Source organism: Cytobacillus praedii (assembly GCF_001439605.1).
Lineage (GTDB): Bacteria > Bacillota > Bacilli > Bacillales > Cytobacillaceae > Cytobacillus > Cytobacillus praedii.
Map to the genome: position 1 here is coordinate 1 of NZ_LMBX01000024.1, position 55,231 is coordinate 55,231.

Here is a 55,231-nt window from a genome sequence, read left to right on the forward strand (position 1 = left end):
TCATAACGAATCGCATCTGTACGCTCTACCCAAATATCTCCGCCTAATCCAAGCATTGGAGAAATCGCTTCATAGGCTGGATCCCACTTGCCTGATTTGAGCACAACTACTTTCTTCAAGCGATTATTAACTTGCTGATACAATGGTACGGATTTCTTCGCACTTACACAGCCGATTGCATTATCTTTTCCACATGTTTTTCCATCAAAGAATGCTTGAGCACCTTCCATATATACAATGGTAAAGGTACTGAACTTAGAAACCGTAAACTCCAATCCTAATTCCGTTTCGTTTTTGTATGGAACTACCTTCCCTCTTAGAAGTTCCTTCGTCCCATCACTATGCTCAACATAGATGCCGAGATTATCGAGCATTTTTTGGCGTTCCTTTGCATCAGCCGGCAAGCTGTTCTTTAACGGAAGTACAAGCGATACTTCTCTGCTTTGCATATTTGTTTCGATTTCCATTGGTCGGCCTAAAACTTGGACCGTCTGGTTTTTTGCAGCTTCTTGAATGATTTCTTCCTTCTTCGCACGTTCTTCAACCTCTTGACGCTCTGACTCTTCCTTCATTGGAATCAGACGGAAGTATAAATCATCTTCGAACGTTTTCAATGATTGTTGAGGAATGGCAATTCTTACATTCTCTGTATATATTTCAAGGTTAATATTATTTTCTTTAACTTCTTTTGTCGCCTCTTTAGGCACATTGACAATTACTTTAGATACCTTGTCTTTCTCGTCCGGTATGACGATGCGTGCAGTATTTTGCCCTAGCTCTTTTACGAACTTTACCGTATCCTTCGCACGGTCTGGTGTTAATATCACATCATCTGTTATCTTGCCATTTGATTCTGTCGTCCGTGTAATCGGGGTCTGCATGACTGTCGTACTATTGCCGATATTGCCAGTGTCCACTGGCACCGTAATAATTTCTTGATTTGACTGACCCGAATTTGAAGAATCACCGTTGCCGCCATTATTCGAAGGGGGTGTTCCGTTGTCTCCACCAGGATTAGGAGATAATGGAACCCATTTTGCATATAACGATACATTGCTAGTTCCCATTTTGAATGTCTCATTTACTGGATAATTCGTTCCACTTCCATCTGCGGATGTATTCCAGCCAATAAAGTTGTAGCCAGTTCTTACTAGATTGCCAGTATTCCCATGAACTGATACAGTTTCTCCTTGTTGATAGGTATTATTATCAGCAGGTACGCTGCCCGCTGTGTGGTTGTTGCCATGATATGTTACATTATATGAAGTTTGTGGGGTATCGTCTTTTACAGTGATAACCAAATCTTGAGAAACTCCTGCACTAAATTTAAATGTTAATGTTTCTTGACCTACTTCTTGTTGGGCTAAATACTCTTTCTTTACCTTTACCGTATTATCTTCCAGCGTGTAATCGGTTCCTAAAACCAACTCGTTCGGTCCATTATAAATAGATTGCAATGTATTTCCATTCAGCGTCATCGTTACTGGAATATCATCCTGGTTCGCTTCCTTTTTATCAAAAGTTGCTGTTGTTGGTGTTATTGTGCTGTTTTGTGTTGTCGATTCCTGTATCGTTATTCCTAAAAATTGTGGGTTCCCTTGACTAAATAAAAACACTAACCTAACTTGACCTACTTCTTGTTGAGCTAAATACTCTTTCTTTATCTTTACTGTATTACCTTCTAACGTGTAATCGGTTCCTAAGATTAGTGGGTTGGACCCATTATAGATGACTTGTAATGTATTTCCATTTAGCGTCATTGTTACTGGAATATCGCTGCCCGTGTTTTTCATAAATAATGTATTTGTTGGATCGATGATTGAATGAACTATTGGTTTGTACTTGTTAATATAGAAATGATCTGAATAATATATTTCATCTGTATCATTTACGGTAATTCCATAGTACATACCCCCCAATTCATTAGAAGTGATAAAATTTTTCACTTCATTAGGATCACTGAAATCAATTCTATTATCACTTAGGTCGGACTTTAAAACCTTACTAGCTCCGCCATTTTGCCCTTGAATTGTGAAAAACATATTTCCTTCTTTATCAAATGAAATGCCATTCAACCTTTTTGTGCTAATGTTTATGACCTTGTTAGTATCTGTATTATTGATTGGGAATTCATTTAAATCAGTTTTTGAAATTTTATATAAATTATCATCTCCCCAGTCAGTGAAATACAAATCTCCTTCAGGACTGAAAGCTAAATCATAAATAGATTTAAACCCTCTTAATATAGTAGTTAATTTTGAAGAGTCTTCACTCGGATCAAGAGGCACTGGATTTTCAAGAGTAGGTAAATCTTTCTTTAATACTCTAAATACACTGTCAAAATAATAAATATCTTTGACAGCATAATACATATTCCCATCAGAATCGAAAGCTATTCCGGTAATAGGTTTCTGATAGTTGGTCGAAGCATTTTCAATTACAACTTCCGAACTTCCGTCATCTGATATTCTTTTTATTGAATATGTATCTAAACTGCTTCTATAACCAGTATAAAAGTAGCCATCGTGATATCTGATTCCATATGAATTAGTAGCCTCTACCTTATCAAAAGCTAGGACATTTTGAATGACTAATGACGACATCATAATAAAGATAATTAATAACAATAAAGATTTTGAAAAAAAATTACCCATAAACGTTCTCCTCATTTTGAATTATTAGCCTTGCTTAATAGTAAACTTCTAGATCAACTATTGTGGAAGGACTCCCAACATAGCTTTCTACTTTAAGATATTATAAAAAAGAATCTTAGCCTCCAATCTTATGAAGAAAGTGCAATAGTTTCCTTCCTGAATCAGACTAAATTACTATTTGTTATTATAAATATTCCCACTCAACAAATTCTCAACAAATTAGACAAATTTCGCTAAAATATGACAAAAAAATCCACCAAAATATGCATTCTGGTGGATTAAATAATTATTTTATGTTTTTTATCATATCTTCTAATATTTTCGAAGGATTAATACCTAACTGTATCCAAAGGGATGTTTTGTACTTATCATAAACATTTATAGCCTCTCGTTTGTTCCCCTGCTGAATATAGTAATGAATTAACTCCCTGGTAAAATGCTCTTCCCACGGATCTAAATCAATCAGCTTTTCAATCGCCTCTTTATAGACATGATCTGATTTTTTTTCATCAGGGGTAATATTAATAAATGTTCTTAAATATTGTGTCATCATTATCCGGAGCTGCTCCCGCTCGTTAATGGACCAATAATAATCTTCTTCAACTAAATAATCACCCGTATAAAAGGAGAGCAGCATCTTTACATCTTTGCTTGTGAATTGTTTGAGTTTCAGGATTTGTTTTATTAACAACACATCGCTGCTTATATCTATTACAAAGGAATATCTCTCATCCACATACCTGATTGCTTCATGGAATCCGCGATTTTTCAATTCTTTTCGTAGATGATATACACTTGTATGCAAAAGCGCCGAAGCTTTTTCTTGCGGTTGCTCTGACCACAGATCTTCCATAATTTTATCGCGATGAATAGGCATATTTTGGTGAATTAGATAGGCACAGAGCTCTTTAACCTTCTTCGTCCGCCAGTTCATTGGCTTTCCCTGCAGATCTGTTAGACGAAAGCTGCCTAGAAAACTCGCTTCCATTGCTGACCTTTGAAGTGGCAATGATTGAGAAGATTGCCTCCTTCGATTGGATACTCTCTGCACCGTTCTATTTAAACGATCCTTATCAATCGGTTTCAAAATATAATCAGCGGCTTGGACATTAAATGCTTCGAGTGCATACTGATCATAGGCAGTAACAAAAACAATTTCTGCTTGTCCAGCCAATTTTTCTAGTTTCTCGGCCAGTTTAATGCCGTTCATCTCTTGCATTTCAATATCTAAAAATACAATATCAGGTTTAAGATGATCGATAATCTCCAACCCTTCTATAGGATTTGTAAACTTTCCGATAATATCAACCCCGCCATTTTCCTTAAGCATCGCTTCTAATAAGTCTAATGCGAGTATTTCATCATCAACCAATATTGCTTTTAACAATGGGTTCCCCCCCTTTTCAAACGGCAGCCAGCCTAAAAACTATTGGCTACCGCAGTTAACCATCATTCATTTAAAGTGTACCTAATAATAGCAATTAGTTGTCCTGTTTTGCTATCCCACCTGAACTTGTACTCAATCACGGCTTATCGATATCTCTAATTAGGGGGAATCTAATCTCAACGGCCGTACCTCTATTTTCATCACTTTCAAAATGAATGGATGCTTCCTCAAAGTATTTTAGCCGTTTGGAAATATTATGAAGTCCAATCCCTCGGTTCATTAGCCCCTTTCTAATATCATTTAGTCGTTCCTCAGGAATCCCTTGACCATTATCAGTAACCCTGCATACAACCATTCCGTTTTCCTCTTTGATTTCCAGAGTTACCTTTCCGCCTTCTCTCTTTCCTTTAAGTCCATGCAGAATTGCATTTTCTACAAGAGGCTGCAGCAGCAATGGAGGGATAAAAGAATTAATTGGATCTATTATTTCTAGTTCCCATTCCATCTGATCTGGAAACCTCATGAGATGTATATTCACATATGATTGGATAAGTGAGAGCTCCTTTTCAAGCGGTACAAGTCTGCTTGTATTCTCAAAGGAGAAGCTTCCCCTCAAAAAATTTGCAAAGTCTGTAATCATTGTTCTTGCCTTATCCAAATCTAAATAGCTTAAAGATAGAATCGAATTTAAAACATTATAAATAAAATGCGGCTTAATCTGGGCTTGTAAAAAAGCAACCTCCATCTTTGTTGCTGTCTCTGCCGATTCTTTCATTAGAATAAGGTTTCTTATCCTCGTTTTTAGTTCAGAAGCATCTAGCGGTTTATGCAAAAAGTCATTAGCTCCTGACTGAAACGCGGCAATCATATCTTCTGGCCGTATTGCGGCAGTAAGCATTAAGATAGGAAGCTCTGAGAGTGGATAAGACCTCCGAAGTTGCTGACACACTTCGTATCCAGATATTTCTGGCATCATAATATCTAGAATCACAATATCCACATCAGGGTGCTTCTTAATTTGTTCAAATACAGCCCTTCCACTATCGACAGCGATAATAAAATACCCCTCTTGTGTTAGCGTGTCGATCAGTACTTTTAAATTTATATGATCATCATCCACGAGTAAGACTTTTGTCTGTCCCTTATTTTCAACAATGTAAGGAATAGGCAGTTGAACCAGACGCCGTTCCCTATAGTCTTTCTTGTCAACTTTTCGTTTTTCTCCATCCACTATGTTTACGCGAGGAAGAGTGAAGGAAAAAGTTGTTCCTTTCCCAACTTCTGAATCAACAGTAATCTCCCCTCCCTGGATATTAACAAGTTCCTTTGTGACACTTAAACCTAAACCAGTACCCCCAATTGAATTTTCAAATTGCCGGAATGGTTCAAATAACGTCTCAATATTTTCTGGAGGTATCCCAATTCCTGTATCACTTATTTCAATGACAACATAGTCTCCCTGTTCAAAACAGCTGATTCCTACTTTTCCTTGATTCGTATATTTAATTGCATTTTCTATTAAATTATAGAAAATTTGCCGAACTCTTTCTTCATCCGCTAAGACAAATTGTCCCCGTTTGATGTGATTAACGATTTCTACTTCTTTATCTACCATGTATGAAAATGTCTCTACAACTAAATGTGTGATAGAGAATAAATCTACAGGAGCAATCGTAAGCTTCAATTCTCCTACCTTTAATTTAGAGAAATCTAATATATCATTAACAAGATGGGATAACCGCTGAGCAATATTAACAATTAATGATATTCTCTCCTTCTGATCATTTGTCAAAGGGGACTCATTCTTATCTAACATCGATTGCGATATAGCAATGATCCCATGCAAAGGAGTTCGAAATTCATGAGATGTTTTTGCGATAAATTCATCCTTTATTTTGTCAACCTGCAATAATGCATTTGAAAACTCCTCTTTTTTCAGAAAGGAATTCGTAAACCGATGTGAAATATAAAGAGCAAGCAACGTTAAGCAGATAAACGGAAATAACGGCGGCAGAGCATTTAATTCAATATCTGTCATCACATTTAACGTTGCAACGATGAAATAAACAAATATTGTTAGTGAAGTAAAGATTAAATAAGTTGCCCCAACTGATTGTTTATAAATAGCAATGATTTGAATATAGATGATGTAAACTAAAACAACAAAGATATAAAGTGAATTAGCACTTTGTAAGTTAGAGTTAATATGAACGGGCAACAATGCAGAGCATAACAATATAAATCCAATGCTGCTAAGTACTTTCACCATTTTTCGGTGAGTAAATTCCTTTAATGCATAATGAAAATATAACAGTACAAACAACCCAATTAAAATACTTGACATAAATTGAATTCTTTCAAATACTCCGTAAGTAACTGCAGGAAAAAGGGCTAGTAAAACCTTTTCTCCGTGAGAGAATGCATATAACACATTTGCAAAACAAAATAATGAAAAGAAAAACTGATCTATACCAATTCTCGCATGTAAATAATTACCTAAGAAAAAAATAAACATCGTTAAAAATGCTGCAATCGTTACCCAATCATAGACGATGGAGCTCTCCCGTAATTGCCCAATCCCTTCTTGCCCACCTAAGAAAATGGATCCTAAAATTCCCCCGCCTGAGGCATAGTCAAAATTAGCCACATGGATTAAAAGTTCGATTTCCTTTTTATCCGGCAGAAAATAAGAAACATATGGGATATTATGTGGAGTATATGATGAATCCTCTGCAGGGCTTCCACTTTGACCAATCAGCTTCCCATTCAAATACACGGCATTGGACATTCGAATATTGCTTGTTTTTATTCCCAAAATATTATCCGCATCATCTATTTTGATCTTTAAGCGATACGTACCACTTGTATATTTCGGTACCTTCTCCCCATCTAGTACGTAACTTGTCCACAAGGATGGCACTTGGACAAGATATGTTTTTTGATTAGCAAATTCACTAGAGCTAAGCAATTTCCCCGGAACAAACTCCCACTCCCCATTCAACTCAACCGGCTCATCATGACTGAAATCGTATGAACGCAGATCTAAAATCCCATTAACTGCTTTTGGCTGAATAGTCTTTTCTTTATTTAACAATGGGTAGAAGGTAATTGTACAAACCATTAAAATGCTTATAGGTAAAATTACTGTTAAAAATAGTTTCTTCATTTTGTTAGATATCCTTATGTTTAATTAGAAAGATTTATGGCAAACTGCTATATAAAATAATCATACTATATATTATTTCCGCTATATTGCAAAGAACTTCAAAGGAATAAAAAAATCCCTTCTATTGTCATGTAATGATTTAAGTCTTTTAACCCTTCATTTATTCCCATAAATAAATCCATGATGCGCCTTTCTATGTTTTATAGTCCAAATGGAACAGTTTTCCATTTCTGCTTATTAGGTACATTTTGCCAACGTTAGACCTTTTTACCCTTGAACAATTACCATATTATAGTAGGATTAGAGAATAATTTTTATTTGGAGGTTGTTTAGATTTATGCCAAAAAAACTAGTTACCTTGCTCATTTCTATGCTAGTGGCTGCATTCGTTTTAGCCGGGTGTAGTGGAGATAAGCAAGCATCTAAAGAGAAAGAATCAGAAGGTTCTAAAGAAACAGCTTCAGCTGAAGCGGATAAAAAGGGAAAAAGCGAAGATACAGAAAAGGAAGCAGAAGACACTACTGAAGAAGCCAACACAAAAGAAAATGAAGGCTCCAGCGACTTTTCGGAATTAATTAGTTACATGGAAAAAGAAACAGAAGGAACAACTAAAATTCTTTATGAAAATGACACTCCGCAAAAGCACGAGATGGAAGGTGTTTCTGTCTCATTAGATGCATATAAACTTGTTGAACTAAAGGACTTTCATACGGATTTTATGATTCCGTTTAATGATCAAACAAATGGCGGCGTCATCATTGCCAAATATACAGTGAAAAACGAGACAGGTAAAGATGCCTATTACATGCCCGCATTTTATTTGAATTTCACAGGTGCCATGAAGGCCTATGATAATTATAGAGATCTATTACCAGAAAACGAACAGCTCTCAACAAAGCTAACACATTCTACTGGCTATCTTATTAAAGCTGGTGAAACGATAACTGGTTATTATACTTATCCATTTGGTGATGATCATTTAAAACAAGTACTGAACGTATCAACTGCAGCAGTAGAAGTCCCTGCCCCGCTAGCTGTAAAGGATGATTTTTCTTCGTCATTCGGAAAAGAAGGGCAATTCACACTGTCACTTAATGCAAGCGGCGAGAAAAAAGTAGAAGGCAATAAGAGTTTCTATCAAGATAAGGCAACCATTGATGATATGGGTACTAAAACAATGATCGAGGAGAAAAACGGAATTGGTAAAAGTGAGCCTCTTGGGGATGCTACCGTTACTTTAGATGGGTATCAATTCACTGAATTTGTACCAAACGAAGTGGAAGCACCGCGATTTGAATCGTTCAATAATGGGGTTGTTCTATTAACTGTAAAGTTTAATATTGATAATAAAGGTGCTTCAGAGATTGCCCAAAGTTCAATCAGCTCTAAGCTAACGGTTAATGACGGAACACAATATATGCTTAACGAAGGCATGTTGCTAAATTATAAATATAGTGATGTAATTGCACCTGGAGCTAAAGGTGAGCTTCTGCAAATCTATGTATTAGAAAAAGAAATGTATGATAAAATTTGGAAAGATAAATCATTCGAAGTTGAAGTTGGACCGATGAGAGATAAAGAAGCAAAAGATCTTTCAAAAGGGAAAAAGATTACATTTACTTTAAAATAAACTATTCTTCCTTAAGCCTTTCCTCATTTCTAATTGAGGAAAGGCTTTTTTTGAGACAGAGGGACAGTTACAGTTCCCTCACCCCAGAGTATTCTAAAGTACCTCATATCGCTGCACTTCTTTCGAAGACCCGGCAAAACGATCTCCTGCACGGTAAAAGAAAACACTAAGTAAAACAATAAGGGCCATTGTCCCAAACAAATAGGCTCCACTTCCAAATATCAACAGCCATCCGCCTATAATTGGTCCGGCAAAGCTGCCGATATTTCTAAATTGAGCCGCCCCTAAATATGTTCCCTTTTGATCATCAGGTGCAATTTGATCAATAAGAATATTCATAGATGGAAACGTAAAAATTTCCCCTAGTGTCACGACAGTGATAGCCACAATAAGCATCGGGAGATTTGTACCAAAAATAAAAAGGATATAGCCCGCAACAAAGAAGAAAATCCCAATGGTCATAGAATTGACAGCCGATAATTTTTCACTCCAAAGACTGATTGGAAATTGCAGAAGAATGACAATTGCAGCGTTTAATGATATAAGAACTGAATATAAATAAACTCCATTTTCGAAATTCATTTCTAAAAATTGCGGAATGGTTGAATCCAATTGAGAATAGCCAATATTAATAAAGATTGCCCCTAATATAAAGAAAACAAGTGCGCGATTAGAGGACACAATTTTTAGCATTTGATAAATATGGACCGGTGACTTGCTGATTACTTGCCGCATTGTATAGCGATTTAAAATAACGAATAGGAACACACCATACACACAATACATAACACCTGTGATAAAAAATGGAATGCTTTGTGTTGAAACAGTAGCAATGTATGCACCCAGCAGCGGACCAATTACCCCCGCAATATTAATGGCAGTATACCGAAGTGTAAACATCCTTTTGCGCTGACTAGGTTCGGTGAAGTCAATCATTAACGCCTGGGTTGATGGCTCAAAAAAGGAGCGACATAACCCGTTTAAAGCGTTCAGGAAAATAAACAGATAAATACTCTTAGCTAATCCAAAGCCTATAAAGACGAAACTCCAAACAAATATGGTTGTAAGAATAACCTTTTTTCGGCCAAATCGATCGGTCAAATACCCGCCAACAAAACCGCCAATTGTCGCAACAAGCGGTGCGACTCCAACCGTAATTCCAATTAATACCGGATGAACCCCCTGTGTATTATGCAAATATAAAGCCAAAAATGGAATAGCCATAAAACTCGCTATTCTTGTAAAAATCGTGCCCCCAAGGATAACCCAAACAAGGATATGGAAGGATTTTGTCTTTTTCATTATGTAAGTATCCTTTCTAAAAGAAACTGCCCATTCAATTTGCAAAAAGATTGCCACAAAAAAACACACGTTCGATTATGTTGATTATAATCGAAGGCGTGTTCCTTTTAAATATATTTTTGTAATTAATCATTTATACTATTTTTTTATTCACGCTAATTCAAACTAGAATTTTCTCAAGTCTTTTTACAGCGGTCTCGTTCGAACATACATTTTTAAAGTGAGTAAGGAGATACTTCCTAGCTTCCTCCCTGTCTAGATCAATGGATTCTATATGATTTCTTTTCGCCCAAGAATCATATGTTTCAAAAGAAGTGCTGCTCCAGCCATTCTTTTCCCCATTCGCATCCGTTTTTTCCTGAATGCCCGAAATAACAATATCCATTGAACCTTGTAATTCAACTAACGCATTTTCAAATATCTTCTTTTTTTCCTTCTCCCGCATATCTGCTTTCGTCCTCAATGCCCTTGTATCGATCCCTTCGTCAAGATGTATAATCCTGAACAAATGCAGTGCTTCTTTTGATACATTCCCATTGTAATAACGTTCTTCAACCGTATCATTAAAGCCCAGCACCATTTTCACATAAGGGAGTAGCCGCCGGGATACGAGCACTGATTTTTTCTTCATAAATTTCCCGTACCCCGCCACCCCATCTGAAGAAAACTTCGTCCTCCAATTCCAAGGGTCAAATTCTGTTCCAGAATGCCACGCTTCTTCCAATGTAATGCTATTCAAAGATGGGTAATCAGGTATCAAAGGGGCTAGTGGCAATAATCCAATCTCCTCAATTACTTTTACAGCTTCTTCATAGCTTTTTACTTTATTTCCCATCAGCATAGCTCCTTTATAAAAAGTACTTTCCTACTATCTTCGCTAAATCCTTCAAAATTTCCTTTATGGCAGATTATATGACTTTCTTTAAAGCAAGGATAAAATGGGAAGGGTTTCCGGTCCCCGCGTTCTCGGTGTGGATATGCCTTTAGGCAAATTCTTTCATCTTTTTTTATGAGATGTGCCATAATAAGAAAGCAGATTTTCAGAGATTAACAAGTAGTTATATAAGAGCAGGAAGAAGGAGTATTACAATGAATTATAAAAATATCACAGTTGCTGGGAGCGGTGTTTTAGGCAGTCAAATAGCATACCAAACCGCTTTTAAAGGATTCAATGTAGTTGTATATGACATTAATGATGAAGCATTGGCACGTGCAAAAGATAGAATCATGAATTTAAAGCCGCATTATCAAGCAGATTTAGGAGCAACAGAGGAAGAGGTCAACACTGCTTACAATCGCATTTCCTTCAACAGTCATTTGTCTGAGGCAGTCCGTGACGCAGACCTTGTTATTGAAGCCATTCCTGAAGTGGTTCAAATTAAATCAGATTTTTACACAGAGCTTGGGAATGTTGCTCCTGATAAGACGATTTTCGCAACGAATTCTTCTACATTGCTGCCAAGCCAATTTGCAGAGGCAACTGGACGACCAGAAAGATTTCTAGCTTTACACTTTGCCAATGAAATTTGGAAAAACAATACAGCTGAAATTATGAAGCATCCAGGAACAGATGCGAAAGTATTTGATGAAGTCATTGAATTTGCTAAAACCATCGGTATGGTTGCCTTGCCATTACAAAAAGAGCAGCCCGGCTATATTTTAAATTCTTTATTGGTTCCTTTATTAGATGCAGCGCAAATGCTATTAATTAAAGAAATTGCTGATCCAGAAACCATTGATAAAACATGGATGGTAGGAACAGGCGCGCCACTTGGTCCATTTGCAATTTTAGATGTAGTAGGCATTAATACTGCATATAACATCACACTTGCAAAAGCCCAGGCAACCGGAAAGGAAGAGTTTGAAAAATTAGCTGAGCTGTTAAGGACTGAGTATATCGATAAAGGAAAACTCGGACGGGCAACAGGAGAAGGCTTCTACAAGTATCCGAACCCTAGCTTTATGCAACCAGACTTTTTAAAGAACTAATCACTTCACGTAAGTAAGACAATCAAGTAAAAGTTTTTCTGTAGTATTAAAGTGAGTTCAACAAGAAAAATGGGACGAGGTCCCTATCCCCTCGTCCTGTTAAATATCCCCTAATTTATCGACTAGTTTAATGGAAAGGTAAGCACTGGCAGCTCCTAAAATGCATAGCACAAAATTCACTAGGTCTGGATTCAGATTCACCTTCAGAAGATAAGAGAAGTTTTGAAATTGCATAAGAAAGATCGCACAAAGAACTAGCGGGATTGTTGCCCTTTTCCATAATCCAAATAGAAAGAGCGGGATTAAACTAATAAGGGTAATAATAATAGAATGGGAAATCATTTTAATGAAAAACGTTGAAATATCCGTACCTGTCGGCTGCCCATTAATAATGGAAAACGCCTCATCAAGCAAATAGGTGGTTATACCAGTCAGTAAAAAGGAAACGAGGGTTATAAGAAAAACAAAAAGTGAGATAAACAGCACCTTAGCCATAAAAAGTTTTTTGCGGCTTATTGGATAGCTGAATGAAAGGGATATCGTTTTATTCTTATACTCGTCAATCACTACTTGATTAATAAGCGATGCACCAAAAAGGACAAACCCCATTTGAATCGGCAAGATCAGTTCGATCATCGATGCATAGCTCTGACCAAAGTCAGGAATAACCATTTTTATAAAAAATGTTGGTAAGAACATTACAATTAGCAAATAAATAACTACTTCGCCAATAATAGACTTCTGCCTTAATTTCCCCCATTCCAGCTTCATTAATTTAAACAATGTTCCCACCTCCATGTATTTGATTATAAAAATAGTCTTCCAATGTGCTTGTATGTTTTTGCATTTCTTCAATCCCAATATCATGCAGTACTAACATCTTTGAAATTTCATTTTGTGATTGGGACAAATCGTATATCCGAATTCTATTTCCTTGCACAATTTTCATGTTGGAAATACGAAGTTTATTTTCAAGCAGATACACAGCTTTTTCTACATTAGAAGTCACAAGCTCTATATAATCTGTCCGCTGCTTCCGTATATCAGCTAACATTACTTCATTCAAAAGCCTTCCCTTATTAATCACACCAATCCTGTCAGCTACCTGTTCCATTTCCCCTAAAATGTGGCTGGATAACAGGAAGGAAATTCCATATTCCTTATTAAGCATCCGGATTAAATCACGCATATCCTTTATGCCAATAGGGTCAAGTCCATTTGTCGGTTCATCTAATATAATCAGCTCTGGCTTTGTTATAATTGCACGGGCTATCCCTAAACGCTGCTTCATTCCAAGCGAAAAATCCTTCACTAGTTTATCTTCAATCCCCTCTAAATGGACCATATCCAACGCCTGTGCCATTGCAGATTTATCATAGAACCCTAAATATTCACAATGGATCATAAGATTCTCCATTGCTGTTAAATGCTCAAAAAAGATCGGATACTCAATAATACTCCCAACCCGTTTCAAACTAGACTTCGATTCTTCTGTAAGCCTCTGGCCAAATACCTCTATTTCACCTGCTGTTGGGCTTAATAATCCAGTAAGTAATTTCATAATCGTTGTTTTTCCCGCGCCATTTTGCCCAAGGAAACCATATATTTCTCCTTTTTTAATATGGAGATTGACATTAGATACCAGCGTTTTTCCTTTGACAATTTTCGTTAATCCACTTGTTCGAATAATGTAATCCATTCAAATGACCCCCTTAACTCCTTCTACTCCTATCATAAGCAGGAAAAGTTTCTTTTCTCTTTCGCATTCATTACATGTTTCTTACGTTTCACGCAAAAAAAGAGCCGTTCCTGCAGAACACCTCTTTTCGCGAAGGATTAATAGGTAATTTGTTTAAAAATACAAGTGAAGATTGTTTTTTCAAATGGCTTGCTGCTTAAGTGGATGGAACCCTTCATTGTTTCCATTAACCGTTTCGTAATGCTTAGACCTAAACCGCTTCCATGAAATTGGAGATTTCTTGCATCATCTAATGTATAGAGCCTTTCAAATACACGATCTTGATGGATCTCTTCAATTCCTTTCCCTTTATCCCAAATATCAACAGCAACCGCTCCTTCCTCTTCACGAAGGGCTAAACCAAATATCCCCCCATCACTTCCATACCTAATAGAATTTGAGATTAGATTGTTAAGTACACGGGTTAACGCTTCCTCATTGCCAAGAATATAAAAATTTTGTTCAGGAATGTTAATTTCTACCTGAAGTCCTTTTGCTGTAAGCAAATGATAAAAGTCCAATACGGTCTTCCTGCAAATCTCATTGATTGAAATCTTACTTAATGGGATGACATAATCGTCTGATTCTATTTTTACTAGATCAAAAAATTGGCTGAGTAAAGAGATTAAGCTCAAAACCTTTTCATGAAGGCGTAAAAGGGTCATTTCCTTCTCTTCCTCAGTTATCTTTTTATCCAGCTTTAATTTTTCCACATATCCTAAAATAACGGTCAATGGTGTTTTTAAATCATGTGACATATTGGAGATCATTTTCCTCAAGCTATCTTTCATTTTTGCATAATCAGCAATGACTTTTTGGTTGTAATCCAAAAGTCGATTAATTTGAATGAGCAAAAGCCGGATGAAATGCTCATCCGTTTGCAGCAGCACTTTTTCGGCAGTCTCTTGTTGGATGATTTCCGTTAATTTTTCACTAATCACATTTAGATCTTTGTTTATTTTCCTGCGGGAAACATATTGCCATCCATTCATAACAGCTAATAGGATAATAATGACACATAGAAAAAGGGTCATGAATTATTCACCTAATTTATATCCAATTCCCCAGACTGTTCGGATATACTGAGGATTGGACGGATTCTCTTCAATTTTTTCCCTTAGCCTTCTTATTTGTACGTTAATCACATTTTCATTCCCATAATAATCTTCTTCCCAAATAAAATGGTATATTTGTTCCTTTGTAAACACTCTGCTCTGATTTGTCAGAAATAGCTTTAAAATATGGAATTCCTTTGATGTAAGCTGCACCGTCTTCCCCTTTACTTGTGCAGAAAAAGAATGAAAATCGAGGGATAATTCCTTAAAATGAATCGTACTTGGTGCAGATTCATTCACAACAGGCGTATATTGCGTAGCTCTTCGAATGGCCGCATGCACTCTGGCTGTTAATTCAATCATGGAAATAGGCTTGCTTATATAATCATCTGCACCAAAACCAAGGCCCAATGCTTTGTCTATATCACTCCCTTTGGCTGAGATTATTAATACGGGAAGTAAGCTTGTTTCTCTTATCTTTTTCAAAAAATCCATCCCGCTTAATTTAGGAAGCATTAAATCAAGTAAGATGACATCAAATTCCTCTTTAGCAAAAAGAGCCAAAGCTTCCTCTCCATCAAATGCATGCCATACTGAAAAACTCTCCTGTTCCAAATGATCCTTTATCAGCTTGCTTATCTCCCTATCGTCCTCCACAAGTAAAATTCGCTTCTGCATACATTTCACTTCCCATCAATTGCGGGACACGGGGACAGGAATCATGTCCCCCACCCCATCATTTAAAAAGAAAATAAACATAATCCGTTGGAATTCCTCGTTCGCCTTGCTGATGCAGCATGGCTGATATGTTTCCGCGGTGGTAGGTGCCATGATTAACCACATGATGAATGAGATCAGCAAGTACGAATTCCGTACGACCAAATCGAGGATGCTCAGTAATAATGATTTGCTCACTATCCTGCTGCTCTGCAAAAAAACGATAATATTCTTCTGAAAGCGAACGATAAAGCCCTTCAAGTTCGTCGATTGATATTTCAGATGCTTCTTGTTTTCTGCGGTTAACCGTTGAAACTGTATCCTGATAACTGCTTCCCTTCATTGTCTCAAGCCATGTAACATCTGTAGCATACAAATGGACCATTACGTCTGAAATCGAAGAGAACACACTATTGATCTGCTCTTTATATAACCTCTCAGGCAATTGTTTCAAATGCTGGAATAATTTCTGGTTAGCCCAAACGTGGTAATCGTACATTTTCTTGGCTCTGTTATCATCCATTTTCCTTTTCCTCCCGCATGTTATATTTCTATTTACTACAAAAATCTTTATTCTACATATATTCTCTAATCCCTTTTCACATAGCTTCGAAAAATACACTTGATTACTATTTATAACAAAAAATGGGACAAGGTTCCCGTCCCCTTGTCCCATCACTATATTTTATTTGAACCATCCTTTAATCCATAATCCGATTAACATAATAGAGCCAACTACAAGCATAACTGTTAATACACCAAAGTATCCTAAATGCCAGGTGAGTTCTGGCATATATTCAAAGTTCATTCCATAGATGCTTGCAATAAAAGTTAAAGGGACAAAAACAGATGTCATCACGGTAAGCGTCTTCATAATCGTATTCATTCGATCGGAATTAATGGAAAGATAACTATCCCGGATATCTGCTGTCATTTCTCGATTAGACTCAATCATTTCAGAAAGCTTGAGTAAATGGTCGTATATATCCATAAAATATATTCGCTCTTCTTTTGGAATAATTAAATTCTCAGAGTTTAATATCCTATAAAGTAATTCTCGCATAGGAAAAATGGTTCTTCGCAATCTTAGCAGTTTTTTCCTGATTTCATAAACGTCTTCAATTAGATTTTGATCTGCATCCTTGGCTTCAATTTCATTTAATTCATCTTCCATTTGATAAACACTCGGAAAAAATCCATCTACAATTTTATCCATGATCAAATAGTAAATATACTTAGCCCCTTTACTCAAAATAGTCCTATCCTCTAACAATCTTTGTTGAATGAAGCCAATTTCAACCGATGAAGTTAGATGAAAAGTTACAATGAAATTATGTCCTACAAACACATCCACCTCTTCAGGCATTAGCGAAGATTGGTTTAATGTATGCAAAACAAAGAAATCATAGCCCTCATAATGGTCAAGTTTTGGCCGCTGCAAAAAGTGCAAGCAGTCTTCTATCGCAAGTGGGTGAAAGTTAAAATATGTTTTAAGAAGTTTTGCTTCCTCTTCTGCAGGAGAATCAAAATCAACCCAATACCATTTAATATTTGGATCAGATAAACGATCCATTGGTATATCCTTTATTAGTTCTAGATCATCAGTAACAGCAAAAATTCGAATCATTTGTAAGATACCTTCTTTATTTTTGTCAATACAAACTGGGCTTTTACAATCATTATAAAATATATTAATTGAAAGAAATCTTAAGAAAAAAACTGCAGCTCATTTCAAACGAATCATAGTGCTGTTTGGGATAATCTCTATTCTTTTCATTTTAATGCTGGCAGTCCTGACAGAAATACGTTTTACGCGAGGAAATCTCTTTCATTACTATCAGTGAATGACAGCGTCTGCAATTTTCCCCTTCGCGGCTATGGACATACATTTCATAGTCTCCTGTTTTGCCATCCCCCTTAAAAAGGGGCTCCTCCATATAACCGCCCTGTTGAATTCCCTTTTGAAGAATATACTGCATCGATTCGTATAAGCGGGCAAGTTCATCCGTATCTAATTCATTTGTTTTTCTTTCTGGCAGAAGCTGTGCATGCCAAAGAATTTCATCCGAATAGCGATTCCCGATACCAGCAATGACCTCTTGATTCAACAGTGTTGTCTTCAATCCACCTCTTTTGTCTTTTATGATAGTTTGAAAAGTATGGAGAGAAAAACTTTGATCAAGCGGCTCAGGACCAATATGCTGAAATTCCTGCTGTATCATTTCAGGTGATAAAAGATGCAAATACCCTAAACGGAGCCCGATAAAGTAAAGGTGATGATTTCCAAAGGATAATTGTACCTGCACCGTTCGATCTGGACGGTCCTCTTCCTTACCATAAAACATCCTGCCCCCAAGCATTAAATGCAAAAGTAAACATGAGCCATTTTGCAGATGGAATACTAAATATTTCGCTCTTCTTTCAATGACATTTATTTTCTGATGTAATACAAGAGAGGCAAATTCTTCAATTGGTACATTTATTGATTTCTCCCGGTTAATCATGACCTCTGTAATTGATTGACCGCCAATTATTAGTTGCAGCAGCGATTTATATGTCTCCATTTCAGGAAGCTCCGGCATGATTTCACTCCTATTAAACATCACTATTTGCATTATTCCTCCATACTTATCCCCCTATTCTGAATCCCTATAAAATCAGAATCAAAGATCATAGGGACAAGGATCCTGCCCCCATGTCCCGCTTTGATTAATTTCCATTTATTTCTTCGCTGAAACGCTCGATTGCCTCTTGAATACTTAAGACACCTATATTTCCTTCCTTACGCTTTCTTATTGCCACAGATTTATTCTTCGCCTCTTGATCACCGATGATCAGCATGTAAGAGATTTTTTGCTTTTCCGCTTCTCTTATCTTAAGGCCTAGCTTCTCTGACCTCGAATCCAATTCTACCCGTATTCCCGCAGATTCTAATTGTGATTTCACCTCAGAAGCATAATCGATATGAGAATCTGAAATAGCGATTATTTTCGCCTGAACAGGTGCTAGCCATAGCGGAAAATCACCAGCAAAATGTTCAATTAAGATTGCCATAAACCGCTCAACTGATCCATAAATCGCACGATGAATCATAACAGGGCAATGGGGTTTTCCATCTTCACCTATATATGCGCAGCCAAACTTTTCTGGCATTTGGAAGTCAAGCTGAACTGTTCCGCATTGCCAGCTTCGTCCGAGTGAATCCAAAATATGAAAGTCAATTTTAGGTCCATAAAAAGCTCCATCTCCAGGATTGATTTGGTATGGCATCCCTTTGCTTTTTAAAACAGACTCTAAAGCGAACTCAGCTTCATCCCAAATTTCTTTTGAACCCATGTATTCTTCAGGTCGAGTTGATAGCTCTACCTTATATTCAAAACCAAAATGAGCATAGAATTCATCAATCAAGGATAATACCTTATCTATTTCGGATTCAATTTGGTCTACCCGGACAAATAAATGAGCATCGTCTTGTGTAAAGGAACGCACCCTTAGCAGCCCATTAATAGATCCTGACAGTTCATGGCGATGGACTAACCCAAGTTCAGCAAAGCGAATCGGCAATTCACGATAACTTCTTCGTTTATTGTTAAAAATTAAAATCGCTCCGGGACAGCTCATTGGTTTAATCGCATAACTTTGTTCATCCACTTGGGAAAAATACATATTATCCTTGTAGTGCTGCCAATGACCTGACTGCTCCCAAATTTCCTGTTTCATCATAATAGGTGTTTTAATTTCCTGATAGCCTGCCTTTTGGTGCTTCTCTCTCCAAAGGTTTTCAAGCTCATTTCGAATGACCATTCCTTTCGGCAGGAAGAAAGGCATCCCTGGTGACTCTTCCATTGAAGTAAAAAGCTCTAACTCTTGACCTAACTTTCTATGATTTCTTTTTTCTGCTTCGATTTGATTAGACATCTTATGGTCCCCCTAATTTTTATAATTTTTATAAATAAAAAAACACACTCATCCCAACAAAAGGGACGAGTGCGGTCGTGGTGCCACCCTATTTCCATAAGGCAAACATAATGAAATGTGCTTTATGCTCAAAAAGATAACGGATTTACCGATTATGGTTAATTTGGTTTCAAACCAGTTCCCCATAATTGCTCCAAGGCGGTAAACTATTTCCTTTTCTTCAGGGCTTCCAGCCAATGACCCTGTTCTCTGGTAAGAAATTTAGAAATAATTCATGTCCTTTTCTACGCGATAACTATTGATTTAATAAAAAAAACGCACCCATCCCTATAAAAGGGACGANGTGCGGTCGTGGTGCCACCCTAATTCCATAAGGCACATAATAAAATGTGCTTTATGCTCAAAAAGATAACGGATTTACCGATTATAGTTAATTTGGTTNTCAAACCAGTTCCCTATAATTGCTCCAAGGCGGTAAACTATTTCCTTCTCTTCAGGGCTTCCAGCCAATGACCCTGTTCTCTGGTAAGAAATTTAAAAATAATTCATGTCCTTTTCTACGCGATAACTATTGATTTAATAAAAAAAACGCACCCATCCCTATAAAAGGGACGANGTGCGGTCGTGGTGCCACCCTAATTCCATAAGGCACATAATAAAATGTGCTTTATGCTCAAAAAGATAACGGATTTACCGATTATAGTTAATTTGGTTNCAAACCAGTTCCCCATAATTGCTCCAAGGCGGTAAACCATTTCCTTTTCTTCAGGGCTTCCAGCCAATGACCCTGTTCTCTAGAAAGAAATCCAAAAATAGTTCATGTCCTTTTCATAGCTAATAACAGAATGTATTATTATTGGAAATAACTCTAATACAGTTATTTTAAAATGTCAAGTGGAATTAAGAAATATCACATTCACCATACTTTTACTTTTCTAGCATAATTTCGCAATGCATTCTTGCATAACTGTAAAGCAGACAGCTCTTTTGTTAAGGCTGTTCTTTTTATCAAGTAAATACCTATTGCCCGTAAATACAGACTCTATTTCTTCCAGATTGTTTTGCTTGATATAAAGCTTTATCTGCATCCTCTATTAGCTGAGTTGGGTCTATAGTCGTTTCTTGATAGCATGCTACTCCAACTGAAATAGTAAGGTTGATTTCTTCTCCTGAATTTAATGTAAAAGGATTATCCTCGACATTTTTTCTAATACGTTCCGCTAATTCATTAGCTCGATTTAAGGGGCAATTTAAAAGGAGAACTGTAAATTCTTCTCCGCCATTTCGGCTTACTATATCAAAGGCTCTAGTACTTTGCTGAAGTCTTAATCCTAATTCCTTAAGAACCACATCGCCCTCTGAATGCCCGTACGTATCATTTACCTTTTTAAAAAAGTCTATATCGATAAATAGTAGAGCTAATTTCTGTTCATTTGTTTGTAAATCTTTGATTAAATGATCAAATACTTCTTCAAATTTCCTCACATTGTTTAATCCTGTTAGTCCATCAGTTGTAGATTCTGTTTGGTATTTATTAAATAGTTTTTGGCTTTTTCTTATATAGGCTAAAACATAAAATGATAAATAGGCCGATAAATAAGAAACAATCCAATAGATAGGCAACACCTTTAATACGATGATGAAGCTGCTTACGAGATAACTAAATACAATGGAAAACACCAAATTATTAAAAGTGACGATCCCCAAGATTTTTATTTTCTTAGAATAATTTTGTTTAGAAAAAAAGATGGCAAACAAAGTACCTGATACACTAATAACAATTGCTAGATAAGAAGATAAACTCGCTGAAATTAGAAACCTTCCTGCAAGTGTCATAATCATGGAAATAAATGCAGGTATCCCTCCACCATAGTAGGCTAATAGAATAGTTGGAATATGCCTGAGATCCACCATTGTATTATCAACCGGGATACTGTATTGCATAAGAATATTACTTAACAAGCCGCCTAACACACCTATTAAAATCTTTATTTTAAGTGTAGACTTTGCATGCAGCGGATACTTATTTGAGACTTGAGAATAGAAGAACAAAACTGAAACGAGAATAGCTAGATTCGTAAAAAAATCTTTAATCATCATTTTAATCACCAAGAAGAAAGATAGCATACTTTCCAGCCAATGAAAATCCTTATTTCCTTCTACCCCTAACTAATTTACATCTTTTTACTTATTTTATATATATTAAAAGAACCATCAGTTTGACAGCTCTTTTGCCGTTTCTGGCTTATCTGATAAATTCAAAAAGATCACTCCGCCAATAATAAGAATGATGCCTGATAATTTAAGCATGTTAAAAAGTTCATCCCATACGAATACCCCAATTAAAGCAGTTAAGGCGGTGCCGACACCTGACCAAATCGCATAGGCCAAGCTTAATGGGATCGTCTTGAGGCACAGCGATAAACAATAAAACGATAGTGCATACCCTATAATCACTCCCAATGAAGGGAATATAACTGTAAACCCCTCTGACATTTTAAGCATGGACGTTGCGAATATTTCTCCGATTATAGAAATAGATAAAAAAGCATATCCCTTCATTTTTATGTCCCTCCACATTTAATGTGCTCCACCAAAATTCAATAGAATGACTCCACCGATGATTAAAACTAATCCTATTAGCTTTTTGCTGCTAAACTTTTCTTTGTAGATCGTAAATCCAACTATCGCAGTAAGAGCTGTTCCTAATCCTGCCCATATTGCATAGGCCACTCCAAGGGACAAAGTTTTTAACGCTAAAGATAAAGCGTAGAAGGCAATACCATATCCCACTACAATTCCTATAGAAGGGAGGATTTTCTTAAACCCATTTGAGACTTTAAGCATGGAGCTTCCAAATACTTCACTTACAATGGCTATTAATAAAAGGACAAAAGCATTCATCCTTATTCCTCCTTGTTTGTCATCTTTACTAATTTCTGGAATACTGCCTTCTGCATATCCTTATCCACTGGAGCTACATTTAACAATTGTGAATAATATAGACCATCTAAAGCTAAGCGAATGATCGTGGCAGTTACAGGATCGATCCCATCATCTTCTAGCTTAGATAAGATAGATTGATAACTTTCAGATATATTATGAACAGCAGCTGAATTTAATAAAGCAGCAGCCGAAATACCCACATTCAGCTCTGCATTATGCTCCAAGTCAAATTTTGATGCTTCAATTAAGGCGCGAGACCATTTTCCTTTCTCAACAGGATCCTTTTTAGAGAAGTCTTCAAAATTCAGATAAAACTCATCGAAGATGTGGATAGCGATTCCCTTAATTAATAAATCTTTATTTGGATAGTGATATAACAGTCCACCCTTGCTTATTCCTGCTCGTTTTGCCACTGCATCCAATGTCAAAGAATGAAAACCACTATCAAGGGCAATTTGCGTTGCAGCATTCAAAATTAATTCGCGTTTCGCATTGGCTTTTGAATCCATTTAGCTCTTCTCCTTACTTATACTGGAATGATTTCTTTTATTATACCGTCTGGACGGTTTTTTCTTCAACTGAGTACTCCTCAAAAGAAAAATATTATGTCTATATAACAATACATTCAGATAGAATAAGGAAGTTACATATATTCGTATTCTAATTTATGTATCCTTAAATGAATTTAGGAAGGAATCAGTTTTATCTTTATAGAAAGGATAAATTTGGACAAACATGACTGGATAATACATTAGCAGTTGTTTACATAAGGATATGCTTATATAATAATATCAGCTTACCAATTTATAATAATAGTAGGATTGATTGGAGGTTTACCATACAAATGAAACATGAGTTAGATATAGAAACAGCAGCTAGTATTCTTAAGCTCTTAGGAGATAAAACTCGTTTAACCATGATAAAAATACTTTCTAATCACGAGTGCTGTGTTTGTGAATTTGTAGCACTTTTTCAAATGACCCAACCGGCTGTTAGTCAGCATTTAAGAAAATTAAAAGACAGCGGTCTAGTAAAGGAAACGAGAAAAGGCCAATGGGTATTCTACTCTTTAAATCCATCACACCCTTATCATTCTTTTGTATGTAATGTAATCAGCGATTTACCGAACCAACTATCTAAATTAGAAGAATTAGAGGCACGAGGGGAACGTATTTCTTGTGACTAACAGCATGGGGGATTAACATATGATTTCATTTATTTTAGCCATTATTATCTTTTTAGCTACGTTGACTTTAGTCATTTGGCAGCCAAAAGGATTAGGCATCGGCTGGTCTGCCTGTGGCGGTGCCATCTTAGCCCTTATCGCTGGTGTTGTCGGCTTTCATGATGTCATCGATGTAACATCAATCGTATGGAACGCAACCTTAACGTTTATAGCCATTATCATTATTTCCTTGATCCTTGATGAAATTGGGTTTTTCGAGTGGGCAGCACTACATATGGCCAGAGCAGCAAGAGGAAAAGGGATTCTCATGTTTATCTATGTTTCCTTACTTGGCGCAATAGTAGCTGCATTGTTCGCGAATGATGGTGCCGCGCTTATTTTGACACCCATTGTATTAGCCATGGTTCGAAACCTTAACCTTAATGAAAAAATGGTATTTCCATTTATTATTGCTAGTGGATTCATAGCAGATACTACTTCGCTTCCGCTAGTCGTTAGTAACTTAGTGAATATCGTTTCAGCAGACTTTTTTGGAATTGGGTTTGCTGAGTTTGCTTCACGAATGATCATTCCAAACTTCTTTTCATTGGCAGCTAGCATCCTTGTTCTTTATCTATTTTTCCGAAAAAGCATTCCGAAACATTATGATATGTCTAAATTGATGCAGCCCGCCCAAGCCATCCGGGACGACAAAATGTTTCGATTGTCCTGGATTGTGTTAGGCATACTTCTTCTTGGATATTTTGCTAGTGAATTTACAGGGATCCCCGTATCAATTATCGCTAGCATCGTGGCGGTTTTTTTCCTTTTCATGGCTAGAAGAAGCTATGCTGTAAATACACGTACAGTTATTAAAGGTGCTCCTTGGGCTATTGTATTTTTCTCAATTGGCATGTACGTAGTTGTTTATGGATTAAGAAATGAAGGACTTACTAATGTGTTAGCCGATCTGATTCAAGTCACTGCTGATCAAGGTTTATTTGCGGCAACAGTAGGAATGGGATTTATCGCTGCCCTTCTTTCATCGATCATGAACAATTTGCCAACTGTTATGATTGATGCACTTGCCATTGCGGATACTCAAACCACTGGGATTATAAGAGAATCACTTATTTATGCGAATGTAATCGGATCAGATTTAGGTCCAAAAATTACACCAATTGGTTCCCTCGCAACTTTACTATGGCTCCACGTCCTTTCGCAAAAAGGAGTCAAAATCTCTTGGGGGACCTATTTTAAAACAGGGATTGTGTTAACCATTCCAACCCTGCTAATAACATTAGTTGGCCTATATATATGGTTGTTAATTATTCATTAAGCATTAATGGAGACCGCAAAAGGACGAAAGAGAGAGCATTGGGGATTTGATGACCCAGCAAAAGCAGAAGGAATAGAAGAAGAATGGACTTTCTTCCAGCTTGTGCGTGATGAAATTAGCGACAAATTAAAATGTTTTGCCAACTGCAATTATAAGAAACGAGTTTATGAAAAAACCCAACTTTGATTAAAAAGTTGGGTTTTTTTCGATTATTCGATTATTTCTTTACAGCATGTATATAATGAATCGTTTCAAAGGCGGATAGATAATCTTCTCGGTTGCGAAAATAACGAGCATCAATCTCAATCGGAGTAAGGTGTTCATAAATGAGTAAACCTACACTCTCTAATAAACTTTCCATTTCAGCGTAGGAGAAACAGGATTTCATCGGTTCCCCTCCAACTGCTGCCATGGCTACTGTATTTTTCACTCGATTGGACAGCCCAGACTCGTGAAATAAATTCTCATCTGCATAGTCAAATATAATGGAACTGCCAGAAGGAAGTTGATCAAAAAAATTCTCAATTAAATCTTTGATTTCCTTTTTAGCCAAATAGTACGTGACACCTAAAAGACTAACTACTGTCTTTTCCCCCTTGAATCCCTCTTTGACCAATGCATCTTTAGTGAATTCCTTAGTAAAGTCCATAGGAACAAAATGCAAATTATTTGGTATTTCCATATGCGCATCTGCTATTCTATTCTCCTTAGAATCTTGTGTAATTGGATGATCAATCTCATAAACATTTAAGCTGTTTTTTAACTCTGGATAGCGGAAAGGAAATGTATCCATTCCGGCACCTAATATGACGTATTGTTTAACTCCCAGCTCTATTTCATTTAATAATACGGACTCACAAAAAGCTGCCCGTGCCAATGGTGTAGGTGAAAGCTGTACTTGTGTAATCCATTTTAATATTTCATCCGGATTATTTTTAAACCGTTCAGCAATCTCTTTATTGAAAAATTGAATCCCTTGGATCATGTTCTTTTTAATATCTAAAAATTCATTTTCAGTTATTAGTTCCTTAGCTATATAATCTTCAAAAATCTTGGGTGTATCATATTGGCTATGATACGCTCGACAAAATGCTGAAACTAATGATGTAACTGATTCATTTTTTTGCACACAATCGTCCCCCTTCACAAATGTGGAAACGCCTTAATCACCCCTGTAAGACAAGCCTCCCAGGAGGGAATCCTTTATCTTTTGAGAAGCTTAATCTTGCGACCTCAAGGGGTAGGCGCTGGAGCTGGGCATAGACCAACTCGTCACAAAGTTACCCACAACATTCGATTATATAATGTCCGTAAAAATAAAAAGAGATTCCCCTGGCCAGGAGAATCTCATTATACTATCAATAATATTAACTGTAAATTATAGCATGAATAAAAATTTTTGTCAAGTTTATTGCTTTTTTTAAGGATTTACATTAGGTACTTCAATTATTTCTCTAGTAATACCTTGTTAGTTTACACTCATTCTATTAATCCTTTAAATTTTTATCCCTCAGCATGCTTATTAACCCAATACTAAATATTAATATACCGATTATGATATATGAGTGTATGAATCCATTTAACAACGGAATATACTCACTAGTTAAGTTTTTACTAGAGTAAACTAAATTGATTGATAGGTGAGCTAAGGGTGTACTAAATAATATGACAATCAATCCCAGTAAGAAACACAACACCTTCTTCACAAACCCTTTCCCCCTTTATTGTAAATACATAGGTTCATTCATTTTGAATCAACTTATAACAGCAAACTCATAGAGACTGTTCTTATGCTAAATCCTAATTTCTCATACAGCTTAATGGCATGATTGCCTGCAAATGCACTTAGCCGGACTTCTGAATGCCCTTCTTTTTTTAATTGGTCAATTCCTTTATTCATTAACTTTGCAGAAATCCCGTTCCCTCTAAATTCTTCTAAAACATATAATTCATAAATAAACCCATACTTTTTATCAGTAAATTGGTCCTTGCTTGTTCCTATAAGGATCCATCCCATTAATGTATTGTTTTCTGTTGCGATTATATAAGTGCTGCCCTTTTCCAGAAGCGGCTCTATAAGCTGTTTAACTTTCTCATTGGTCGGTTTTATTTCACCCAAAGTACCATCAAGTATGGCTTGTGGTGAAAGTGTAATAATTTCATTAAGTTCCAACTTAGTAGGTTCTCTAATATCCATTTATCGTTTCTTCCTTTCAATGCCCTTTAAAAAAATTTATTGTTAAAGGACTATATTTTGATGATTGTTTTTATTATTCAACAATTAGTATTCGAGGGGATGTTTTAGAAATAACGCTTGTCGACAACCAACAGCTAAGACAGGCAGCAATGATACTTAAACATGATATTCCTAAGGCCATGCCCCAGTTTATAATAAGGGGGAGTTCAATTAATCCGTACTGCGATAATATATTCTGCAAAACTAAGGGAAGCAGCTTTACACCTACAACCACTCCGAATAATGCACCAACTGCAGAAAGAATGAAGATTCCAGATGTAATGGACCATCTAATTTTGTTAGAGGTCATTCCAATTGATTTATAAATTCCATATGTGCTGCTTTCTTTTCTAACGTTAATGCGGGAGATACTGAAAATCATGATGAATGTGACGGTTATAAACAATATTCCCATGAGACTCAAGGGCATAATTAATAGAGCAACCGCTTCTTTAAATACAGAATCGAGTAACATCTGTTGTGTTGAGACTGAAATTGATTCATTAAAAGTCTCGTTTAATTCATCTGCAACCTGATTGGACTGTGTGACATCGTTTAAATTTATGAAAACGATATCTGTCGTATTAGTTTTTGCGACCTCTGATGTAATCCTTGCAGAATAAGACTTATTTGCTATTGATTGATAGATCCCTGTAACAATAAGACGCTGTTTCTCTCCTCCTAAATAAACATCCAGGATGTCGCCTACATCTTTTTTTAAAGCTCTTGCGACATTTACCCCTATCGCAATTTCGTTTTTATTGTGCGGGTTTCGTCCATGTATATTCTCAAATCCAAAGTCATCATAGCTTCCCTCAACTACACTAATATTAATGTTCAATGGCGGAGATGAATCGCTTGGGAAAACACCTGTTAGTTCCCCGACCCAGCCAAAATTTTTAATTCTTTTATCAGAAAGTAAATACTCTTCAAAGTTATTCTTGGAAAAAGCAGATTCATTAAATACAGTTACAGCAATATTTGATGAATCATATCCCCATGATGGTGCAGTTTCTTTAATCGAGATAATACTATTCAGCAGAACAAAGCCAAATACTAATACAGCAGAAGTAAAAGTTGTAAGTAGAATCATTAGAGCGGAACTTCTCATATTCTTTGAAAGATTTTTGATCCCAATTTCTACTTGAAAAGGCAAGCCTATAGAATGTAATATTCGATTTGAGTGATTTAGACGCCGGGTTATTTTACTGCTCTCAGCCTCTGACATCCCATATCTTATTGCTTGCACAGGATCTACACTCCGAGTTTTTCTCGAATAGAAAAATGTAGTGATTACTACGATTATCAAAATCGTACCGCCAATTAACAAATAATTTGCGAGACCTTGCACGTTACCTAAGCTATCCCCAGATTGCAAAAAGGACAAAGAACTTTCAATAATTACACGTGACAAAATGCTGCTTAGCAATAGGCCAGGAATAATAGAAACAATCGAGAGAAACCCATACTGCATTACGTATACCCCTATTATTCCTCGAGAAGTAACGCCTATCGACTTGATTACTCCAATTGTTTTATAATTTGACAATATAGCATCAGAGATACTAAATCCAATGATAAATAAAGAGACAGACATCATGATGGTTCCCAGGAACACCATGACAAAGCCAATTACTTTATTGATGATTAAATAAAAAGAAGCGATTGATTCGTACTCCATTTTTGACTCAAGATACGGCTTATTTAAGTATCGCTCGAAGTTCTCCCAATATGCTGCACTTTGACTATATTCATCAAACCTTAAAGCCATCATGTGTTTTTCCTTACCTGTCATGGCTTGCAGCTGTTCTTCGTAATCCTGCTCATTCATCCACACCCGCGCATTCGTTGTAAACGGACCGCCAAACGGCATGTCTACTACAATGGCAGATACACTTAGTTTAAAAGTATTTTCACCTGTATGAAATTCAATATCTTCTCCTAGAGATATTTCATAGGAAGAAGCCATAGAGGTTGGTATCCATATTGTACCTTTTTGGGGATGCTTTTGTTTTTTTCCTTCTATAACAATCAATTGATCGACGGAAACTGGAGTCTCTGGTGTATTCATCATGAATAAATATAGATTCGGAATTTCCTTCCCATTAATCTTTATTCCCGATAAATTCTTGAAAGGCATGAGCTCCGATGCAGTTACTCCCTTTTGACTATCCCACCATTTGTTCACTACTTTTGGATCGTGAAGCTCTTCTCCCATTGTTAAAATTTGATGGGCTCCATTCGTTTCTTCATGTTTTTTCTCGAATAGATTTTCTGTATTTTGAATAAGCGTGATGGAAGTGGCTAGCAGCAAAGTAGAAAGCATAATAAGTATGACAATTAATCCATTTTGAATTTTCCTTTTTCTTATATTCCCTATACAAAGAGTGACTATTGTTTTCATCTAAATCACTCCTTCCTTGTAATATAAGAAAAGATGATTTCTTCTCTGTCTGGAATATCATTTTCTTCATACTTATCGAAATTTAAAATCCCCTCAATTTTTCCATCCTTTACAAGAATAAGACGATCTGCACGGCAAGCAGCTTTTATATCATGAGTAATCATGACAACAGACTGACCTTGTCTATTTAAATTAGTTAATATATCTAATATAGCTATTCCATGTTCATAATTTAGACTTCCAGTCGGTTCATCAGCAAATACAACATCTGGGGCATTCACTAACGCTCTTGCTATCGCAGCTCGTTGCTGTTGACCCCCAGATGTTTGAGACGGGAGGCGATTCCGTTGATCTTCAATCCCCATAGCTCGGATAAGTTTCGTCACCTTATTATGCACACTGCTTTTAGGTACTTTAGCAATATATCCGGGAAGGGCTATATTTTCAAACAATGTTAAGTCTGGAACTAGATTGATACTTTGATAAACATAACCTATTTTTTTTGATCGAAAGTTTGCTATATCCCTGTCACTGAAACGATCAATTCTTTCTCCACGAAAATAAACTTCTCCAGCAGTTACTGTATCTAGTCCGCTTAAGAGATAAAGAAGGGTTGATTTGCCTGACCCAGAGTTGCCCATTATAACTGTAAAATCTCCCTCATAGATCTCAATGTCTAAATTTTTGATAGCATGGAATTGCTCACTTCCAGATGAATATGTCTTACATAGATTTTTCGCTTGAATAATAGCCGCCTTTTTCAATAAAAGCCCTCCCATAAAACTGTTTTTTTATAGTGTAAAGGGCAGTTCTTACATGATGCTTATCAAGATATTAATAAAGTATTACATTGAAATCTTTAACTTATTGGGAGCAAAAGAGTAAAAACAGTTCCTTCTTTTTTCTTGCTCTTAAATTGGATAGAACCATCATGAGCTTCCATAATATGCTTACAAATTGATAATCCTAAGCCTGATCCTTCATTTTTAATGATAGATTGATCTGCATTTCTATTTCCTCTAAAATATCGTTCAAAAATAAATGGCATATCCTGAGGGAGAATTCCCTCTCCGGTATCTGAAATTTGAATCTTCAGCATTTGGCCGTCAATATCAGCCAAAATACTAATTGAACCCCCAGGGGATGTATGCTTTAAAGAATTGGTAACCAGATTTGAGATCACCTGCTCTAATCGATGTTCATCTACCTTGATTAGTACATTAGGAATTTCTGCAGGTTCCATAAAGCTTATCCCTATCGTTCGAACATAATGACCAATAGGATAAATGATGCTCGAAAGAACTTTTCTACTATACTGTTCTTTTGGATGTACAGGGATGTGCCCTAGCTCTTTTAATGAATGAATGAATAAATCATCTATCAGTCTAGACATTTTTTCTGTATTAGATTGCATAATTTTAACGTACTCCATAATCGATTCCATATTAGGGCAAATCCCTTCATAAATGGCATCCAAGTATGCTTTCAAGGTGGTAAGAGGCGTTTTTATGTCATGTGAAATGCTCGAAATTAATTTTTTTTGGCCCTTCTCTTGCTCATCCCGTTGGATACTAAGTTCCATAATTTCAATTCTCATTTGTTCAAATACAGCATATAGTTCTCCTATTTCATCATTTTTCGCATATTCTGCTGATTGCTCATAGCTCCCTTTTAAAATATCTTCTGTACTCTTTTTAAGCTTTTTTATTGGCCGAATGATGTCCACTTTGCATTTATAAATAATCATACATAGAAGACCTAATAGAAAAATAGATAACAAACTTATGAAAACCAAAATTAAGTAGTTATTAGAGGGCTGTGATATATCTTGGACACTATTTTTATCTATTGTAAAAATAGCATTTCCAACCTGGGTTTGTGTTTCTTCGTCCACAACCGGAAACGCTATTTTAAACATATTCCCTTCAACTTTAGAGGCATATAAATCATAATGAAGATCATGTTTCAAATCGAGGTATAGAACAGAATCGTCCTTCGAAGAGTTAAAGATGACTCTTCCGTCCAGCTTTGAGAAGAGTAGGTCGACCTTTTGATGAACGCTCATTTTTTGCAAGGTATCATATACATTCGAGTCGTGTTCAAGATTACGATAATTCTGCTCTATATATAATAATAAGTCGTTTACTTTTACACGAACCTGATTAATGACTAAGGAAGTTTCATCACTTTCCCTATCTTTGAATCCATTATTTACAAGCATGTATGTAACACATCCAGCAAGCAGCAATAGACAGACCAGCATGGCAACAAGCCATTTTCTCATCCATTCATTCAAATACATATATCTCTCCTAATTATTCATTATTTGTACTAAATTTATATCCGATCCCCCATACTGTTTGAATATAAACCGGATTAGATGGAATGGCCTCTATCTTTTCTCGTAATCTTCTGATATAAACAGTAATGGTATTTTCGTCTCCGTACTCGGCGTATCCCCATATTTCATCCAATAACTGTCTTTTAGAGAAGACCTGATTGCTATGTTTTGATAAAAAATAAAGCAAATCAAATTCTTTTGCTGATAAGGAAATGACTTTATTGTCCAATGTAACTTTGTACGCCTTTTTGTTTATTTTTAATTTCCCGAAACAAAGAATCTCGTTATCCTTTTGAGTATTTAACAAACGCTCATGCATGCGTAAGTGCGCATTTATTCTTGCCACTAGTTCGCTTAAAGAAAATGGTTTTGTCATATAATCGTCTGCGCCAAATCCTAGCCCAAGTACTTTATCCGTATCACTCCCTCTTGCACTTAAGATCAGGATAGGAATATGGCTCTTCTCACGAATTTGACGGCAAAGTTCAATACCATCGTAATCTGGAAGTGTTAGATCGAGGATAATAAAATTCAGATCCGTTGTTTCCGCTATATCTCTCGCTTCTTTCCCCGTTGCTGCAATCATCACATCAAATTTATTTACAGTAAGATAATCTCTTATTACGTGGGCAATATCTTTCTCGTCCTCAATCACTAGAACCTTTGCCGGCTGAAACAATTGCTTTCCCCCTTAATTTATAGAGATTAGTAAATTCTTCAACACCTATTGTATGAGACCCCCTTTTCCAATTATAGGATAATTCAGCCCTTATTACAGTAAATAGTTATATGGTTTCGGATTCCCAAACAATTAGAGAGAGGCCATCCTCTTTATATCCTTTTACAATTCAGATTCAGAAAGATATATCTTGCGAGTTAAACGAATAAATGCTTCCAATGGAGGTGTCATTAATTTATCTTTATGCCAAGCAATTTGTGTAAAAAGCGGGGAATCGGAAGTGGTCCACGCAAATTCCTTCATTCTTCCCTCTTTAATATCTTTTTTTACAACCATCTCTGGTAATAGTGCAACACCTAGTCCCGCTATGACACATTGCTTGATTGCTTCAATACTGACAAATTCTATTTTATCTAATGGATATACACCCGCAGACTTAAGCGAGTCTTCAAGCATTATTCGATAAGAACATCCCGTTTCTGTCAGTAACAGCGTTTCATACTTAAGATCTTCAAGTGAGAGAATGGAATTATAATGGTCGGGTGCGACAACCAGCTTCAATTCCTCTTTGATAAGTTCCTCTACTCTCAAAGAACCCTCTGGTCTAACCTTATCCATAATAAAAGCAATATCTAATGCCCCTTCCATAAGCTGTTTTCTCGCCATCTCATCTGAATGTGCCGGTTTAAAAATGAGCTTAACTTTTGGAAATGCATCCTTGAATTCTTTAAGAATCGGTGGCAATCGATAGGTGCACTGGCTTTCCTGAGCCCCTATTGTTAAAGTACCTGTTGGTTCCTCCTCTCCATTTGCAGCCAGTATGGCTTCTTCACTTAACCGAATCATCTTTTCAGCATATTGCTTAAACATGTGTCCAGCCTCTGTTAATATTAATCGCTTTCCTAGACGTTCAAATAAAGGTTTGCCAATTTCATCTTCAAGGGCTTTTATTTGTGCTGTTACACTTGATTGGGCAAAATTCAAAAGTTTAGCCGTCTGCGTAAAATTCAAATTTTCTGCGGCATGACTAAAAGTAATTAATTGTTTAATTTCCATGTGAACCGCCTTTTATAATCACTTTTTTCGATTTAATTAATCAAAATAATCATCTTTATCGATTTATACATTCATTATAAGATAGTGCTAATCAAGGAACAATTAGTATACAAATTCATTTGGATAAAAGGAGAAATTTACAATGACAATTGCGATTTTAGACGGAGGAACCCGACCTAATGGCAATACCAAGATACTGACAAACCACGCCATTCAAGGAATAAATGCGGAAATAATTTACTTGAAGGATAACCAAATCCACCCGATTATTGACATGCGACATGCACCAGAAGGCTTTCAGGACAGAAATGATGATTATAATTCCATTATCGATCGTATTCTTCCTCACGAGATTTTAATATTCTCTACCCCCATTTATTGGTATAGCATGTCAGGAATAATGAAAAACTTCATTGATCGATGGTCTCAAACATTAAGAGACCCTAACTATCCTGATTTCAAAAGGAAAATGGCTGCAAAAAAAGCATTTGTCATTGCGGTTGGAGGAGACGATCCAACTATTAAAGGACTGCCGATGATTCAGCAATTTAAATACATCTTTGACTTTATTGGAATGGATTTCGCGGGTTATATTCTTGGGAGCGGAAATAAACCGGAAGATATCTATGAAGATATTGAAGCATTATTTAAATCTGAACAGCTTCAGAAAAAGCTAAATTAATACCATGGATTAGGGATTTTATACGATAATAGTAAAGGAATGCCCCTGAAAAGGCATTCCTTTACTTAAATATGAAATCGGTCTAAGGGTTTAAATCGTATATACGCCCTTTTATCAAATAGGCTGCACTCTCTGCAATATTCGTGATATGATCAGCTGTTCGTTCAAGATAACGATTAATAAATAATAATTGAACTAACTGATTTGTTTCCTCTGGATGCTCGCTCAAGTAGCTAGTGATCCGCTTATATGTCTCACCATAGTACTCATCTACTTGATCATCCAAACCGGCTACTTCTTTTGCAAGCACCATGTTTTCATCTAAAAATGCCTGCACCGCCTTTTGCAGCATCATAATCGATAGTTCCTTCATTTGTTCAATATTTGTCATGCTTAATAGAGATTGAGGGTTTCCAATTTTAATTGTAGACTTTGCAATATTTACTGCAAAATCCGCAATTCGCTCAATATCTGAGGAGATTTTTAAAGCGCCAATAATTCCTCGTAAATCTCTAGCAACTGGCTGCTCTTTTACCATGAGCCACACAACAAATTGATTAATTTCCGCTTCCAAATTATCAATGGCCGTATCTTCTTCGATTACTTTTAATGCCAATTCAATATCTTGCGTTTTGAAAGCAGTAAAAGCCTTTTCAAACGAAGAAACCGTGAGCCTATTCATTTCTATTATTTTATCTTTTAATTCCTGCAGTTTATTCTCATAGTTTTCACGAACAACCATTTATTCTCACTCCTACGTTTAACCGAATCGGCCAGTTACATAATCTTCCGTTCTTTGATCCTTCGGCATGGAAAAGATATTATTTGTTTCGTCATATTCAATAATTTCTCCATTTAAGAAAAAAGCTGTTTTGTCGGAGACTCGTGCTGCCTGCTGCATATTATGAGTAACAATTACGATTGTATAATCCTTTTTCATGTTGGCAATTAACTCTTCTACTTTTAATGTTGATATTGGATCTAATGCAGAAGTCGGTTCGTCCATTAAAATAATTTCTGGCTTCATCGCAATCGCACGTGCAATACAAACACGCTGCTGCTGCCCGCCTGATAGTCCAAGTGCAGATGTCTTCAGACGATCTTTCACTTCGTCCCAAATTGCTGCACCACGCAGGCTCTCTTCAACAATTTCATTTAATTCTTTTTTGCTTTTTATCCCTTGCATTCGCGGGCCGTATGCGACATTATCATAAATGCTCATTGGAAAAAGATTGGGCTTCTGAAATACCATCCCTACTTTTGTCCGCAGCTTAATAACATCATTCGTTTCGTATATATTTTCATTATCAATCATTATATCCCCTGTAATTTTCACACCATCGATGAGATCATTCATACGGTTTAACGAACGTAAAAAGGTAGACTTCCCGCATCCAGAAGGGCCAATTAAGGCCGTTACTTCTTTTTCATGAATATCTAGTGCTACTTTATAAAGTGCCTGTTTATCGCCATAGAATAAATCTAAGTCTTTTACATTAATTTTAGTCCCACCTGATTGTTGCTTCATCTGTGATTTTCTTACTCCATCTTTACGCTCAATCACTGTTGTCCCCATTCATTACACCCCTCTTAATAGTCAGCTTTGTTTAATCTTTTTGATATAAACGTTGCCAAGAAGTTCAGAATCAAAATAATTACAATTAATACGATTCCAACAGCAGCTGCAAGTTCGATGTCACCTGACTCCTGTGTAACTAAAAAGGAATGAACCGTTAACGTTCTTGCTGATGAGAAAATACCGTCTGGCATGGCAGCAACCGTTCCTGCTGTTAAAAAGATCGCTGCAGATTCACCAACAATTCGCCCGATTGAAAGAATAATCCCAGATAGTATACCCGGCATTGCACTTGGCAAAATGACTTTATATAGCGTTTGAAGCTTCGTTGTTCCCAAAGCAAGCGATCCTTCTCGATACGATTGCGGAACTGTTTTTAACGCTTCCTCTGTTGTTCGGATAATGACTGGCAATACGATGATCGTCAATGTTAACGAAGCAGCGATGATTGACATCCCAAATTTGAGCGTAGTCACAAAAAATACTGCACCGAATAGTCCATAAATAATCGAAGGAATTCCTGTTAAGCTTTCCGTTGCATAACGGATTAGTCTGACCAATCGGCCTTGCTTTGCGTATTCCTGTAAATACACAGCTGCTAAAATCCCGATTGGTGTAGCGATTATTAAAGAAATGAAGATTGTATAAAGGGTCGTTACAATCATCGGCCATATGCCGCCATGCCCTACTGGTGAGTAATCACCAAAAATAAAGTTGAAGTCAATTAATCGAAATCCTTTGTAAAAGATATATCCTACAATAATAATGAGTACGGCAACAGTTAAGAAAGCTGAAGCCCATAAACATCCACGCAACAGATGATCCTTAAACTTTCTCAACTTATTTCCCACCCTTCGAACCGATTTTTGCTAAGACAAAATTCAACAATAAAATAAAGGAGAATAAAACAATTCCTGTTGCAAATAGCATTTCTTGATGGGTTCCGAATGCATAGCCCATTTCCAGCGCAATATTCGTTGTCAACGGCCGAACACTGTCAGTTAAGCTCGTTGGCAGAATAAGACTATTTCCTGCTACCAAAATAACAGCCATCGTTTCTCCAATCGCTCTCCCCAACCCTAGTACAATCGCTGCCATAATTCCTGACTTTGCTGCCGGAACAACGACTTTAAAAATGGTTCCAATTGGAGATGCCCCTAATGCCAAGGAACCCTCGCGATACATTTTTGGAACAGCGCGAATAGCCGTTTCAGCTACAGTAACAATCGTCGGCAGCATCATAATGGCTAATACAAGGATAACCGCTAATAAACTTTGTCCTTTTACTAGCCCTAGATTGTTTTGTAAAAAGGGGACAATGATAGCAAGTCCGAAAACGCCATACAATACGGATGGAATACCTGCCAGCAGCTGGACTGCTGGAGAAATAATTTTAGCTACCCTTTTTGGTGCAATCTCAGCTAAGAAGATAGCTGTAAATAATCCTACCGGAACGCCAAGAATTAACGCACCCATTGTGGCGAATAAAGAAGCAACGATCATTGGGAAAATTCCAAATTTATCTTCACTCGGTACCCAATCCATCCCAAAGATAAAGTCTAAAAAGCTATACCCTTCTGCAACAAATGGATGGGAGCCTTTATAAAATACAAATCCGACAATTAGCAATAAGCTGATCACTGAAAGAAGTGCACAGAATAGAAATACTCTTCCTGATAACTTTTCCAGCATATATTTCCTTCTATTTGATTTTTCGATAGTTATAAATTGCTTTTCATTAGATATGCTTGGCATGTTGCATTCCTCCACGGCCGCTTTTACGTGCTGTTGATCCCTCAGCAAGTTAATCTTCGATAATGTTTTATGAGAAGCCATAAGTACTAGTTTATTATTTTACCGGTATGGCTCCCGCTTCAGATACAATGGTTTGTCCATCTGAACTTAGAATATAATCAATGAATTGTAGCCCTGCATCTGTTAAGTTTTCTTCCTTGTGGACAAATAAGAATGGCCGTGACAAGCTATATTTCTGCTGCAGTACATTTTCTGCTGTAGCCTCTACCCCATCTATTTGTAACGTCGAAATAGAGTCATCTATATATTCAAATGATATAAACCCTACTGCATGCTTGTTTGTAGCGACAGTGGTTTTAATATTTCCATTGCCGCTTGCAATAATGGCATTTCTAATTAATTCACCCGAGCTATACCCAACTATTTCTTGGAATGCATCACGTGAACCTGAACCATCCTCTCGAGAGACAACAACAATTTCCATGTCCTCTCCACCTAGTTGGCTCCAGTTTGTCACTTCACCTGTAAATATTTGCTTCACTTGCTCTAACGTTAGATCTTTCACCTTATTGCTAGGATGAGTGACTACTACTATTCCATCGTAAGCGATAATTGTCTCCTTCAACCCATTTGCCTTCTCTTCTTCTTTCAAATCACGTGAAGACATACCGATCTCTGATACACCGCTTGTTGCATTTGTAATGCCGGCAGATGAACCAATCTGGTTAACTTCTATATTAATTTTCTCATTTTTGTCTTTAAATTTTTCTGCTAATTTTTCTGCTAAAGGCCCTACCGATGTAGATCCCGAAATAGATACTGTTGCTTTACTGCCGCTCGATGATCCTGTGTCATTACCAGCAGTTTCGCCACATGCTGATAAAATAGCAGCTAAAAACAACACCAATATGCCTATTGTTGTTTTTCTATTAAACTTCATAATCTAAGCCTCCAAGATGATCGATTGGCAACAACTCTGTTCCCTTCTGTTATCTATAATAAGCTCGCTTAGTAAATGTTTTATTAATGGTTTGTAAAGAGTTTGTAAATTTTATAAATGATACGTAAATAAATTATGGTATTTATGTAAATAAATTGTATCTAAGCCTATTTTCCCATTCCTGCTATTAAAAAAGCTGAGATCTTAGAAAATCTCTTCCTCTTAATAAAAAAAAACCTGATAAAATCAGGTTTTTTAAAATAATTATAGATTCATATTCACCAAGATTTTACATTGGCTGCGATCTTTTGTTAACAATTCAAATCCCTTATCTACAATATCATCTAATGAAATCTCACTTGTTATAACTGCCTTCCCATCAATTACACCACTTGCGAGCAGACGGATGACTTCAGGGAATAAACGAACATATGCATAGGATCCACTAATCTTCGCTTCTGATCTTACAATCATATTAGGATCAAAATTAACCGGCTTTTCCCAGACACTTACAACTTTGAATTCACCGCCTGGACGTACAGAGCCGACTCCATTTGTAAATGTCGCCTGAACACCTGCAGCATCATAGGCTACATTCACTCCACCATTTGTTTTTTCACGGATAAACACGGCTGCATCTGTCTCGATTGGATTAATCACATGTGTAGCTCCAAGTTCTAGCGCTTTTTGACGGCGTTCATCTGATACTTCTACTACAAAGATTTCACTGGCTCCTGCTGCTTTTACAGCTTGTAATAATAATAACCCGATTGGGCCAGCACCAAATATTGCAGCAGAATCCCCTAGCATTAATTGGCTTTGACGAACGGCGTGAACGGCAACAGCCGTTGGTTCAACAAGTGCACCAAGCTCTAAACTCATAGTTTCTGGCAGATGGAAAATATTCTCCTGCTTCACCACTGCAAATTGAGCAAATCCGCCTGAAACCGTGTACCCATACCCTTGCCGAGCTGTGCACAAATTGACAAAACCTCTTTGGCAATTATCACATTTTCCACAAGGAAGGAGAGGTTCAACAGCTACACGATCGCCTACTTTTGTATTTGTTACCCCTTCTCCAACGTCCACAACTACACCCGAAAACTCATGGCCTAAAACAGGCTGAGTACGTATTGGATAAGCACCTGCTAAATACTCATGCATATCGCTTCCACAAATACCTGCATACTCAACTTTTACCTTCACCATTCCATTTTTAAGAACAGGCATGTCTGCTTCTTCTACTCGAATATCTCTTGGTCCATATATTTTTGCTGCTTTCATTTTTCCTAACCTCTTCTCTTACTCTTGAGTTGCTTGAAGTCCATTGATGATAAAGCTTACAGCAAGATCTGCTATCTTTTCTGAAGACAATTCCGATTGAGTCCTGTTCAAAAAGGCATTATTGTGAGATTGCATTAAGGTCCCCATTATAAAATTAAGCGCTGCATCGACCGATGGAAAACCAATTGCTTTTTTATCCTGACATTCTTGTAATATCACTCGAAGCTGTTCCCAAGATGGCAGAAAGACATCTGTCAGCATTTCTAATCTCGGACTGTTCATCACTAACTCTTGCTGTAATATTCTAATTAATTCATGTTCTTCATTTCTAAAAATAATAAACTGTTTACAAAAGCTCCTAAGTGCACATAGAGGATCAGATAAATCATATTTCATATTCATAAATAGCTGTCTGATCGGTTCAAATAGATGAAAGAAAACATTTTCTTTTCCTCCAAAATGATAGGACACTAAAGCTAAAGAAACATCTGCTTCCTGACAAATCTGTCTAACGGTTGTCCCTTCATATCCTTTTTCTGCAAACAATAATTTAGCAGCAGAAAGGATTTGATCTTTAACCTCTTTATTTTTTTCATTCCCTCTAGTTTGTTTGAATTGACTCATCCCCTTTATCAATTTTAAACAAACGTTTTGAACATCTGTTCAATTTTCAGTATACTCTTATGGCTTTATATGTCAATGAATAAGTCAATGCCGCCGTATAAAATAAACGGCCATTCCCTGCATATAGTGAATAGCAAGGGAGGCGTTTCAATGAACAAAATAAAAAAGGATATTCAACAAATACAAACAGAATTCGGGAAGTGGCCAAAAGCAAAGAAGATTGTTCTTATATCTATTTTGAGCAGCATCGGTGCAATTTTTCAATCAGCAGGAGGGTTCTTACCAGGAGTTGGTTACTTCATTAGCCCTTTGGCGACTGCCCCCATCATGCTATGCACAATTTTCTCAGTCCCGCTCGGTTTTGCTTCCTACGTTTTAACAGCTTTATTGCTTGTAATATTACAGCCTTCGGAGCTGATTATTTTTCCATTTACTACAGGTCTGTTGGGGCTATTTATTGGAATTTCCTTTAATCTATTCCAAAGAAGATTAAGTCATATTTTGAACGGAGCGGCAGGCTTGGTGATCGGTATCTGCCTTTTATTATATGGTATAAACTTCCCAGTGCTGGGGCCTGCCTTCTTCCGTCCATTTAACATTGCCATGATAGGGTTGATTTTTATTTTCTCTGCTTTTTATAGCTGGATCTGGGTTGTTTTATGCACTAAACTCATAAAAATAATTAAAAGATTATATTTTCGTAACCTCCCAAATTGACATCAGTCTCAGGTAGATTGTCTAATACACCAATGTCAGTACTATACAAGAATATCCGCATGATATTCTGCCAATGAGCATTACTCATTCACTAATTTAATCTCAATCAAGGTGAATTCATTTTTCGTTAATGCTTTATCAAGTATTTCCTCAAATTCATTAATAGAAGCTGGCCGCTCTCCTTTTATGCCAAAACTTTCTGCAAGCTGGACAAAATCAGGGTTCCCAAAAGCAGTTCCATAATCATTGCCCAATTTCTGCATCATCATTTGTTCTTCCAATTTCAGCTTCGAGTCGTTAAGAACAATGATTACAAAAGCTAACCCTAGCCTTACTGCCGTTTCAATTTCCGCAAAATTCATCAGGGCACCCCCATCACCAGTTATACAAATAACCGGATCAGATGAGCATGCCAGCTTTGCCCCAATAGCACCAGGAATGGCTATCCCCATTGAGGCTAGTCCATTTGATATGATAACTTTATTTGGTTTTTTCGGCTGATAGGTTTTGGCTATAGAAATTTTATGGGAGCCGACATCCGAAAGAACAATCGTATTTTCACAAGTACGCTTTTCAATGGCTTGTAAGATAGAAGTAATGGATAAAGAAGATATACCCTTTCCATATATATGGTAAGACTGCTTTATTTTCTCTCGTAAATCTCCAGATGGCTCCCACGGCTTAGGTACAATCTTAAGATCAATCATCGCTTGCATAACCCGTTTTACATCTCCAACGAGCTCGCTTTTTAATGGATAATATTCATCCGGTTCAGCTGAAATAGCATGTACATGGATAACCGGCACCTTCTTTTTATTCCATTCCTTAGGAAGGCGCTCTACAAAATCATAGCCGATAACGATGAGCAGATCAGCCTTCTCAATTCCCGGCAGCACCTCATCCTTTTCGCTAAAGCCAAATGTAAAGTAATTGAACGGGTTGTCTTTCGGGAGAATTCCTTTCGCTTTCATGCTATGGATAACTGGCGCTTGAAGACAATCAATGAATGCATTCACCTCTGTCACTGCTTTTGCTCTAAAAACCCCGTTTCCTACAATAATAAACGGCCTTTGGCTATTATTGATTTGATCAACTGCAGCGATAACCTCCTCGTCTACGGACATGAGGGTGGGTGCTGGTATAATAGTTATCGCATCATCAGAAATCTCTTGCGCCGCTAAATTTTCGGGCAATTCCACAATAACAGCGCCTGGCTTTTCCATTTTTGCTGTTCGAAAGGCTTTATGTACTACCTCAGCCAGCGTTAGAGAATCCTTTATTTGAATGCTCCACTTCGCTGCAGGCTCGAATATTTTAACCAAATCCAAATATTGATGGGATTCCTTATGCTGTCTTTCAAATCCTGCCTGACCGATTAACGCCACCACGGGTGAAAAATCAAGAGTAGCACTGGCAATTCCGGTTAATAAATTGGTTGCACCCGGCCCTAATGTGGACGTACACACACCTGCTTTATGAGACAGCCTTGCATAAACATCTGCCATAAAGGTAGCCCCTTGCTCATGCCTAGTATTCACAAACTGAATTTTCTTTGATCTGGAAAGGGAATCCACTAGATCCAGCGTTTCTTTTCCCATTACTCCAAAAATATACTCCACACCTTCATTCTCTAAACATCGAACTAGAACATCAGTCGCTTTCATATGATCCTCCCTAATAGACTTTTCACCTACATGAATAAGTTGGTTATTCATAGCTTTGCCTAATATTTCAAGAATCATTAAATGTAAAAGGAAGGGGGATTTTTCTTTCCCCCTTCCTTTGAGTTTCATAAAAATAAGACTAGATTACTTATCAACTAACAATTTGGTTATAAACATTCTCAAAACCATAACGATCAATGAATTTGGCAAATGGTTCTCTTTTTTTACCATGCTGCGAATAAATATCGATGATCGCGGTAACAGCTTCATATAGTTTCTCTGGTGTAAGCTTTCCTAGAATTAACATACCTGCTCTAGCATCCGCTCCCTTTGACTTTCCGCCAATATACAAGTCATATTTGTCCTTTACTTTCATTACACCTATATCATTGATCAACGGTTCACCACAGCCAATCGGACATCCTGTATAGGCTGGCCGTAAAGGGAATGGAACGGGTCTTCCAGCCAATAGTTTATTTAATTCAATAGCTACAGGCATTCCCTCTTCTTCTGAGCCCTTGCAAAAATTACATGTTCTTAAGCTCTTTACAAAGTTTCCAACTGGATAACAGAATAAACCCACTGCATTAAATTCCTTTTTTATTACTTCTAGCTCACTTTCTAGTGCTTCAAAATATAATTGCTGAAAGGTTGTTAATTCGATTTCGTCTTCTTCCTTCATGTATTTTGCTATGACCGATAATTGCTTTGCATTTAACCTTGAGCCAAATGCTATCCCCCCATTAATCGCAATTTTCACCATCATACTCATTCCATCTCCCACCCTTTAATTTTAATCTAGGTGCTCATTTCTCCATCAACATACCTCCTCTAGGTATACTGATAGATATTTTTAAAACCAGTAAAAATAATTACTGGCTTACTAAATCAGCCTTATTACTTTAGTGGCCCAGGAATTGGATAATTGCTTCCTCATTCCCTGCTGGCGCCGTCACTCGATCCACTTCTACTCCATTTTTAAAAAGAATAAGGGTTGGAACACTCATAACTCCAAATTTTTGTGCTAAGTCCAGTGACTTATCAACATCGACATCAAAGAACGCTATTTTATCACCTAATTGTTTTTCTACATTCTCAACAATTGGAGCCAGCTGCCTGCATCCGGGGCACCATTCTGCAGTAAACTTAAGAACCATAGGTTTTTTTACTTTTGTAATTTGCTGCTCAAATTCATTTAAATTTATTTGTTTTAACATTCAGGTATTCGTCTCCCTTCGAATGGTTATTACAATTACATATTACCATACCCCTGTAGGGTAAGTAAATAGGTATGTCATTCATTTATTTGCATACATAGTTGACTTTACCCTTAGGGGAAAGTGTATAAATGAATGGAACAATATTATTGATTTTTTATAAAACTTCAGTTAAATAAAGCAGGAAAATGGAGGTGGTCTTTTGCTATCGATTGGCGAATTCTCAAAGATATGCAAAGTATCTACAAAAACACTTCGTTATTATGATGAAATTAGTTTAATTACTCCTGATGAAATTAACACCGAGAACGGTTATAGATATTATTCCATTCGCCAGCTAAAAAAGATGCTGATCATTAATCGCCTGAAATCCTATCATTTTTCTCTTGAAGAGATCAAAGCTGTTTTGGATCTGGAGGAGGATCAATCAGAAGAGGGACTTTATTCTGCTCTCATTCGCAAGAAAAAAGAAATACAGGAAAGACTAAATGCATTTGAATATACCCTAAATCAAATAAGTAACGATATTGTAAATGTAAAGAATGGGATCCCCATTATGGCACACCTTGATCATTTAGAAGTTCAGCTTGTTGAAACTCAGCCATTAAATCTTCTTTATATACGCCAGATGATGAGCATTGACGACTATGCTGCAGGATATGGCAAGTATTTTAACCGGCTATATGAAAAGATTGCTTCTGAAAAACTCACCTTACTTGGCACCCCCATGACGATTTATCATAGCCAGGAATACAATCCTGCGGGTAATGATACTGAGTTTGCGATCCCGATAGCGGAATGTATAAAGGGAACTAGAGATTTACCTGGATGTCTTTGTGCGAAGTCTGTATTGAAGGGTCCCTATACTGAATTGACATCGGTATATGCCAAGCTGAGGGAATGGGCAGAAAATGAAGGATATCAATTAGTGAAATCACCTTATGAAGTATACGTAACCGATCCCTATCAAGCTATGGTTTCTGAAGATCATATTACCGAAGTTTATTTTCCTGTAAAAAAACAGCAGGCTTAACTAAACAAAATACTTCTTTTAGAAGGAGGCATTTATATGCAAAGAAATTACTGGCCAACGACAGAATGGCAGATTGCTGACCCAGCTGACCTGGGAAAGGAAACAGAAAAGCTTTCAAACCTTGAACCTTTAATAACAACTGAGTACAGCAATTTAAACGGGATTGTAGTTGTGAAAAATGGTGTGATCGTTTATGAGCGCTATTATAATGGCTATGGTCGGGATCATGTGCACCATGTGGCTTCTGTAACGAAAAGCGTTCTATCTGCCCTTATTGGGATTGCCATAGATTCAGAATCTATTAAAAATGCAGACCAGAAGGTACTGGATTTCTTCCCCGAGTATAGTGCTTTAGATGCCAGCAGGCAGAAACGAGAAGTCACCATACGCCATCTTCTTACGATGACAGCTCCTTATCCGTTCGAGGACTGGCACGAGCCGCTGGATAAAATGTGTATGCAACCAGACTGGGTAAACTATACACTTGATATACTGGGGCAAAAGGGGAGCATTGGACCTTTTAAATATTCCACTGCGGGTGCACACCTGCTTTCAGCTATCATTACGCGCAGCACAGGTCAAAGTGCCCGTGAATATGCCAATGAACATTTATTTAAACCACTAGGTATGAGAGAAATCCCTGATTATACGATGGAGGCATTTGGGTTTGATGATCTATTCGGGAAAAATGTGAAGGGATGGGTTAATGACCCAAACGGCTACTCTACAGGTGGATGGGGACTCACGCTAACTCCCCGTGATATGGCACGCTTTGGTTTTCTCTATCTGAACCACGGCATGTGGGATAATAATCAGATTATCTCTCAGACATGGGTCCAGGAATCAACAGCGATGAACCCCAATAATTACGGGTATCTATGGTGGTTACGAAAAGAGAATGGGTTTTATGCATACTCAGCACTAGGAGATGGCGGGAATGTTATTTGCTGCATTCCCGAAAAAGACCTAGTTGTAGCCATTGCATCAGAATTTATGATGAATCCTCGTGATAGGTGGCCGCTGATAAAAGAACTTATTATCCCAGCTTTTATAGACTAAATCTTATTGCCAGCAGGTCTACAAAAATATGAGTAGAATAATTAGAATTGCTATATTGGCTGCGAGAATGGGACAATGTACTTTTTCAATTATATAGTTATTAATACAATAATAAACCCCTGTATAGCACAGGGGTCTTCTTTATGAGTGAATGTACATATAATCTTATTCTTCCTTAAAAATCTTTACAATATTCACTACAAGTACCTTTGCAATGGAATAAGCTGGGATAACAAAAATAATCCCGATAATCCCCATGAAATTTCCAGCTGATAATATCAATACAATAATAGTTAATGGATGGATTTTCAGCGTTTTCCCCATAATATTCGGAGAAATGATATTTCCTTCAATTTGTTGGGCAACTAGCATGATAATCGCTACATAAAGAGCCATAATTGGATCTTGAAATAACGCTACTAAGAATGCAGGAACGACTGCAATATATGGTCCTAAGAATGGAATGACATTTGTAAACATTCCAAACATCGCTAAAACAAGTGAATAGTTCAAGTCAATAATTAAGTAGCCAATATACAAAAGTACTCCGACAATCACACTGACAAGCATTTGACCTTGAATATAGGTTGAAATGGTTTTGTCCATTTCCTTTAATATGTTTTTCACATGTTCCCTTTTAGACTGTGGAAACAAAGCAGCCACACTCGGAGCAAAACGATGACTATCCTTGAGCATATAAAATAAAATAAATGGAACAAGAACAAGATAGAAAATTGTATTGATAAAACCGCCAATCCATCCGAAAACACCCAGAATGCCATTGGCAATATTTCCAACATTGGATTCCAATCTCGTTTCTAACTCTGTACTTGCAGTAAGCAATGCTTCTTGAACGAAGTCTGGAAAAGTAGACCGATTTTCCTGAACATACTTTACCCCATCCATAACGGTGGAAACCATAACAGGCAAATTATCCACAAACCGTTCTAATTGGTCATTGATGACTGGTCCAACCAATCTTATAATGCCATAAATAAACAAGATGATAGCAACATATGCAACTAAAATGGCGATCCATCTTGGTACTTTCTTCTTTTCCAGCAAGGCAACTAATGGCCGGCATAAATAAAATAAAATACCTGCTACTACAAACGGCAGAAATATTGTTTTAAGCAAAACAACGATTGGCGTTAATATAAACTGATTTTTATTAAGTAAAAACACAATGATTAAAAATAGGATAATACCAACCATACTTTTAAACCATCTTTTTTCTAACATCGACATATACTATTCTCACTTCCTACTGCTGCTAATATTTCCCTCTCTAAAATATTACAATTAAATGGATGAAATTCCAATCATATGATGTTGGGATATAAGAATATTGCCGTGATTCGCTGCCTTTGGCTTTCTATTCTATTAAGCCCCTTTGCCACCACTTCTATTTTGTATTATTTTCTTATTCTTTCTATTGTGTTTTTTTCTATAATTACTTCCTCATTAGAGTTTTTAATAATTATATCAAAACGCTGACTGTATGGATGCATAAACAGTTCATATTGAATCCGGCGCTCTTCATGTGACTGCCTCAAGTAATTAATATCTGTTCCCCTTTCAGCAATATCACGACTCGATCTTCTCACTAATTCTGTTTCACCATCTGTATATAAGTATATTTTCAAATCAAATAAATCTGGATGAATAAATGCAACACTCATTCCTTCTACAATTGTAACCTTATTTTTTGAAGAAATTAACTCGCTTTTCCCGTAATGCGTAGCTATCGTATATAAATCTAAACCTTTTCTAACCATCTGAACATCTCTTTCTAGAGACGGCAGATGATGTGCTGATGGATGACACGCTGTCATTTTATAATGGTGATTTTCGTTTTGATAGATATAGTCAATTTTTGTATGCTTTCGTATGTCCGAACTAACAATATATGGATCTGTATTTATATAGTTTACTTCATTTTCGCTAAATAAGTTAACGAGCCGATTAGCAAAGGTTGTTTTACCGGCAGCGCCATGTCCTGAAATGCCAATAATAATCTGTTTATCCATAAATTTAACCCATTTAACAATATCTTGTAATAACCTATCCATCATCAGCCTCCACCTTTTTCAAAAGAATTTACTAAATAAAATTTTTCTAGCTTCTAGATAAATTTTGTTATTACAATTTCACTGTCTCCAACTGTAACTATTCTGTGAAGCATAAAATAAGAAAATCATTCAAAATGAATAAGATAGCGTACAAATACCGACAGCCATCCTGCTTCCCCCTTTTTGGAGTTATACTCTCGACTGCCTCCTATTTTGTAAACATTGTTCTCATCATTAAAGCCATGCGAAGGTGAAGGGAGTTTTCCGAGTCATGTACAGAGTAGCCTAGAATTTCCTCACATTTAGCAATGCGGTATTTTACTGTATTGCGATGGACAAATAATTTTTTGGCTGTTTTGGAAATTTCACAATGATAATCGAGATAAACAATTAATGTATGTAGTAAATCCTCCTCATCCTTTGATTTAGGATAGGAAAGAGAGCGTAATGTATTTTCATAGAACTTTTTAATATTTTGCTCAGGGAGCAGCTGCATTAGTTCTTTTAATTGCTTTGTTTCATAGAAGTTAATAAATTGATATTGAAACAGATCATAACCGTTTTCCCATGCTTCAACAGCCTCACAGTATGTAATTGCTATATTGATTACTTCATTTACGAGACTTCCCGCACCAAAGGAAAGTGAAACCTTAATGCTTTCCTTCACTTCCTGCTGAAATTTTTCAAGCTTATTTTTGATTAAGCTCTTAACAGGCTCATCTGTGCTCAGTGGGAATTGCAGCAAAATAACGAAATAGGCATCCTTTAAAAAGACAATCGGATGAGCTTCTGTTTGACAGAAAGATAGTTTTAAATATTCGTTCATATAGTCGTAGATTCTATTCATCATATCTGCGCTTTTTTCTTTATCAATCGTACAAACAATGCAAATATACTTCTGATGATCAAGTAAGCCGTGCTGCTTTCCGCGATGAATAATTTCCTGTTTCGTTGTAATATTGCCATCAACTAACGACCCAAAAAAGTTATTCTCTAGCATTCGGGTATTTTCTTTAATCGCTTCATTTTTCAATAATGTAAAGGATATAACCGTAGATGCCTGCTCTATGGCTAATTGTGAGGAAGGATATGGCAGCCTATCATAGTTGAAGATCAGGAGCAGGAATGGATATAGACGAGTTGTTTTAACAGGAAAAATACGAATTGGCATTCTTATTTGCAATGAATTAGGGCTCTGAATGAAGAACTCATTCTTTTCTCTGTAATAGTCTATATCGCTTTTAAAAATAGAACGGACTTCCTCCTTCACATTTTTCATCCCATTTTGTTCGAAATGATGAGAATTAGAAACAATGTCGCCAATTGGATTAAGCAGCAGAACAGGGCACTTTAACAATGTTCCTAAATTTTCAATAAGTGTTTGTAATTTATAGCCCTTCATCATCATATTCGTAAATTTCCTATGAACGTGAATGGCATAAAATAACTCTTCAATTTTGTTGTCCCATAGAAAACCTAAGAGCTGATGAGCGACAGTTCCTAAAGTCAAAGACTCAGGTATTCGAATGATTGGGAATTCTAATGAATTTGCTAATTTGATTACTTCGGCTGGAATTTCATCAATATAGCGTTTTAGTTTAATGGCCATACCGGCGCATGGCCGTTCATTGATTTCAGAGATAAGTTTGCTAAGCGTACGAGGATCTTCTTGAAATGCATAGCCAGTCGTTAACAATAAAGAATTCTCGGCCATAAAGTGAAAGACGTCTGGCGTTTCTGATATTTCGATTGTATCAACTCTTCGTTTTAGCCCTGCATGCCCCGCTATAACTTCCGCCTCTTGAAAAACATCAACAATAAATAAATCTTCTAGCTGTTTCATAGGATTCCTTTCATTTCATCAAATTTAAGATAATTTTATTGTAAAGTTACTTAGATGAAAAAGAAATAATCTTTTGTTTAAAATAGACAAAATAGAATAACTGTTTTGTTTATTCTCTATAATGACGATTATCAATTAATACCCTACAATTTTTAATAGAAGACATTAAATAAAGGGGATTGAATAGAACAATGAACGTTACAAGACAAGAACTGGGAAATTTAATCACAACCAAGCTTCACCGTGCTGGATTAACTGAACAACATGCAGAAGTAGTAGCAGATGTGCTAGTCCATGCGGATGCAAGAGGAGTACACTCCCATGGAGCTATGCGTGTTGAATACTATGCTGAAAGAATTTCAAAGGGAGGAACAAACACAGAACCAAACTTTACTTTTGAAAAAACTGGACCATGCTCCGCCATTTTCGATGGTGACAATGGGGCCGGACATGTTGCTGCTAAACAGGCTATGGAAGAAGCCATTCAAATGGCGAAGGAAAATGGCATTGCTGTTGTTGGAGTTAGAAGAATTGGGCATAGCGGTTCTCTCTCTTATTATGTTGAAATGGCCGCTAACGAAGAGTTAATCGGGCTTTCAGTCTGTCAATCAGATCCAATGGTTGTTCCTTATGGCGGTGCAGAACCCTATTATGGAACAAACCCGATTGCTTTTTCTGCCCCTGGAAATAATGGAGAGCATATTATTTTTGATATGGCAACAACTGTGCAGGCATGGGGGAAAGTTCTGCATGCCCGGTCGAAAAATGCTCCGATTGAAGAAGGATGGGCCGTTGATAAAAATGGAGAGCCGACGACAGACCCGTTTAAAGTAAATGCTTTATTGCCGATAGCAGGACCAAAGGGCTATGGATTAATGATGATGGTGGATATTTTATCGGGGGTGCTTCTAGGCTTGCCGTTTGGAAATAAGGTGACATCCATGTATCATGACTTGACAGAGGATCGAAATCTAGGTCAGCTTCATATCGTAATTAACCCAGCATTTTTCACGAGCGTACCTAAATTCAAAGAAAATATCGTCAGAACGATGTCTGATTTAACAAATGTAAAACCCGCTCCGGGCTTTGATCAAGTATTCTATCCAGGGCAGATTAATACAATATGTGAAATAGAAAGTAATCAGAATGGGATAGAAATTGTTGATGAGGTTTACCAGTATCTTATTTCTGACGTCATTCATAATAATAGCTTTGATCATAAAGACCCCTTTGCAAAATAAACTGGTGTCTATTTATAATACGAACTGCGATACATCAATTATGATGGTCGCTTTTTTTCATCTATAGGAGCAGTGTCTTGCTCAATTCCTTAGCTGCAAATGGGGGGAAGCAGGGAAAGCCAATTATTATTCGTACTATTATAAACCTCGCAACTTTATTTCAACACTGCAACCGCTTGTATTTTTGAAGTATTGCACCTGATAATTGAAGAAGATTTAGTTTATTTGAGTTAAAATTAACCCTCAACCATTTTTAAATATGGTATTTCTTCCCCTTCAACAATTACAATGTAGGCTGGTGTATCTGTTGCAAATATTTTGGCTCCTACCGGTAATTTATTCGCTGTACCGTTTTTAAATTTGTATGCCTTATTTGCTTGAACTGTTATTTCTCCGATTTGTTCCCCTAATTTATATTCCAATTCAGTTACCCATACCACATCTTTTGCAATAGAAAACACATATCCATCAAGGAGAAAAATATCAGCATTATCATACTTTAAATAGTCTTTTGCTGTTGGATTACCTGTAGATGGACTTCCAGGGTAACCATTATTACAACCAGCTAGTAATATAAACAAAATACTCAGTGAAAGTAGTATTTTAAGAGAATTCATTTTGGACCCCTCATATATTAATTAGACGATATAGCTTCAAAAAAGTGGCAGTTATGATCTCCGTCGCTTTTAAAGATTCATATGAATATAGGAGTAATACTGTTAGTTAAAGATATTGTTTTAAAATGGTATGTAGTTTTTCTTTTATGGAATCAACTAATTCGGAGGGGCTTTTGACCATAGCATCTTCACCATAATTAATAAAAAATTCAGTAAAGAAGTCAGTATCGCTTTTTAAGATCATTCCTTTCAAAAAACCTGTCCCATCTTTTCTTTTACTCAACTCAATATTTGGCCATTTTGTAGATTTATATTTATCCACACCCTTATTTGTTAATTCCACATGTAATTGATATGTTTCTTTATTTCTATTTATAAGAGAAAATCGGTTAGTTAAATAAATAGTTGATAAGTCAATAGGTACAGTATTTTCATCAAGTTCAATAGTTTTTATGCGATCACATCTGAATACACGATAATCCTTTCTTAAAAAACAATAAGAGGGACAATACCATTTTCCTTCATTTGCATAAATACCAATAGGTTGAATACTTCTATACGTGATTTCCCCATTTATTTCATAGCCTACTATAACTATTTCTTGTTTGATTGATACCTCTAATAATTGTTTTATATAAGGGGTTTCTTCCTGTTGGTAAACAGACACAAATTCAACTCGATTTTTCATCTTGTCTATCGTATCTCTTATGTCTCCAGAAAGATTTAAATAGAACTTCTTGATAATAGATTCATATTCACTATCAAAAGGGAGGGAAATGTAGTGTCGTAATGCGTGAATTGCAAAAAATATAGAAATAGCCTCACCTTCATTAAATGCAATTGGGGGGAGAATTCTTTCATTAAGTACTTGATACCCACCAAATGGACCTGATTCAGAATATAGAGGGACGCCCATCTCACTTAATTCTTGTAAATCTCTTAATATGGTTCTTTTTGACATGCCGAATTCTTGTGCTAATTCTTTAACTGTAAACCTTTTTCTTCGATTAACCATCATGATCATTTCATTTAATCTTTTTGCTTTAGACATTCATGATAAACCTCCTAAAAACAAAAATAACAGTGACAAAAGCTGTCACCATCATAATGTATAATCACAAATAGATAAAGGGGACATACGAAAAAGTGTTTAATATCGGTAAGACCAATATCATGGTTTCTGACATGTTCCTTGGTTTGCCTTATCAAAACGGCAACAATTGTTAATATCTGTATTTCGACCAATGAAATAGAGAAAACCAATAAGTTTTTCGAATTGTTGAGCCAAGAAGGTCAAGTAATGATGCCACTTTACAAGTTCACTTTATCACAGCTTATGGAAGCTGTAACAGACACATTCGGTGTTACCTTTCAAATTTTCACAGCATTATCAGAAGATGCAGTAAAAAGAGGACATCAAAAGGATAGGTAAACGCAATGAATTTGTTTCACCCTTGGGAATTGTCAGATAGGAAAATTCCAAAAAAGTAACATTTAAAGAATAGAGGAGATATAACATGTTAAATAAATTAAGTAATAGTATTTATTATTTATCTAATCAAGATGAACGAGACCGACCAACATTAGGTTTGGTATGTGGAGACAAACACAGTCTGGTAATAGACTCAGGTAATTCTGTACAACATGCTAAGGATTTTTTACAGGAAATAGATAAACTAAACGTACCACCTGTTAAATATGTGGTTATTACACATGCACATTGGGATCATTTTTTAGGTATGAATGAATTTGATGCTACTGTTATAGTTAATAGTCAGACAAATAAAGTGATTAAAGAGTGGCAAGGCTATCTATACGATGATAGTTCCCTGCAAAAGTATGTAAATACTAATAAAATGACTTCTATGTGTAAGGAAATAATACAGTCTGAAATACCTAACAGAGAAAATTTCAAGTTAAACTCTCCAAATGTAATTTTTGAAGATTCATTAACTATTGATTTGGGAAATAAATTTTGCTTCCTTGAGAGGATCAAAAGCACTCATACTGATGACTCTACAATCATTTATATTCCTGATGAAAAAGTTATTTTCTTAGGTGATAGTGTTTATGGTGCTAATACAAATTCTTTATTCCATTTCAAGCAATCATTGTTATTGCCCATGATAAAAGACATTCAAAAATATGGTTCAGAATTTTTCTTGCTGGGTCATGAATCTATCTATGACAAAGATAAAATGAATATGTATTGGAAAGAGTTAACAGCAGCAAGTCAAGCTACAAAATCCACATCACTAGAAAGTGCTATAGAGTGTTTTAAGGCAGATAATAAGAGAGAGCCAAATGATAATGAATTATTCTTCATAGAAGCATTTGTGAATGATCAAATTATTCGATCACAATAGTTTTATAGATTTATCATCAAAATTATGTTGAAGAGGAATCCAATTAGATCAATCTTTTTTAAAATAGATTTTTCTTATTACCTAAATATTTATTCTTTAAAAAAACAAGGAATATCCTGTATGAAAGGGATATTCCTTGTTTTATTTAGAGAATAACTTAATTTCTATTTAATATTCAATACCTTGTTTTAAAAATACAGGTTTTTAGGTCACTATTGAGTTGTTGTTATACAAACAAGTGTTGCATAAAAAAATAGTTCTTTACTAAAGGTTATAAAAATCCTATTAAAATCAATAACGTGCAATTAATGAAAGAAAAGAAAGTCCTTTACTAGTTGTAATACTTATCATAAAACCAGTTGCTTTAATTATAAAAATGTTCTTTACTAGTTGTTCCATAGTCGCGCCCTTTAGCTTAATAAGAAAACCCCTTATTCAAATACAACCATTTCTCCGACATCTATAAATCCAAATCGCTTATAGATATTTTTCCCATCATCTGAAGCCTGTAATACAACTGGTTTTTGTTTATCCTTTGTTTGATTTAGAAGAAATTGAAACATTTCACTGCCAATTCCTTTACCTCTAAATGTTTCTTTTGTCATCACATCATAAATACCATAACTATCTTTGCTTTCTATTAATAAACCAGTAGTTACAGCCATTTCGTTTATGCACCCAATAAACATTTGAACTTCTGAACCTAATTTTATTTGTGAAAACTTATTAAAATAACTTTCTAATGCATCTCTTTCTGGTGTACCTTCAAATAAGCTCATAAATACCTCTGTATATTTTAAAAGTTCTTCATTATTTTTC

Annotated in this window: 51 protein-coding genes and 3 other annotated features; of the genes, 11 read left to right on the forward strand and 40 right to left on the reverse strand. The window is 36.3% G+C overall.

Features of this window, described 5'->3' with window-relative positions; translation table 11 throughout:
* The 3 genes from ASU02_RS20255 to ASU02_RS20265 form a co-directional block, all read right to left on the reverse strand.
* On the reverse strand, positions 1–2,654 hold a 2,654-nt coding region (locus ASU02_RS20255; protein WP_232426304.1), incomplete at its 3' end, for a X2-like carbohydrate binding domain-containing protein.
* Between the two features lie 286 nt (positions 2,655–2,940).
* Positions 2,941–4,041, reverse strand: coding sequence for a response regulator (locus tag ASU02_RS20260; protein WP_057767033.1), 1,101 nt, complete (start codon positions 4,039–4,041; stop codon positions 2,941–2,943).
* Positions 4,042–4,177: 136 nt separating this feature from the next.
* Entirely contained in the window at positions 4,178–7,207 is a 3,030-nt protein-coding gene (locus tag ASU02_RS20265) for a hybrid sensor histidine kinase/response regulator (RefSeq protein ID WP_057767035.1), read from the reverse strand.
* Positions 7,208–7,544: 337 nt separating this feature from the next.
* Between ASU02_RS20265 and ASU02_RS20270 the strand changes: the two genes are divergently transcribed.
* The gene (locus tag ASU02_RS20270) at positions 7,545–8,837 is read left to right on the forward strand and encodes a DUF5068 domain-containing protein (RefSeq protein WP_057767036.1); all 1,293 of its coding nucleotides are present in this window, start codon (positions 7,545–7,547) and stop codon (positions 8,835–8,837) included.
* Between the two features lie 93 nt (positions 8,838–8,930).
* Here ASU02_RS20270 and ASU02_RS20275 read toward each other — a convergent pair whose 3' ends face one another.
* Together ASU02_RS20275 and ASU02_RS20280 are read right to left on the reverse strand one after the other, a co-directional pair.
* Positions 8,931–10,139 carry an MDR family MFS transporter gene (locus ASU02_RS20275; protein ID WP_057767038.1) on the reverse strand — a complete coding sequence of 403 codons (1,209 nt, stop codon included), beginning with the start codon at positions 10,137–10,139 and terminating at the stop codon, positions 8,931–8,933.
* A gap of 160 nt (positions 10,140–10,299) precedes the next feature.
* Entirely contained in the window at positions 10,300–10,974 is a 675-nt protein-coding gene (locus tag ASU02_RS20280) for an AlkZ-related protein (protein ID WP_232426305.1), read from the reverse strand.
* A gap of 254 nt (positions 10,975–11,228) precedes the next feature.
* Here ASU02_RS20280 and ASU02_RS20285 point away from each other — a divergent pair, with 254 nt between their 5' ends.
* Complete coding sequence (locus tag ASU02_RS20285; protein ID WP_057767043.1) at positions 11,229–12,128, forward strand: 3-hydroxyacyl-CoA dehydrogenase; 900 nt, start codon at positions 11,229–11,231, stop codon at positions 12,126–12,128.
* Positions 12,129–12,227: 99 nt separating this feature from the next.
* Here ASU02_RS20285 and ASU02_RS20290 read toward each other — a convergent pair whose 3' ends face one another.
* From ASU02_RS20290 to ASU02_RS20345, 12 genes are all read right to left on the reverse strand, one after another.
* A complete protein-coding gene (locus ASU02_RS20290; RefSeq protein ID WP_057767045.1) occupies positions 12,228–12,911 on the reverse strand; it encodes an ABC transporter permease in 684 nt (227 codons plus the stop codon).
* A complete protein-coding gene (locus ASU02_RS20295) occupies positions 12,904–13,827 on the reverse strand; it encodes an ABC transporter ATP-binding protein (RefSeq protein WP_057767047.1) in 924 nt (307 codons plus the stop codon). The genes ASU02_RS20290 and ASU02_RS20295 overlap by 8 nt, the downstream gene beginning before the upstream one ends.
* Positions 13,828–13,964: 137 nt before the next feature.
* Positions 13,965–14,900, reverse strand: coding sequence for a sensor histidine kinase (locus ASU02_RS20300; protein WP_057767049.1), 936 nt, complete (start codon positions 14,898–14,900; stop codon positions 13,965–13,967).
* A gap of 3 nt (positions 14,901–14,903) precedes the next feature.
* The gene (locus ASU02_RS20305; protein WP_057767051.1) at positions 14,904–15,599 is read right to left on the reverse strand and encodes a response regulator transcription factor; all 696 of its coding nucleotides are present in this window, start codon (positions 15,597–15,599) and stop codon (positions 14,904–14,906) included.
* A 58-nt stretch (positions 15,600–15,657) separates the two neighbouring features.
* Positions 15,658–16,161 (reverse strand): DinB family protein, encoded by a 504-nt coding sequence (locus tag ASU02_RS20310; RefSeq protein WP_057767053.1) that lies wholly within the window; start codon positions 16,159–16,161, stop codon positions 15,658–15,660.
* A gap of 162 nt (positions 16,162–16,323) precedes the next feature.
* Entirely contained in the window at positions 16,324–17,265 is a 942-nt protein-coding gene (corA, locus tag ASU02_RS20315; RefSeq protein ID WP_057767055.1) for a magnesium/cobalt transporter CorA, read from the reverse strand.
* 151 nt (positions 17,266–17,416) lie between these two features.
* A complete protein-coding gene (locus ASU02_RS20320) occupies positions 17,417–18,220 on the reverse strand; it encodes an Fpg/Nei family DNA glycosylase (RefSeq protein WP_057767057.1) in 804 nt (267 codons plus the stop codon).
* A gap of 127 nt (positions 18,221–18,347) precedes the next feature.
* Positions 18,348–19,556, reverse strand: coding sequence for a threonine--tRNA ligase (gene thrS, locus ASU02_RS20325; protein ID WP_057767059.1), 1,209 nt, complete (start codon positions 19,554–19,556; stop codon positions 18,348–18,350).
* A gap of 58 nt (positions 19,557–19,614) precedes the next feature.
* Positions 19,615–19,852, reverse strand: a binding site (T-box leader).
* 35 nt (positions 19,853–19,887) lie between these two features.
* Positions 19,888–20,125: a binding site (T-box leader), on the reverse strand.
* 35 nt (positions 20,126–20,160) lie between these two features.
* Positions 20,161–20,397, reverse strand: a binding site (T-box leader).
* A 179-nt stretch (positions 20,398–20,576) separates the two neighbouring features.
* Entirely contained in the window at positions 20,577–21,653 is a 1,077-nt protein-coding gene (locus ASU02_RS20330; protein WP_232426306.1) for a diguanylate cyclase, read from the reverse strand.
* 117 nt (positions 21,654–21,770) lie between these two features.
* Positions 21,771–22,118: a DMT family transporter gene (locus ASU02_RS20335; protein ID WP_057767063.1), complete on the reverse strand. Its 348-nt coding sequence runs from the start codon at positions 22,116–22,118 to the stop codon at positions 21,771–21,773.
* Between the two features lie 18 nt (positions 22,119–22,136).
* A complete protein-coding gene (locus ASU02_RS20340) occupies positions 22,137–22,460 on the reverse strand; it encodes a DMT family transporter (protein ID WP_057767065.1) in 324 nt (107 codons plus the stop codon).
* 2 nt (positions 22,461–22,462) lie between these two features.
* Positions 22,463–23,011 carry a TetR/AcrR family transcriptional regulator gene (locus tag ASU02_RS20345; RefSeq protein WP_057767067.1) on the reverse strand — a complete coding sequence of 183 codons (549 nt, stop codon included), beginning with the start codon at positions 23,009–23,011 and terminating at the stop codon, positions 22,463–22,465.
* Positions 23,012–23,346: 335 nt separating this feature from the next.
* Here ASU02_RS20345 and ASU02_RS20350 point away from each other — a divergent pair, with 335 nt between their 5' ends.
* Together ASU02_RS20350 and ASU02_RS20355 are read left to right on the forward strand one after the other, a co-directional pair.
* Positions 23,347–23,688: an ArsR/SmtB family transcription factor gene (locus ASU02_RS20350; RefSeq protein ID WP_057767070.1), complete on the forward strand. Its 342-nt coding sequence runs from the start codon at positions 23,347–23,349 to the stop codon at positions 23,686–23,688.
* A gap of 19 nt (positions 23,689–23,707) precedes the next feature.
* Positions 23,708–25,006 (forward strand): arsenical efflux pump membrane protein ArsB, encoded by a 1,299-nt coding sequence (locus ASU02_RS20355; protein ID WP_057767072.1) that lies wholly within the window; start codon positions 23,708–23,710, stop codon positions 25,004–25,006.
* 217 nt (positions 25,007–25,223) lie between these two features.
* Here the strand turns inward: ASU02_RS20355 and ASU02_RS20365 are convergent, their stop codons facing one another.
* The 7 genes from ASU02_RS20365 to ASU02_RS20395 all read right to left on the reverse strand — a co-directional run bounded on the left by ASU02_RS20365 (position 25,224) and on the right by ASU02_RS20395 (position 33,722).
* A complete protein-coding gene (locus ASU02_RS20365; protein ID WP_057767076.1) occupies positions 25,224–26,135 on the reverse strand; it encodes a class I SAM-dependent methyltransferase in 912 nt (303 codons plus the stop codon).
* A gap of 630 nt (positions 26,136–26,765) precedes the next feature.
* Positions 26,766–27,203, reverse strand: a complete 438-nt coding sequence (locus ASU02_RS20370; RefSeq protein ID WP_057767077.1) for a GNAT family N-acetyltransferase — start codon at positions 27,201–27,203, stop codon at positions 26,766–26,768.
* 73 nt (positions 27,204–27,276) lie between these two features.
* The gene (locus ASU02_RS20375; RefSeq protein ID WP_057767079.1) at positions 27,277–29,646 is read right to left on the reverse strand and encodes an ABC transporter permease; all 2,370 of its coding nucleotides are present in this window, start codon (positions 29,644–29,646) and stop codon (positions 27,277–27,279) included.
* A 5-nt stretch (positions 29,647–29,651) separates the two neighbouring features.
* On the reverse strand, positions 29,652–30,410 hold the full coding sequence (locus tag ASU02_RS20380) for an ABC transporter ATP-binding protein (protein WP_082631876.1): 759 nt from the start codon (positions 30,408–30,410) through the stop codon (positions 29,652–29,654).
* Between the two features lie 95 nt (positions 30,411–30,505).
* Positions 30,506–31,948, reverse strand: a complete 1,443-nt coding sequence (locus tag ASU02_RS20385) for a HAMP domain-containing sensor histidine kinase (RefSeq protein WP_057767084.1) — start codon at positions 31,946–31,948, stop codon at positions 30,506–30,508.
* A gap of 13 nt (positions 31,949–31,961) precedes the next feature.
* Positions 31,962–32,666, reverse strand: a complete 705-nt coding sequence (locus ASU02_RS20390) for a response regulator transcription factor (protein WP_057767086.1) — start codon at positions 32,664–32,666, stop codon at positions 31,962–31,964.
* Between the two features lie 162 nt (positions 32,667–32,828).
* Positions 32,829–33,722, reverse strand: coding sequence for a LysR family transcriptional regulator (locus tag ASU02_RS20395; RefSeq protein ID WP_057767088.1), 894 nt, complete (start codon positions 33,720–33,722; stop codon positions 32,829–32,831).
* 142 nt (positions 33,723–33,864) lie between these two features.
* Here ASU02_RS20395 and ASU02_RS20400 point away from each other — a divergent pair, with 142 nt between their 5' ends.
* The gene (locus ASU02_RS20400; RefSeq protein ID WP_057767091.1) at positions 33,865–34,404 is read left to right on the forward strand and encodes a flavodoxin family protein; all 540 of its coding nucleotides are present in this window, start codon (positions 33,865–33,867) and stop codon (positions 34,402–34,404) included.
* An 82-nt stretch (positions 34,405–34,486) separates the two neighbouring features.
* Here the strand turns inward: ASU02_RS20400 and phoU are convergent, their stop codons facing one another.
* The 7 genes from phoU to ASU02_RS20435 all read right to left on the reverse strand — a co-directional run bounded on the left by phoU (position 34,487) and on the right by ASU02_RS20435 (position 40,583).
* The gene (gene phoU, locus ASU02_RS20405; protein WP_057767093.1) at positions 34,487–35,146 is read right to left on the reverse strand and encodes a phosphate signaling complex protein PhoU; all 660 of its coding nucleotides are present in this window, start codon (positions 35,144–35,146) and stop codon (positions 34,487–34,489) included.
* 18 nt (positions 35,147–35,164) lie between these two features.
* Positions 35,165–35,932, reverse strand: a complete 768-nt coding sequence (pstB, locus tag ASU02_RS20410) for a phosphate ABC transporter ATP-binding protein PstB (protein WP_057767142.1) — start codon at positions 35,930–35,932, stop codon at positions 35,165–35,167.
* Positions 35,933–35,994: 62 nt separating this feature from the next.
* Positions 35,995–36,819, reverse strand: a complete 825-nt coding sequence (pstA, locus tag ASU02_RS20415; protein WP_057767095.1) for a phosphate ABC transporter permease PstA — start codon at positions 36,817–36,819, stop codon at positions 35,995–35,997.
* Position 36,820: 1 nt separating this feature from the next.
* Complete coding sequence (pstC, locus tag ASU02_RS20420) at positions 36,821–37,735, reverse strand: phosphate ABC transporter permease subunit PstC (protein ID WP_057767097.1); 915 nt, start codon at positions 37,733–37,735, stop codon at positions 36,821–36,823.
* A gap of 94 nt (positions 37,736–37,829) precedes the next feature.
* Positions 37,830–38,675, reverse strand: coding sequence for a phosphate ABC transporter substrate-binding protein (locus ASU02_RS20425; protein WP_057767099.1), 846 nt, complete (start codon positions 38,673–38,675; stop codon positions 37,830–37,832).
* Between the two features lie 264 nt (positions 38,676–38,939).
* The gene (locus ASU02_RS20430) at positions 38,940–39,959 is read right to left on the reverse strand and encodes a 2,3-butanediol dehydrogenase (RefSeq protein ID WP_057767101.1); all 1,020 of its coding nucleotides are present in this window, start codon (positions 39,957–39,959) and stop codon (positions 38,940–38,942) included.
* An 18-nt stretch (positions 39,960–39,977) separates the two neighbouring features.
* Positions 39,978–40,583 (reverse strand): TetR/AcrR family transcriptional regulator, encoded by a 606-nt coding sequence (locus ASU02_RS20435; protein ID WP_057767103.1) that lies wholly within the window; start codon positions 40,581–40,583, stop codon positions 39,978–39,980.
* Between the two features lie 150 nt (positions 40,584–40,733).
* On the opposite strand from ASU02_RS20435, the gene ASU02_RS20440 reads away from it, so the two are divergent.
* Positions 40,734–41,300, forward strand: a complete 567-nt coding sequence (locus ASU02_RS20440; RefSeq protein ID WP_057767105.1) for a hypothetical protein — start codon at positions 40,734–40,736, stop codon at positions 41,298–41,300.
* Between the two features lie 80 nt (positions 41,301–41,380).
* Here the strand turns inward: ASU02_RS20440 and ASU02_RS20445 are convergent, their stop codons facing one another.
* The 3 genes from ASU02_RS20445 to ASU02_RS20455 form a co-directional block, all read right to left on the reverse strand.
* On the reverse strand, positions 41,381–42,964 hold the full coding sequence (locus tag ASU02_RS20445) for an acetolactate synthase large subunit (RefSeq protein ID WP_057767144.1): 1,584 nt from the start codon (positions 42,962–42,964) through the stop codon (positions 41,381–41,383).
* Between the two features lie 151 nt (positions 42,965–43,115).
* Positions 43,116–43,736, reverse strand: coding sequence for an NAD(P)/FAD-dependent oxidoreductase (locus ASU02_RS20450; RefSeq protein ID WP_057767107.1), 621 nt, complete (start codon positions 43,734–43,736; stop codon positions 43,116–43,118).
* A 130-nt stretch (positions 43,737–43,866) separates the two neighbouring features.
* On the reverse strand, positions 43,867–44,181 hold the full coding sequence (locus ASU02_RS20455) for a thioredoxin family protein (RefSeq protein ID WP_057767110.1): 315 nt from the start codon (positions 44,179–44,181) through the stop codon (positions 43,867–43,869).
* Between the two features lie 202 nt (positions 44,182–44,383).
* On the opposite strand from ASU02_RS20455, the gene ASU02_RS20460 reads away from it, so the two are divergent.
* Both ASU02_RS20460 and ASU02_RS20465 read left to right on the forward strand, forming a co-directional pair.
* Entirely contained in the window at positions 44,384–45,214 is an 831-nt protein-coding gene (locus ASU02_RS20460) for a MerR family transcriptional regulator (protein WP_057767113.1), read from the forward strand.
* 36 nt (positions 45,215–45,250) lie between these two features.
* A complete protein-coding gene (locus tag ASU02_RS20465; RefSeq protein WP_057767115.1) occupies positions 45,251–46,273 on the forward strand; it encodes a serine hydrolase domain-containing protein in 1,023 nt (340 codons plus the stop codon).
* Positions 46,274–46,438: 165 nt separating this feature from the next.
* Here the strand turns inward: ASU02_RS20465 and ASU02_RS20470 are convergent, their stop codons facing one another.
* The 3 genes from ASU02_RS20470 to ASU02_RS20480 form a co-directional block, all read right to left on the reverse strand.
* Complete coding sequence (locus ASU02_RS20470) at positions 46,439–47,521, reverse strand: AI-2E family transporter (RefSeq protein ID WP_057767117.1); 1,083 nt, start codon at positions 47,519–47,521, stop codon at positions 46,439–46,441.
* A 167-nt stretch (positions 47,522–47,688) separates the two neighbouring features.
* Positions 47,689–48,345 (reverse strand): uridine kinase family protein, encoded by a 657-nt coding sequence (locus ASU02_RS20475; RefSeq protein WP_057767146.1) that lies wholly within the window; start codon positions 48,343–48,345, stop codon positions 47,689–47,691.
* 208 nt (positions 48,346–48,553) lie between these two features.
* A complete protein-coding gene (locus ASU02_RS20480) occupies positions 48,554–50,188 on the reverse strand; it encodes a PucR family transcriptional regulator (RefSeq protein WP_057767119.1) in 1,635 nt (544 codons plus the stop codon).
* Between the two features lie 191 nt (positions 50,189–50,379).
* Between ASU02_RS20480 and allD the strand changes: the two genes are divergently transcribed.
* Positions 50,380–51,429, forward strand: coding sequence for an ureidoglycolate dehydrogenase (allD, locus tag ASU02_RS20485; RefSeq protein WP_057767121.1), 1,050 nt, complete (start codon positions 50,380–50,382; stop codon positions 51,427–51,429).
* A gap of 236 nt (positions 51,430–51,665) precedes the next feature.
* Here allD and ASU02_RS20490 read toward each other — a convergent pair whose 3' ends face one another.
* Together ASU02_RS20490 and ASU02_RS20495 are read right to left on the reverse strand one after the other, a co-directional pair.
* A complete protein-coding gene (locus tag ASU02_RS20490) occupies positions 51,666–52,046 on the reverse strand; it encodes a hypothetical protein (protein ID WP_057767123.1) in 381 nt (126 codons plus the stop codon).
* Positions 52,047–52,152: 106 nt separating this feature from the next.
* Complete coding sequence (locus ASU02_RS20495; RefSeq protein WP_057767125.1) at positions 52,153–53,097, reverse strand: helix-turn-helix transcriptional regulator; 945 nt, start codon at positions 53,095–53,097, stop codon at positions 52,153–52,155.
* Positions 53,098–53,346: 249 nt separating this feature from the next.
* On the opposite strand from ASU02_RS20495, the gene ASU02_RS27275 reads away from it, so the two are divergent.
* Together ASU02_RS27275 and ASU02_RS20500 are read left to right on the forward strand one after the other, a co-directional pair.
* Positions 53,347–53,478, forward strand: coding sequence for a hypothetical protein (locus tag ASU02_RS27275; protein WP_269746000.1), 132 nt, complete (start codon positions 53,347–53,349; stop codon positions 53,476–53,478).
* An 85-nt stretch (positions 53,479–53,563) separates the two neighbouring features.
* On the forward strand, positions 53,564–54,412 hold the full coding sequence (locus ASU02_RS20500) for an MBL fold metallo-hydrolase (protein ID WP_057767127.1): 849 nt from the start codon (positions 53,564–53,566) through the stop codon (positions 54,410–54,412).
* Positions 54,413–54,843: 431 nt separating this feature from the next.
* On the opposite strand, the gene ASU02_RS27085 is transcribed toward ASU02_RS20500, so the two are convergent.
* On the reverse strand, positions 54,844–55,231 hold a 388-nt coding region (locus ASU02_RS27085), incomplete at its 5' end, for a GNAT family N-acetyltransferase (RefSeq protein ID WP_232426307.1).

What these genes read in the sequence shown, in the direction of transcription:
- ASU02_RS20395 (WP_057767088.1), bottom strand. Translation starts at nt 33,722, where the DNA reads ATGGAAATTAAACAATTAATTACTTTTAGTCATGCCGCAGAAAATTTG.
- ASU02_RS20385 (WP_057767084.1), bottom strand. Translation starts at nt 31,948, where the DNA reads ATGTATTTGAATGAATGGATGAGAAAATGGCTTGTTGCCATGCTGGTC.
- ASU02_RS20370 (WP_057767077.1), bottom strand. Translation starts at nt 27,203, where the DNA reads ATGGATATTAGAGAACCTACTAAGTTGGAACTTAATGAAATTATTACA.
- ASU02_RS20495 (WP_057767125.1), bottom strand. Translation starts at nt 53,097, where the DNA reads ATGTCTAAAGCAAAAAGATTAAATGAAATGATCATGATGGTTAATCGA.
- ASU02_RS20435 (WP_057767103.1), bottom strand. Translation starts at nt 40,583, where the DNA reads ATGAGTCAATTCAAACAAACTAGAGGGAATGAAAAAAATAAAGAGGTT.
- ASU02_RS20355 (WP_057767072.1), top strand. Translation starts at nt 23,708, where the DNA reads ATGATTTCATTTATTTTAGCCATTATTATCTTTTTAGCTACGTTGACT.
- ASU02_RS20285 (WP_057767043.1), top strand. Translation starts at nt 11,229, where the DNA reads ATGAATTATAAAAATATCACAGTTGCTGGGAGCGGTGTTTTAGGCAGT.
- allD (WP_057767121.1), top strand. Translation starts at nt 50,380, where the DNA reads ATGAACGTTACAAGACAAGAACTGGGAAATTTAATCACAACCAAGCTT.
- corA (WP_057767055.1), bottom strand. Translation starts at nt 17,265, where the DNA reads ATGATTCGAATTTTTGCTGTTACTGATGATCTAGAACTAATAAAGGAT.
- ASU02_RS20500 (WP_057767127.1), top strand. Translation starts at nt 53,564, where the DNA reads ATGTTAAATAAATTAAGTAATAGTATTTATTATTTATCTAATCAAGAT.
- ASU02_RS20305 (WP_057767051.1), bottom strand. Translation starts at nt 15,599, where the DNA reads ATGCAGAAGCGAATTTTACTTGTGGAGGACGATAGGGAGATAAGCAAG.
- ASU02_RS20475 (WP_057767146.1), bottom strand. Translation starts at nt 48,345, where the DNA reads ATGGATAGGTTATTACAAGATATTGTTAAATGGGTTAAATTTATGGAT.
- ASU02_RS20425 (WP_057767099.1), bottom strand. Translation starts at nt 38,675, where the DNA reads ATGAAGTTTAATAGAAAAACAACAATAGGCATATTGGTGTTGTTTTTA.
- ASU02_RS20470 (WP_057767117.1), bottom strand. Translation starts at nt 47,521, where the DNA reads ATGTCGATGTTAGAAAAAAGATGGTTTAAAAGTATGGTTGGTATTATC.
- pstB (WP_057767142.1), bottom strand. Translation starts at nt 35,932, where the DNA reads ATGAAGCAACAATCAGGTGGGACTAAAATTAATGTAAAAGACTTAGAT.
- phoU (WP_057767093.1), bottom strand. Translation starts at nt 35,146, where the DNA reads ATGGTTGTTCGTGAAAACTATGAGAATAAACTGCAGGAATTAAAAGAT.
- ASU02_RS27275 (WP_269746000.1), top strand. Translation starts at nt 53,347, where the DNA reads ATGATGCCACTTTACAAGTTCACTTTATCACAGCTTATGGAAGCTGTA.
- ASU02_RS20320 (WP_057767057.1), bottom strand. Translation starts at nt 18,220, where the DNA reads ATGCCGGAGCTTCCTGAAATGGAGACATATAAATCGCTGCTGCAACTA.
- ASU02_RS20300 (WP_057767049.1), bottom strand. Translation starts at nt 14,900, where the DNA reads ATGACCCTTTTTCTATGTGTCATTATTATCCTATTAGCTGTTATGAAT.
- ASU02_RS20330 (WP_232426306.1), bottom strand. Translation starts at nt 21,653, where the DNA reads ATGATTAAAGATTTTTTTACGAATCTAGCTATTCTCGTTTCAGTTTTG.
- ASU02_RS20430 (WP_057767101.1), bottom strand. Translation starts at nt 39,959, where the DNA reads ATGAAAGCAGCAAAAATATATGGACCAAGAGATATTCGAGTAGAAGAA.
- pstC (WP_057767097.1), bottom strand. Translation starts at nt 37,735, where the DNA reads ATGCCAAGCATATCTAATGAAAAGCAATTTATAACTATCGAAAAATCA.
- ASU02_RS20280 (WP_232426305.1), bottom strand. Translation starts at nt 10,974, where the DNA reads ATGGGAAATAAAGTAAAAAGCTATGAAGAAGCTGTAAAAGTAATTGAG.
- ASU02_RS20350 (WP_057767070.1), top strand. Translation starts at nt 23,347, where the DNA reads ATGAAACATGAGTTAGATATAGAAACAGCAGCTAGTATTCTTAAGCTC.
- ASU02_RS20440 (WP_057767105.1), top strand. Translation starts at nt 40,734, where the DNA reads ATGAACAAAATAAAAAAGGATATTCAACAAATACAAACAGAATTCGGG.
- ASU02_RS20270 (WP_057767036.1), top strand. Translation starts at nt 7,545, where the DNA reads ATGCCAAAAAAACTAGTTACCTTGCTCATTTCTATGCTAGTGGCTGCA.
- ASU02_RS20465 (WP_057767115.1), top strand. Translation starts at nt 45,251, where the DNA reads ATGCAAAGAAATTACTGGCCAACGACAGAATGGCAGATTGCTGACCCA.
- ASU02_RS20295 (WP_057767047.1), bottom strand. Translation starts at nt 13,827, where the DNA reads ATGGATTACATTATTCGAACAAGTGGATTAACGAAAATTGTCAAAGGA.
- ASU02_RS20400 (WP_057767091.1), top strand. Translation starts at nt 33,865, where the DNA reads ATGACAATTGCGATTTTAGACGGAGGAACCCGACCTAATGGCAATACC.
- ASU02_RS20480 (WP_057767119.1), bottom strand. Translation starts at nt 50,188, where the DNA reads ATGAAACAGCTAGAAGATTTATTTATTGTTGATGTTTTTCAAGAGGCG.
- ASU02_RS20275 (WP_057767038.1), bottom strand. Translation starts at nt 10,139, where the DNA reads ATGAAAAAGACAAAATCCTTCCATATCCTTGTTTGGGTTATCCTTGGG.
- ASU02_RS20490 (WP_057767123.1), bottom strand. Translation starts at nt 52,046, where the DNA reads ATGAATTCTCTTAAAATACTACTTTCACTGAGTATTTTGTTTATATTA.
- ASU02_RS20455 (WP_057767110.1), bottom strand. Translation starts at nt 44,181, where the DNA reads ATGTTAAAACAAATAAATTTAAATGAATTTGAGCAGCAAATTACAAAA.
- ASU02_RS20375 (WP_057767079.1), bottom strand. Translation starts at nt 29,646, where the DNA reads ATGAAAACAATAGTCACTCTTTGTATAGGGAATATAAGAAAAAGGAAA.
- ASU02_RS20445 (WP_057767144.1), bottom strand. Translation starts at nt 42,964, where the DNA reads ATGAAAGCGACTGATGTTCTAGTTCGATGTTTAGAGAATGAAGGTGTG.
- ASU02_RS20310 (WP_057767053.1), bottom strand. Translation starts at nt 16,161, where the DNA reads ATGGATGATAACAGAGCCAAGAAAATGTACGATTACCACGTTTGGGCT.
- ASU02_RS20265 (WP_057767035.1), bottom strand. Translation starts at nt 7,207, where the DNA reads ATGAAGAAACTATTTTTAACAGTAATTTTACCTATAAGCATTTTAATG.
- thrS (WP_057767059.1), bottom strand. Translation starts at nt 19,556, where the DNA reads ATGTCTAATCAAATCGAAGCAGAAAAAAGAAATCATAGAAAGTTAGGT.
- ASU02_RS20335 (WP_057767063.1), bottom strand. Translation starts at nt 22,118, where the DNA reads ATGAAGGGATATGCTTTTTTATCTATTTCTATAATCGGAGAAATATTC.
- ASU02_RS20345 (WP_057767067.1), bottom strand. Translation starts at nt 23,011, where the DNA reads ATGGATTCAAAAGCCAATGCGAAACGCGAATTAATTTTGAATGCTGCA.
- ASU02_RS20340 (WP_057767065.1), bottom strand. Translation starts at nt 22,460, where the DNA reads ATGAATGCTTTTGTCCTTTTATTAATAGCCATTGTAAGTGAAGTATTT.
- ASU02_RS20450 (WP_057767107.1), bottom strand. Translation starts at nt 43,736, where the DNA reads ATGAGTATGATGGTGAAAATTGCGATTAATGGGGGGATAGCATTTGGC.